Below are 41,763 nucleotides of genomic sequence, written 5' to 3' on the forward strand. Positions count from 1 at the left end.
CTAGAGAAGTGCTGCTTTTACCGGTCAGGTACTCAGTGACCACCTTTGTACGAAACTCGAAAGTGAATTTAGACATAGTAAAACCCCCAAGGTTGAATTTGTTGTCCAACCTTGGGGGTTCACTTCAATAACACCTTCAGGGAAATCGATTTTTTTGTTAACCAGACTACCGTTGTGTAGCCAGCAATACGTCAAAACCACGTAACTGCCGAATCAGTTCAACATTTAACCGTTGAACGCTACTTGGTACGTCAAATGCGTGGGTCAACGCATAACGACTTAACAAGCCTTGCAAATGCCGTAATTCGGTGCCATAATCGCCAGAATTTAAGCGCCCTCGCTGCTGTTGCAATAAGTGCGTCAATTCAGGACGATCTGCCAAAGCCGGATCATCAAGCGCTGCTTGCATCTTAGCCAGAATAACCTGAATGGACTGAATACTTGTCGTCATGGTTTAAACCCCCTTCGTCACCGTGCTATCGAGCTTTTCCCTCAATAACAACCTCAATCACTCTTTTACCGAGGCTATTGTAACACCTTAACTGTAATTTGCATGGTCAAACGACTTACACAATGTAAGTTATTAATTGGCAGGGCCGTTTGAATCCGAATCAAAGAATTTACTCCTAAAAAGATCACTTTAGCCTTTAAACTAAAAAGATTTCATTCCCAACCAAAACAGGAATGAAATCTTTTTTATATCAGGAATCATTTTCAGAGATACCTTATCTGATTATCCAGTCCTAATCATACGAAGATCATTTACAAAAAGCCTACTTCTCTAATCCTTCAGTAACTGATTCAGGATATTCAGCACGAACAATCTTTGCACAACGGGCACATAAAGCTGGATAAGCATCGTCAGAACCAACGTCCTGCTTGATCATCCGGCATCGTTGACAAACATCACCGGTGGCATGGCTTACCACGACCGCAACGTCTTCATACTTGTCAGCCGTTTCCGGTGCTTCTGACAACGGGTGAACCTGAAGTTGAGACACAATGAGCAGCTGTGCCACGTTACTGTGTAAGTGTTCGAGCATCTCAGCGTTATGATCACTCACATACAAATCCAGCGCAGCTTCCATTGGACGGCCAATCAGCTTAGCGTCACGCGCTTCTTCAAGTGACTTCAGGACGTCGGAACGTAACGTCATAAAGTCTGCCCAGCGACCGATCAGAGCCTCATTTTGCCATTCAGGTTCTACGTTTGGCATTTCTGCTAATTGCGCAAATTCTGGTTTTTCATGCAAAAATGGCCAGATTTCTTCAGCCGTGTGTGGTAATAGTGGCGTCATCAAGGTCGTCATCCGAACCAACACTTGATAAAGCACTGTTTGCATACTCCGACGCGTCTTTGAGTCTGCTGCATCGATATACAAAATATCCTTGGCAAAATCAAGGTAGAAGGCCGACAAATCATTGGTTACAAATGATAAGAGCAGTTTGTATAAATCAATGAAGTCGTACTTCTCATAATCTGCGCGCACCTGTTCTACCAGGTCGTTCAACCGGCTGAGCAGGTAACGGTCCGCACCAGCCAAGTCAGCATATGGTACCGTGTTCTTGGCGGGATCAAAGTCAGTTACGTTCGACAACATGAACCGCATTGTGTTCCGTAACTTCCGGTAACTTTCGGAAATCTGCGTGAAGCTTTCCATCGAGACCCGCACGTCAGCAGATGAATCAACAGATGCGACCCACAAACGGAGAATTTCAGCACCCATCTTTTTGATGATTTCGTCAGGTGCAATCGTATTTCCGATTGACTTACTCATCTTCTTGCCGTTCTTGTCCAACGTAAACCCTTGGCTCATAACAGCCTTGTACGGTGCCTTACCAGAAACAGCAACAGACGTGATCAAACTAGAGTTGAACCAACCACGATACTGGTCCGATCCTTCAAGATACAGATCAGCCGGATACGTCAATTCAGGCCGTGCTGCCAACACAGCTTGGTGACTAGAACCAGAATCAAACCAAACATCCATGATGTCGGTTTCCTTTGTGAACTGACCGTTGGGTGAATGTTCAGAGGTAAAGCCATCAGGCAATAATTCTTTAGCATCATGTTCAAACCAGTAGTTGGAACCATGCTTGGCGAAAAGATCAGCAACATGGTCGATTGTTTCTGGTGTCATGATTGGTGTGCCATCTTCGGCGTAGAAAATTGGTAATGGAACACCCCAGGCCCGCTGACGTGAGATAACCCAGTCGCCACGATCTTTGATCATGTTATACAGACGACGTTTGCCCCAATCTGGGTAGAATTTCACATCATCTAAAGCATCCAAAATGTCTTGTCTGAAAGCAGAGACACTCGCAAACCACTGTGGCGTTGCCCGGAAAATGATCGGCTTCTTCGTCCGCCAGTCAAATGGGTAACTATGCGTATATGGCATGTACTTAAGTAACAGGTTCTTTTCCTTAAGTTTGTCCAAACTGATTTGATTAGCATCCTCGTAGAAGACACCTTCAAAACCAGGCGCATCAGCAGTCATCTTCCCTTGACCATCAACTGGTGAAAAGACAGGCAGACCGTACTTAGTTCCGACGTTGAAGTCATCTTCCCCAAAACCAGGTGCTGTGTGGACCAATCCAGTCCCAGCATCCAGTGTGACAAAGTTACCGTTCATGACCAGTAAATCACGATCATAATATGGGTGATGAGCAGTCATCTTCTCAAGTTGGGCACCCTTCAAGGTTTGCAACGTCTTAACGTCTTCCCAACCAAGCGTCTCAGAAACCGAACTGAGCAATTGTTCAGCAACGACAAACTTACGTGTTTCACCCTTTGGCTGTACAACAGCGTAATCAAACCCAGCATCAACCGTAATCCCCTCTGAAGCTGGAATTGTCCATGGCGTGGTTGTCCATACAACGAAGTAAGTGTTGTCATCTAATAAGCCGTGCCCATCCTTCACTTGTTCAGCAAAGAATGCCGATGGCGATTCAACGTCTTTATAATCAACTTCGGCCTCAGCTAAAGCAGATTCTGAGGACCATGACCAGTAAACTGGTTTTTGTCCACGGAAGATGTAGCCCTTCTTCACGAACTCAGCGAAGACACGGACTTGGGCAGCTTCATATTCAGGCTGTAAGGTAATGTATGGGTGATCCCAATCACCAGCCACACCTAAACGTTTGAAACCATTCCGTTGCTTGTCAATTTCTTTAAGTACAAATTTGCGACAAAGCTCACGAAATTCGGCGGTCGACATTGACTTCCGATCGACACCTTGGTTCGTCAGTGCCTGTTCCGTTGGCAAACCATGCGTATCCCAACCGGGAACGTAAGGTGCACGGTAACCACTCATCGATTTGTAGCGAACAATGAAGTCTTTGCTGATTTTATTCATCGCATGACCGATATGAATGTCACCATTGGCGTATGGCGGGCCATCGTGGAGTACAAACGTTGGTTTCCCTTCATTTAATTTTTGACGCTGTTCATACACTTTATTTTCAGCCCAAACGGCTTGACGTTGAGCTTCCGTAACGGGTAAATTGCCCCGCATCGGAAAACCTGTTTTATTCAGGTTCAAGGTCTCTTTAATGCGCATTTAATCGTCCTCCTTAGTTAATTTAAAATCATGGTTAACAACTGGCACCACCAAAAAGACATCAAATAAAAAAACTCGTCCTGTATCTAATCAGGACGAGTTTATCGTGGTACCACCTAAGTTTGAGTTTAGCTGTAGCCATTGAAAAGTCAATCATCAACAGAATGCGACGATGGCGTTAACAATTAGCCAAACTCCTTATTTCCGGATAGCGGACGGCGCCGGTTGCTCTTACTACCAATGACGGCGTTCAGAACAGCATTACCTAAAATGATAACTTAAACGACGGTGCCGGCTAAACTCTCACCATAATGTCAGCTCGCTGTTCGGACGCCGATTAAGCATTGTTTTTAGTGTTCAAATGAATAATTATTTAGTTGGGTCGTCTGATGCCGACGTAGATTCAGCATCGCGCGTTACTGATTGCGCTTCGCTTGCATTACTGCCATTGCCACTGTTTTCAGGGAAGATCACAACTGTTTGTGGTTGATCAGCAGTTACTGGTGAATTATCGCTGGTTGGTGCTGGTGATGTTTGACCAACAGTTGCAGGTGATGACGCCAAATGCGATGGCCGTGTCTTCGAAATTGCATCCTGTAATTCAGGATAACTTTCTAAACCAGTTGGCTGCAATAATTCATTCCAGTTGTCTGAATGAACAAGATCCAATTGTGACTGCAACATAGCGGCCAAACGTGACTGGAACGTCTTCGTTTCTTCACGTAAAGCATTGCTTTCGTTGTTTAAACGAGCGGCGTTGTTAGCTGCATCAGAAGTAATCTGACCAGCCTTAGCCTGAGCTTCAGCCACAACGGCCTGAGCCTGTTGTTGAGCCTCACGAGAAACACTGTTAGCTTGAGTATTAGCTTCTTGCTTAACTTTGTCAGCAGCCTCTTGTGCAACCAAAATCGATTGATTCAATGAGTTCTTCATTTCATCGTATTGACTCAAGTTATGGTTGGCTTTATCAAGTTGATCCTGCAAGTCTTTATTTTGGTTCAAAACTTGCTGATAACTGGCGATAACTTCATCTAAGAAATCATCGACTTCCTGAGCGGCGTAACCATTACGCCCCTTACGTGTAAACTCTTTATTGTGAATATCCATTGGACTTAATGCCATTGTGACTTCCTCCATCCGAAACGAAATCCGTAATTAACTTACGTTTTCATACACTCCTAAGCATAAATTAACTGCGCACGACTGACAAGTCGATTTTTATTTTATCTTTACGAGTTTTACCATTTACGGCATCTAACCGTACCCGACCGAAGTGACGCACTGAAATCATGTCGCCAGCCCCAAGCACTGCATCGGGATGTTGATTTGTCATCCAATTTAGCCGCACGTCACCACTTTCGATGATGCTTTTAACACGGTTGCGTGACAAATTGAAGCCCTCAGCAACGACCGCATCGAGTCGCAGTGAAGCAACCAGACCAGACGCCTGCTCCCAATCAATCTTGGGTAATACCACATCGGTCAACGCCCGTTCGCTGAGGTGAACCTTAATCTTGCCGATATGATCAACTTGAAGCTTAAAAAAAGAAGCCATATTTTCAGCAACAAACACCTGCCAGATACCGCTATCCGACACAATATCGCCAAAAATTGTTGAATCAATCCCCAAATTGGCAAGTGTGCCTAAAATTTGTGAATGATGTAACTCCGCGAACTTGGTTGGATAAACGATTTCAAATAATTGTAACTCAAAATCGGTCGTCTGTGGCACATAATAATCAGGATAGACAAGCGCGCGCTGTTGCTCTGCCGATGAGTAACCACCATTAAAGTGAACCCGAACGCCATCCTGACCATTAACCAACGTCTGCAAAATATAAATTTGGCGTGGATTGAGAAAACCGGTTAAATACGGTCGATACTGACTAACCGCAGTCGCAATCCATGTTTCTGCCTCTGTAATGAACGGGGCTTCTTCAGGTCGGAAATGTTGATTAATATTCTCCTGAACATCCATAGTTTACTCCTAAAAACTCGTAACCGTCGACAATACGCCAAACAATCCGTATTGTACTAAACTCAGCACGATAATTGCGACGACCGGTGCAAAACTTAAACCAAAGATTGGGGGAATGAAATCAAAAAGTCGCAGATAAGGTTCACAGATTCTTGCTAAAAACTGCCCAAATGATGTCGCATATGCACCAGGAAACCACGATAACAACACGTAAACAATGATTGCAAACGTGTATAACTCAAAACCCCAGTTAAGGATGGTAAATAAAAAACTAATCACTTACGTTTCTCCATTCGCGGCGGTTCCACTGTAGCTTACTTAAAAGCCGAAGAATCCTGATCAAATCGAGAACTCAGATCACCAGAAACTTCGAAATTATTGGGCGTGCAAAGAAAAATAGTATCGCCAACCCGTTTTATTTCTCCACTAATGGCAAACACCGTTCCCGTCAAAAAATCAACGATTCGCTTGCTGGACTGATCATCTAACTTATCAAAGTTAATGATTACCGCCTGATTTTCTAATAATTGTTGCGCAATTCCCTTCACGTCAGAATAAATCCGGGGTTCAAACAACGCAATATGATTGGTTGACGCACTTCGACCACTCATATCCACAACCTTAGCTGGTCGGCGACCGTTGACAGAAGACGGTGAACTCACCGTCTTATCGGCCGTTTGCTGTTGTGTCGGTTGATTATCAAGTTCATCAGTCCCAAAGAAATTACTAAAGCTAAATGCCATGTTCATCCCCTCTAACAATAAAGTCACTCAATGCATGAGTGACCTGAAGTTACCATTAAATTAACGATTTTTACAGCAGACCGCAAGTGTTTTGACTTGAACTTTACCTAAATAGCAAGGTTTAGTCTTTATTACGATTCCGACGACGGCGTAAGAATGGTGGTAAATCTAACCCATCATCTTCGCTTTGGTCATCGCTACTGCTACTTTCTGAGCTTGCAGCAGAAGCGTTGAAGACGTCAAAATCTGGTTTTTCAACACCGGCAAACTCACTACTGTCAGCCTGTTGACTAACTGGACGGTTGTTTGTCGTTGGTTGCTGACGGATGTCCCAGTTACCAAACGGATCGTTGTTAACGGGTGCCGCTTCGCTTGGCGCTGCTGAACCAACAGAACCAGCCGGCGTACTGTCAAACGGCGTACGACCACCCTTGTTTTCCTGGCGTGTACCGGCTTTTTTGTGATCAATACCAGTGGCAATAACAGTGACCCGCACTTCATCGCCCAAGTTTTCATCAATTGACGTCCCAAAAATAATGTTAACGTCAGTAGTTGCAGCCTGTGCCACGATGTCTGAAGCTGTTTGCGCCTCAAACAAGGATAAGTCTGGACCACCAGTGATGTTAAGCAAGACTTGTTGAGCACCATCAATAGCAACTTCCAGAAGTGGTGATGAAATCGCCGCTTTAGTAGCATCAGCAGTCCGGTTTTCGCCAGATGCCGATCCAATGCCCATCAGTGCTGTCCCTTGATCCTGCATCACTGTCTTAACATCGGCAAAGTCCAAGTTAACGTAACCAGGTGATGTGATTAGGTCTGAAATACCCTGAACACCTTGACGAAGCACGTTATCAGCTTCTTTAAAGGCATCCATCATTGGTGTCTTCTTATCAACCATTTCCAACAATCTGTTGTTGGCGATGATGATAAGTGTATCAACGTTTTCCTTTAAATTGGCAATCCCTTCAGCAGCAAAACGGCCACGACGAGGTCCTTCAAAGGTAAATGGCCGGGTTACAACACCAACTGTTAAAGCACCCTGTTCCTTAGCAATCCGAGCAACGACAGGTGCGGCACCATTCCCAGTACCACCACCCATACCAGCAGTGACAAAAATCATGTCAGCGCCAGCGAGTGCTTCTGCTAAGGCATCTTCACTTTCTTCGGCAGCCTTTTGACCAACCTCTGGATTAGAACCGGCACCCAATCCACGAGTGAGTTTTGGTCCTAATTGAATTTTCGTTGCGGCATTACTTGCATTCAATGCCTGTAGGTCAGTGTTAGCCACGATAAAGTCAACACCGGCCACTTCTTCATCGATCATTCGATTGACGGCGTTACTACCCCCGCCACCAACACCGATGACCTTAATTTTTGCGCCAATTGGTTGGCTCTGGTCCACTGCGTTTTCCATTTATGGTTCCTCCAAATACTTAATCAAAGAAGTTGCGGATAAAATCACCAACACGATTCGTGCGGGATTTCTTTTCTTTTGGCGCCTTAGGTTTTGCTGACGGTTGTTGACTCGCTTCATTAGCAACCTGCTGACGTTGTGTGCGTCCATCGGCCACTGGTGCCTGACTTGTCTGGGCCACAAATTCGCCCATCAATGCATCCTTCACTAAGCGGCGCGTTTCTGACTGACGACCACTATACGTAATCAAGGATAAAGCCGTCGCATTTTGCGGATGCCGTAACCCCATTTGTTCAGGAACGTAAATCCGCACGTTAACGCCCAAAATATCCTCAGCCAGTTCAACGATCCCAGGCAAGGCAGCAACGCCGCCCGTCAAGACCACGCCACCTGGTAATTCTAACGCGGAAACCTCATCTAATGAAGCCCGAATCGTTTCGAATATTTGTTGTAATCGAGCTTCAATAATTTCTGCCAAATACTCTTCGCTAACTTGAACAGGTTTATTTTGACCAACGACAGTCACTGGAAATTGATTTTTTTCACTAGCATCCTCGGTGTTAGCAAAACCATAATCCCGCTTAATCTTTTCAGCATCTGCCAGTGATGTGTTTAACACGACTGAAATATCTTTGGTGATGTAGTTACCACCTTCTTGATCAACGGTCGTGTATTTTAACTTGTGATCATGAATAACTGCAGCAGTAGTTTGTCCACCACCGAGATCAATGATCACTGTACCAAAGTCTTGTTCACCGTCGTTCAACACGGTTTGGCCCAAAGCAACGGGTGTAACCGTAACATCTGCAACATGTAAACCAGCCTGCTCAACAGCCTTTTTGGCATTGTGCACGATAGTCTTAGGACCAGTATACATAGTGCCATGCATTTCCAGACGAACACCCATCATGCCACGGGGATCCTGAATGTCGTCGAATCCATCAACCACAAACTCATCTGCCGTAATTGAAATTATCTCACGTTCAGGTGGTAAGCTTTGTAAAAGCGCCGCATTCGTCACGTTCTGAACATCGCGATCTGTAATTTCACGAGTCTGGTTGCCTTCTGAAACGGCTACCATGCCACTTGCCGGTTCGATTTTAAGTTGATTAGCCGGAATGCCTAAAATCACAGAGTCAATGTGAACGTTAGCCTTTTGTTCAGCTTGTTCAATCGCTGCGTGAATCGCACCTGCAGCCTGGTCAATATCAACAATCACGCCACGGCTAAGACCACGTGACGGTTGCGTGCCAGCGCCAATTACATTCATTTCACCATTATTGCTTTCTGCAACAATGACCTTAATCGCGGTGGTTCCAATGTCTAGCCCAACGAAAATTTCCGCATTATCCATCCTACCGGAACCTCCCATTTACTTTTTTTGTTTCATGAAATTTAGTCCATTTTAAGTTTCATATTTTTGCAGTTACATGGCGAATCACAGCGTTTTCGCTCCGACACCAATTAATTAAAAGTTTACCATACTTAGACGCTCTTTCGCACCCGGATTTAAAAAAACGCCGCATAAGAACGGCGTTTTAAACATTTTTTTCTATTCTGGCAAAATCATGACTAAATTGTCATCAATTTAGTGCGAACTTTGTTGATTGACGGCACTGCTAGCCGCATTTCCGGTCGTTGTGGTCACACTACCTGTAGTGGTACTTTGGGAGCTCGAGTTGCCGCTGTCACTGCTTGAAACAGCATTGTCATCGAATCCAAATGGATAAGAGTAGGCACCAACCTCGAGATTAATGATTCCCTTACCGTTCATCTGGGCAACAATCTCCGGATAGTATTTCATTTTTGAACCAAATGTAGCAGCCGTTGCATAAACCTCATTGCCATCATTCATGAACATATGAAGGCGTTCGGGATTACTCTTCGTCGGTGACAAATCGATCTGTGAAATGCCCCGTTTGATATCACTACTTAATCCAGCATACTGTTTGATCACGGTTGCAAACGTATCGTCGTGACTAAAGCCACTGTACACAGGGTAACCCGCTACTGGCCGGGATAAGGCAGTTGATAAGATCCGCCCATTTTCAATGACAACGTAATACTTGCTTTTGCGTAACAAATAGCCTGCTTGGCGATATTCTTCGGCGTTCAGCTTAACGCCGCGGAAACCATCACGTGAGATCGTCAAATGATGAATCATATCGTTATTCGCCTTAGCCGTGTTAAAAATTTTCTGTTGATGTCCCCAAACAGTCCACAGTGGCTGACCCACCTGTAACCCGCTTGCCCGAACAATTTGTGTGCCAGTCAAATTGCGGGTTGCAGGCGCACTGATTTTGCTAAGTGAAAACAACGGCGAACCAATAATCGCAAGGATCACAATCACGGTCATAAACCCGCCGGTCATCACATTGCGTCGATGACGATTCTGCGCATCCGGACGTGGCGGTTTAGGTAATGACTTTTTAATCGGTTTCAGTACTTTTTTAGCGCCTGTATCACCTTTTTGATGGTCACCCTTCACGACACTGATTGTTCGTTTTTTCTTACGCCAGGGAAACCACCGGTGGCGGGGCGGTCGTTTATTTAATTCAACACGGTTAGCGATGGCCGCCACCTCCTCTATTGTTCAATCCGTAAACGTTAAAATCGCCTAATTAAATGACTTACTTTTGGCGTGTCAGTTTAATGACTGCCGCCAATAATTGATCAGCCGCATCTGGCACACCCATCTTTTTAGCGGCAACCGCCATCTGCTGACGCTTGTCATCATCCTTCATCAACTGATCTACGACACTCATTAAGTGGTCGACCGTCAAACTATCCTCGGTAATCATTTCCGCAGCACCAACATTGACCAAGCTACGGGCGTTCTTGGTTTGATGATCATTAGTAACGTAAGGACTCGGAATTAAAATTGAGGGAATCCCTAACGCCGTGATTTCAGCCAGACTGGTGGCTCCAGCCCGGCCAACGATGGCGGCTACGCGTGGCAACACTTCCGGCATATTGCTGATGTAAGGCTTCACAACAACATTGGCTGCTGGTGTGATGTCATCTTTCTTCATTTGGGCCATAACGTCGTCATAACGCTTTTGACCCGTCACGAACACAACCTGATAGTGCCGATCATTAAACTTAGGAATTGCTTGTTCACTTACCGCATTGATTTTTAATGCTCCCTGACTGCCGCCGAAAATAAGCAATGTCGGCACATCATTCTGTAAGCCATAACTATCCCACTGAAAGTCACTATGCATTTGAGCCACTTGCTGTGCTCGCGGATTACCTGTAAAAATCACCTTTTTGCCAGGAAATTGACTTCGAGCATCTTCAAACGCAATGGCAATTTGATCAACGAAATGTGACAAGAACTTGTTTGTCACACCGACCACTGAATTTTGCTCATGAATTAACGTTGGAATATGCATACGACTAGCCGCATATAAAACCGCAGAACTCACGTAGCCGCCGGTGCCAACCACAACATCCGGCTGAAAATCCTTGATGATTTTACGTGCATCACGAACACCGCGTAAAAACAAATTTACTGTTTCAATGTTGGTCGTCAGTCCGTGCCAATTCAGTTTGCGAGAAAAGCCTTGTAGTTTGATTGTTTCAAACGGAATCCCGCGGGCAGGCACAATTTTGCTTTCCAATCCACGGTGTGTGCCGACGTAACAAACCTTCGCCGTTGGATCCTTGGCGACTAAGTCATCAATAAGCGCTAATGCCGGATAAATGTGACCTCCGGTACCACCGCCAGATACCATTAATCTCATGCCTGTTGCTCCTTTTCTCCACTAAGTTGTTCGACTGCTTTAATGAATTTATCGCCCCGTACTTCAAAACTAGGGAATTGATCCCAAGAAGCATTTGCTGGTGACAGTAACACAACATCCCCTGGTTGACTCAACTTGTACGCTTCAGGAACTGCTGCAACCGCATCATCGGCAAAGTGAATTTCCGTAATACCAGCCTTTTTAGCTGCGTCAGCTAGCAGGTCCTTTGTTTGACCAAACAACACAACAGCCTTAACGTGCGCCTTCAAATCGTCGACCAACCGATCAAATGTAAAGCCACGGTCCAAACCACCAGCCATCAAGACAACGGGCTGTTTAAAACCACGTAAGGCCATTTGCGTAGCTTCAATGTCAGTTGCTTTTGAATCGTTATAGAATTTGCGATCCTTGTACGTTAATACATATTGCAAACGGTGCCGCACGCCATTGAAATGACTTAGGGTGGTGGCAATCGCTGCGTTGCTTTGACCAGCCACTTTAGCAGCAGCTAAGGCAGCTAAAGCATTTTCAACATTTTGAATCCCGGGTACGTTAATTTGGTCAACCGGTAAGATAGCTTCATCCCGCCACATTAACTGACCATCTGCAACGTAAGCATCCGCACCAGTTGCGCCCTTTCGGGAAACCTTAATGATCTGCGCCTTGGATTGCTTTGCTAGTTCATGTTGTTCAGGCAGATCCCAATTCATCACCAAAAAGTCATCGGCCGTTTGGTTCATCGTGATCCGCATTTTTGCAGCTACGTAGGCTTCACGACTGCCATGCCAGTCAATATGAGCCGTGTACATGTTTGTGATCACAGCAATGTGTGGGTGCAACGTTTTAATGCCTGTTAACATGAAACTGGACAGTTCCGTCACCATCACATCGTCCTTGGTCAAGGTCTGGACAACCTGGCTGGCTGGCACACCAATATTACCGGCAAATTTGGCCTTTCCCACTGGACGATCTTGATTCAACATTTCGGTAATCATCGTGGTAACGGTCGTTTTTCCGTTAGTCCCGGTCACGCCAATAAGCTCTGCGTCGTTAACTTGGGCAGCTAGCTCTACCTCTGTGATAATTGGAATATGACGCGATTGAGCAGCTTGAATCAGCGGATTTGAATATGGAATTCCTGGATTTTTAACGATCAGACTAAAGTCTTCGTCCAACAACGAAACCGGGTTGCTCCCCGTAACCACTTTGATACCATCACTAACCAGTTCCTTAGCATCCGGGTTTTCATCAAACGGTTTAGCATCATTAGCTGTGACAAACGCACCCAGTTTTTTAAGTAACCGAGCCGCATTCACCCCGCTCTTAGCTAATCCTAAAACCAATACCTTCTCATTCTCATACGTTGTTACTTGCTTCACACTGATCGCCCTTTTCTCTTCTATATTAGTTTAACCATACCACGATGCCGATCATGACGGGATACCCCTTAACATGATCGGCATAAAAACTTATATGTACTGCGGAGATTTCCGCATTTAAATAACAAAACGACGTTTACCACATTGCCCATACACCAGTTGCGGCAAGCACGGCACCGATTGCCCAAAAAGTAAGATCGATCCGCCATTCACCCCATCCGTCTAATTCAAACTGGTGATGAATCGGCGTCATCTTAAACAACCGTTTGCCATGCGTAATGTGAAAATAGCTCACCTGAATCATAACTGTTGCTGTTTCAATGACAAACACGCCACCGACCCATAACAAGGATAACTCGTGGTGAAGCAGCAATGACACAGCTGCCAACGCGCCACCAAGTGCCAACGACCCCATGTCACCCATGAAAATCTTGGCAGGCTTATGATTCCAAATCAAGAAGGCAGCCAGTGCACCAACCACCGTCAAACAGAAAACCATTACGCCATATTGCCGCTGATGTTGCGCGATAATGCCATAGGCCAGAAAAGCAATGATTGAAAGTCCTGTTGCCAAACCGTCCAAACCATCCGTTAAGTTAACAGCGTTTGAAAAGCCAATCAACCAAATAATGGCAAACAAGACATAGCCGACGCCTAATGGAACATCACCAATGAATGGGACACGAAGACTCATTGAAAAGCCTTCATAAGAGAACACAATGATGAAAACAATGGCCCCAACAATCTGACCGAGCATTTTTTGCCAGGCCTTTAACCCGTCGTTTTGACGGTTAAACACTTTAATAGAATCATCCCACATCCCTAGTAATCCGTAGAATACTAACGTAAATAGAAGAATTCCAGAACTACCATTCAACACATGTTGCCAAATACCAACAATTAACGTTGCCACAACACTGGCAGTAATGAACATCAGGCCACCCATTGTCGGCGTGCCGTTTTTCTTTTCATGCCAACTCAAGCCTTTTTCCCAAATCGTTTGGCCCTCGCCGTGTGCTCTGAAATAACGAATCAAAAACGGTAGAAAAATTGCGGTCACTGCAAACGCAATGATTAACGACCAAAGCCAAATACGAACTTGCATAACTCTACTTACCCCTTTAATTGTGCGGTTATTAGAACAATCCGCTTTTAAATACCCTGCCGAAGTTAAGACCTTTTCACGTTGTTGCTCGGACCTTACCGAGCTTCGGCACCACTCTTTTTAAACGTGCACCTGTCGCCCAGAAGCCTGCGCATAACCCGAAAGCCGCCTCATTCGGAAATCCACCGAACGCTTCGTCTTCCACGTTATTGCTCAGTTTCTCCCAGGGCTTCGGCATCACTCTTTTAAACGTGCACCTGACTTCTGAATCCTGTGCATAAGCCACAAGTCAAAGCATTCGGAAAACCACCGAATCATTCGCCTTGTATCTTATTGCTCGGATTCACCCGAAGTAAGGCATCACTCTTTCATTTTACACGAAAACAATTGCGGTGTTACTTAAATTTCACAGTCACACCGGTTCCTTCCTGGATGGTGCGGCCAGCCGGCAAACTTTGACTTGTCACATACCCACTACCAGAAGTTTGCACAGACAATCCCGTTAGCTTGGCAAACTCAAGGACATCGCCCATTGACCAGCCTTTCATATCCGCCATCGTCAAATTGTCACCAGCACGGAGGAAAATCCGCTGATTGGTCAGCGTCTTTTTACCCTCAGAAGGAGACTGCGCTGTGACCTTGCTACCATCACCAATCACTACCGGTGTCAGTGAAAGGTCACTAACTTGCTGCTTAGCGTCATCAACGTTTGTGCCCACTAACTTTGGCACCTTTGTGCTAGTTGCTTTTCCTGGTAATGCCGTATCCTTGTCCATCGCTAACGCTTCTGTCATGACGGGACTAAAGACATCGTTTTCCCACTGTGTAATCAGCTTGTCTGGCACCTTCTTAGGCTGATTAACGGTCACGTACATCAAGTAACGTGGATTCTTCGCGGGAACCATCCCCATTACAGAGTTCAAAGTTGAATCCATTCCGTCCATGTATTGACCATTGTCACCAACCACTTGAGCCGTCCCAGTCTTGGCTGCCACTTTGTAGCCAGCAATCTTGAAGTCTTTCCCCATCCCGTAGGACTTGTAAACGTAGTCTGTCATGTGTTGACGCACCTTTTTGGCCGTCTCAGCACTAATTGGATTGCCAACAACCTGCCGTTTACCGCGATAAACAACCTTGCCGGTATTGGGATCAACAATCTTGTTGATATAGTATGGCTTCAACATCTTCCCGTTGTTGGCAACAGCTGTGTACGCCTGCATGAGTTGCATTGGTGTCACGGTAATCCCTTGTCCAAACGCTGTGTTTGCCTGCTCGATTGGTTGCGTGAATTGCATGGCACCATGCGCTTCGTTTGGCAAACCGCTGTTCGTTGATTTTAAGAAACCAAAATTCTGAATGTACTTTTTCCAAGTGTTGGCCCCCATTTGTTGTTCCAAATGAGCCATCGCCACGTTACTAGAAAGATCGAATCCCTTGGAATAAGTGATTGTGCCCCAACCTGCTGGATTCCAGTCAGGAACCACGGCGTTACCAATCTTATATCGGCCAGATTGGTAGGTGTCACTGCCCTTAAAGTTGCCAGAGTCAATTGACGCCGCTAAGGACATACTCTTCATGGTCGAACCGGGTTCATAAGGATCTGAAACCAGCAAATCATTCCACTGGTCGCCCAGGCCCTGCATCGTCGACGCGTTAAACGTTGGCCGTTGGGTAGCCGCCAAAATTTTTCCAGTCTTGGTATCAACCATCATGGCCACCATGTTTTTAGGCTGCAACTTGCTGTACAAAATCTGCATTTGATTTTCTAACAGATTCTGCAAATCAGGATTCAGTGTCGTATACACATTGTCGCCGTTCTTCACACTGCGTTTATTCCGCTGTGAATTGGGCAATGTATAGCCTAATGAATCATGTTTAATCTGCTTAACACCATTTTCACCAGATAATTGCCGATTCAACTGCTGTTCAATCCCCATTTTACCAATCAGTGAACTGGCCCCGTTGGCCAAGGTGGTCGGCTGTGCGTAACCAATCATATGACTAGCAAAAATCCCGTTCGGATATAATCGTGCACTTTGTGTTGTGAACGCGATCCCATTTAGATTAGCTTTCTGAATCGCCTGTTTAGTTGCCACAGACAAATCCTTACCGGCCGATCCAAACTCTACCTGGAAGGTGTTTTTATTGCTGGGGTTCAGGATCTTCAAAATCTCGCTCGAGCTCATGTTGAGCGTTTTGCTAAGTACCTTAGCCACTTTATCTTTGTCTGTTACATAAAGCGGTTTGCCCGTGGTTGAGACCTGATGTTTGTTTAGCACGGCATACACCGTGTACGTATTGGTGTCCATTGCAATTGGATTGCCGTCAGCATCATAAATGGTCCCCCGCTTAGCGTGAATCGTTTGCTGTTCGGTATAGAGCGCCTGCGCTTGTTTGGACAAACTCACATGCTGCACATGTTTGCCAACTGCAATATAAACAAAACGAACGCCCAGCAAGATAAACACCGCAAGAATTGCAACAAGCAATACGTTACCGAAGTGACGTCTGTTTGAACGGGTGTTATCTGGACTGGACATTCGTTTGGAATCTTTATTCATTATTTACTGACATTCCTTATGTTTTGGCTGGTTAAGGTCAACCCATTTTTCTGTGCCACTGCGTCCAATCGAGAACGGCTGGACAACTCACTAATTTCCTGAGTTGCGGAAGCATTGGCATTATTGACCTTTGTCAACTGTGTTTGTGTCGTTTGTAAATTACGCTGTGCATTCGTAATCTCGATTTGAGAATGAATGATGTTCACGGCGAAACATACAACAACAATACCACAAATTATGCTCAATAGAATCTCGAATCCTGAAATCGGGAGCCGTTTCTGATGAACGGCTGGCTGTTCAACCGATTGGGGCTGACGGAGCGGTTTGGCAACACTAGGCTGCTCATATGGTTGTGACTGTGCTAAATTCTGTGCCATGTTAATCAACTTCCTTAACTATGTAAGTCTGGACGACAGACGATTTTTTAATGTAATGACAAACGACTAATTTACCTACCGACTACCTCAACAGTTGATGTTTTGAATCGGTATTTGTTTCATTACGCTCGATCACACGCAGCTTAGCGCTGTGTGCCCGACGGTTAGCGGCTAACTCAGCCTCGCTGGCCTCAATCGGTTTACGTGTAATCAGGTGATAATCCGGTTGCATGTCTGCTGGAATCACTGGCAATCCTGCTGGTAATTCTGGCACCGTTGTTTGCTCCTTAAACATCGTTTTAACTAACCGATCTTCTAAGGACTGGAACGTAATGCAACTAATGCGGCCACCGGGATTCAAGAGTGCTAAGGCTTGCTCTAACGATGTTTCCAACGCACCCAATTCATCATTAACCGCAATCCGAATGGCCTGAAATGTCTTCTTTGCTGGATGACCACCATGGCGGCGAGCCGCGGCTGGAATAGCGGATTTGACCAGGTCAGCTAGCTGAAGGGTTGTTTCAATCGGTGCCACCGCACGTTGTTGCTCAATTTTTCGGGCAATTTGTTTGGCAAACTTCTCTTCACCATAGCGATACAAAATCCGAACCAACCGCGCGTAATCCCATTCGTTAACGACTTGCATGGCGGACAAATCCTGTTCCTGATTCATTCGCATATCCAGAGGTGCGTCCAACCTGTAACTAAAGCCACGCTGCGCATCATCGAACTGTGGCGAACTCACACCGAGATCATATAACACGCCATCTACATGTTGAACGCCACGCTCAGCAAGTTCCTGAGTAATATTTCGAAAGTTAGCTTGAATCAAGGTTACCTGGTTGTTAGCAATTGCAGTTGCCAAATGTTGGCGATTGTATGCTAAGGCCGTTTCATCTTGATCAAAAGCATATAAATGACCTGTCGTTAGTTGTGAAAGAATCTTTGCAGAATGACCACCGCCACCCAATGTGCAATCCACATAAATACCGTCGGGTTTCACGGCCAAGCCTGCAACTGCTTCATTCAACAAAACAGTTACGTGATTAAATTCTGCCATGTCACCCCTCCTTTGCGCATTCTGTGTTAAAGCCATCGTGTTAAGTGCTCAATTATTTAAAAACTAAAAGTCAAAGTCGCCCATTGATTCCGAAATGTCGTCGATGTTAGCTTCGGTGGACTCATTGTACTGTTGCCATGTGTCAGCGTCCCAAATTTCAAACCGGTCAGAAACCCCAACGATGACACAGGCTTTAGTCAGTTTTGCATGGTTCCGTAACGGTGTCGGAATATTGATGCGGCCCTGTTTATCGAATTCACATTCTGTCGCGCCAGAAAACAAGAAACGAGAGAATGCACGTGCGTCACGTTTAGTTAACGATAATGTCTGGGTCTTTTCGACCAATGCAGCCCATTCTGCTTCTGGATAGCCAAACAAACAGCCATCCATCCCACGAGTAACCATAAATTTTTCGCCGAGTTGATTACGAAACTTAGCCGGGATGATGAGACGACCTTTATCGTCAACATTGTGTTGAAATTCTCCGATAAACACGCTCGATCACCATCCCTTCCATTTTTAAGTCAACTGACGCTGTGAAAATCGAATGAAAACGGTTTAACAGCAGTTAAATCAATCATCCTTCTCGCTATAAAAAAGTCTACCACAATCCCCCACTATTCACCACGTACTTAGAAAAAATGTAGTAATTTTGTCACAGAACGTGGCTGCAAAAAAAACAAGCCGTGAAAGAATGCTATTTCAGCAGTCTTTCACGACCCTTTAAACTCACCTCTCCTAAAGTGGGGATTGGTGGGTAAAATATTCAAATACACGCTCTTTAGTGGTGAATAATGGCACTAATAATCGCTAAAATATAAATCACCAGCCATACTAAGTCACTCACACGCCAATAAATCAACAAAAACGTACGGTAGCGAACGAGTTGACGGCCACGAAAAGTTTGCCACACCACACCCACACCAATAATCAGCCACAGTGTCACGGCCCAAAGAAATAACGGCCGCACACTCACTGCAGATAACACGATGGCGCTCATTACAATTAACACTGGCAACAACACATCAAGTGGATGAATCCATGTCGGCCAATTATTTTTAGAAATCATTCGTAACACCGACAGAATGATGTACAGTAATATCAATGTTAGAATTTGAATTAATAGTTGATTTGTCCACCCCACTGCGGTCACCTCATTTCTTTTCAACAGTGTTAGTATACTGGTTTGAAATTTGACACGCAATTCGTGGATTCAGCGTGTGTCACTACCACTAACACGCTAACTTACCCCGGAGGCTCCTATGATTGAATACTACGCAAACAATAAAAACGGTAATTTAATTCCGGTCAACGCGCCTCAACAAGATTGCTGGATCAACGTTGAACGCCCGACTCATGACGAAATCAGCCAACTAGCTCACCGCTATAATTTTCCGGAAACCTATATTAGCGCTATTTTAGATGATCGGGAAAACTCTCGAGTCGACGGAATTGATCCGCAACGCCCCGAACGACCGCTGCATCTGTTACTTCAATTTCCGAAATATGAAGTGAGCCCGCTAGGCTACCTCAGCTTTACAACCTTTCCGTTTTCATTTATCCTCACTGACTCTGCCGTTATCACAGTATCTAAACAGCCAGCAACCTTCATTAACGACTTCATCATGAATCCAGATAACGCAACGATTCGGATCGCCGATCGACAAGATTTTATCCTCCGTTTCGGCTGGTACATCGCCCATTCGTTTGTTCACGCCCTGTCGCTCAGTGAACGGGAAACGACTAGTCTTGAACGTGAGCTGACCACGGCCACCCGTAATGAACAAATTTATAAAATTATGGGATTGCAAAAGTCGCTCGTTTTATTCGATAGTGCGTTAAAAGATAACCGACCAATTTTAGATCAGATCTCGTCTGCACAAGATTATTTTAATGGCCCTCATTTTCACGAATTGCTGGCGCAAATTATGATTGAAACTGATCAGGCCCAGTCGATGACCATTATTCAAAATAATATTCTGGAACAGTACAGCAACATGGTCTCCTCCGTTGTTTCAAATAACTTAAACGAAGTCATGAAACTATTGACCTCTGTTACGCTGATCATGACTATTCCAACCATTGTCGGTGGCATTTACGGAATGAACGTCGATCTTCCATTCGCCCACATCGCACATGCATTCTCACTGGTAATGGGCTTTACGATTATTGTCTGTGCGATTACTGCTTGGATTCTCAAACGTCACGACTGGTTTTAGCTTTTCACATCAACATTTTTGTTGCCCCTTGTGCTTTTGTACGGAACACGGTAACATTAAGGATAAATTTTTAAGACAGTACAAACAATTAAGGAGACAGGTAAAGTTATGCAAGGTAAAAAGAAACGCAGTGGCTTCGAAAAACTCACAATGGTCGTCGTTTGGGTCATGATCATCCTTACGCTTGGTGGGGTTGTATTGGCAGCCTTGCAGCCACTTAACTTGTTCTAAATAGGTTAACAACTTAAAACAGTCCGTTTGAAATGTACAATGTACATTTCAAACGGACTGTTTTGTTTTACCACTAAATCAATTAGTAATAATGTCGTTTTAGATTATCAATTATAAGAACTCAAAAGTTGGTTCTTAACAAGATTTAAATCCTAGCAAACATCACTACTACTCTTAAGCGTCATTTTTCGAGAAAACTTGACGTGGTCGTGAACCATCGGCTGGACCAACAATGCCGCGGGCCTCCATGTCATCAATCATTCGAGCAGCCCGGTTATAGCCAATTCGGAAGCGACGTTGTAACAACGAGGTGGATGCCTTTTGTTGATCTTGAACAAAAGCAACGGCATCGTTATAAAGTTCATCAACTTCGTCCGCCCGGTCCTCATCGCTGTCTTCCTTCAGTTCCTCGTCGCTAACTTCCATGCTACCGTCGTACTCAGCCGTCTGTTGTTGTTTGATAAAATCAACAACTGCCGCGACATCCTTGTCAGAGATAAATTCACCCTGTACACGCGTCGGTTTGTTTTGATCAATCGGTTCAAACAACATATCTCCACGACCAAGCAACTTTTCAGCACCGTTGGCGTCTAGAATCGTGCGTGAATCAATACCACTAGAAACCGCAAACGCAATTCGCGATGGCACATTCGCTTTAATCAATCCGGTAATGACGTCAACAGATGGCCGCTGCGTTGCCAGAATCATGTGAATGCCGGCTGCCCGGCCCATCTGGGCAATCCGAATAATGGCGTCTTCAACCTCAGATGAAACAGTCATCATTAAGTCAGCCAGTTCATCAACAATGGCGACCACATACGGCAAACGTGTCTGTGCCACATTATCCTCAGGGTTGGCATTGTTTTGCTCGACCAATTTGTTATAACCATCAATATTACGAACACCAAAGTTCGCAAACAGCTCATAACGACGCGTCATTTCATCAACCACTTTATGCAATGCCTTGGCCGCCCGCTTGGGTTCGGAAACAACCGGCGTCAATAAATGAGGAATATCATTATAAACAGATAGTTCAACTCGCTTTGGATCAATTAGCATAAACTTTACTTCATTTGGCTTTGCCTGCATGAGTAGACTGGTAATGATCCCGTTGATTGCCACTGACTTCCCTGAACCAGTGGATCCAGCAATCAACAAATGCGGCATTTTCGTCAAATCACACATCACGATATTACCCGTCACATCACGACCCAACGGCACGCTCAGCACCTTGCCAGGATGAGCCGGCTCATGCTCAGCAACATCACGAAATGAAACGGTCGAAATCTGTTTATTAGGAACCTCAATCCCAATCAACGATTTACCGGGAATGGGTGCTTCGATTCGGATATCCTTAGCCGCCAACGCTAACGCTAAGTCATCAGCCAAGTTAACGATTTTCGACACCTTGACCCCAATAGCCGGGTGCAATTCATACTTCGTCACTGACGGTCCTAAACTGACATTCTTAACTTCTGCATCAACGCCAAAACTGGCCAGTGTTTTTTGCAATGTTTGCGAATTTTTCTCAATCGCGTTGAGCTCATCCGTTTGATCAGTTTGTGGAATCTTGGTGAGCAGATCTGGTGTCGGTAATTTATAATCGCTCAAATCCTCACTCTGGTCGCCAAGATCCAGTTCCTCCTGTTTAGGAGCTGGTGCACTCTCTTCATTTTGATCAGCAGCAACGGTAATTACCGGCGCAACAGGCGTTTTCGGCGCCGAACTAGCGGATGCCGGCGCTTCTTCTGGTTGCTTGGCGGCACGGCGGGTTCGCTTAGGCGCCAACGAAGTAGCTTGGCTCTCGGGCTGCGATTGCTCCGGATCTGTCGACTGCGCATCAATTGGTTGATCCGGTGTCGCGTTCTTCTCAACCGCCGCATAAATAAAGTCGTGCAATCGTGAGCTACCCTGTTTTGCCCACAGTACGAGGTGTTGACAAGTGACCACGATACCATGACCAATCACGGCAAAGGGAATATTCAGTAGAAACATTGCGCCGACAAATAACAAAATCGTCGAAAAAATTGCCGTCCCCAGGTTAGCAACTAAATGTTCACTCGCAGCATAAACGTAGGCACCAATCATGCCGCCGCCGACTTTGCCATTTAATGTACCGCCCGCCAAATTATCGCCGAGCATCCCCCACGTCAATGAAACAAAATGAGCATGGTAATTTAGGCTAGTGAATAATCGCAAGTGGTCGTAAACAAGGACACCCAGATAAACAAGTGACCCACCAATGACCCGTTTGACAGGTAACTTAGGCCATTTGCCAGGAATGCCGACGATCAATCCAATTGCAATAAGGATGATTGCAAGTACCTGATTTGTGTTGCCGACAAAAATCGACAGAATGTTGGCTAGAAACACCCCCGCAACGCCTAACCTTAACAAGGCAAACAGCGCAAGCAACGCTACGGCAAAGCCAATAATATTCTTTGTATATTTAAAATCCTGTTTTTTCTTAGATGTTCGCGGCCGTTTGGTCGTTTTTCTGCGCGTCGTTTTCTTTGCTGGCACGCTGTCAGACTCCTTTCAACACGGTAACTGTGAGGGCTACTTGAGTTTGTCGTTTTTGTACCAGTGTGTTTGTTCCAACTGGTTGAAGCCTTGCTGACGAACGACTTCATAGATGACAATCGCAGCTGAATTAGATAAGTTCAACGCACGGATATGTGAGTCATCCTGAGGAATTCGAATCGCCTCATCAGGGTGTTGACGCATGAATGGCTCTGGCAATCCTGTCGTTTCCTTGCCAAACAGGAACCAATAATCATGGTCTGGCTTCGTATAGTCGGGATCAACATACGTTTGTTTGGCAAACTTCGAGACAAGAAACAGTTCGTCACCCTCTGGAATGGCAGCCATGAAAGCCTGCAAATTTTCATGGTACGTAATGTCGACTTTATCCCAATAATCCAATCCTGCCCGCTTTAAATGCGCATCATCGGTGGAAAAGCCCAATGGTTCAATTAAATGCAAAGCAGTATCCGTCCCAGCACAAGTGCGGGCAATATTACCTGTATTAGCAGGCATCAATGGCTCAAATAAAGCAATGTGATTCGTCATTATCTTTCTCCTTGTTAACCTTTATGACCTTTTTTGGCACATCCATATACATCATTGTAACTTACTTCTACTGCTCAACTTCGATAATTACGGCACTCTTAAAAAGTCTTCATCGGCTTGACTGTCGCTCTTCTCACATGACTACCATTACGATGAGATGAGCGAACGCATTTCCCAGAAAACTAAAATCAGCAGCACACCCAGCGCCAGCGTTTACCGTCATAACAACAATTCGCACTGACACTAAAGTGATTTTTTTAGAATCAGAGACTAAAAAAACGTAGTCATCTCGGTAATGGCATACGGCGAGACGCTACGTTAATGAAGTCCGAATCTGAAAGCCACTAACGAATCTGTTCGATATTGACCTCCAAATGATTCCATAAGCATATTAGCACTAGTTTGTTAACTTCGCAAGCGGTCTGGGACTGCATTCAACGCCCGTCTGACAGTCCTCAGCCGCCCTTATCCAAGCATCTACGGCATTTGAACAGTTAGCACACTAACGTCAACGGTCACGGTGTCCACTGGATTGGCCAACAATGCCGCACGATGAGCATCATCACTCCCCCAACTTAATGGCGTCATTGCCATCATATCGGCAATGCGGTTCTTGCCGATGGGAAAGTTATAGCTCACCGTCGTTTGTTGCATGGCCGGATAGTGATCGGCAAACAGCTCCACTACCCGATCATTCGTGTACTGATACTGCGGGGCCGATTCGTCATATAAAGCATGCCGCAACTCTACCAGGTAGTTCGCATTGGGCACCACTTTGATCAGGCTACCACCCGGTCGACAAACACGTTCAAATTCACGATAGGCCGATGGCGAAAAGAATTCCATCACCGCATCAAACGCATTATCTGTAAATGGCAGTTGTGCCAAGTCAGCAACACAAAAGAAGGCTTTAGAATCCAACTGTGTTGCGAGGTTTATTCCTGCCTTTGACAGGTCAAACCCAATGAGGACATCATCAGGATTGTTGCGTTCCTGATCCAACTGCACAAACGGTGTCCCTTCTCCGGTGCCAACATCAAGAATCCGTTGACCCTGTGATGGCAATTGTTGATTGACAGCTTTTACAATCGGCACAAACAGCCCAGCTGTCAGCATCCGCCGTCGGGCGGCCAACATCGGTTCATCGTATTCAGTCACCACATTATGTTTGAGAAATGTGGCACTGCCCTTTTTATTTAAATCTAATGTATGGCCATTCGGACAACTAAGTGTGTGACCACTGATTTTTTCATAAGGCGTCTCACAAACTGGGCAACGAAACATTGCCAAATGTTCTTGCAGATAAGCGGCACCACGATCAATTTTTTTCATGATGCCCATTATACCATGATGCCGCCTGGCTCACTAGTTGCAATGAGGTGCGCTATCAGCTACAAGCTCCCACGATTCACAGTAACGACCTAGACAGTTTATTTATCGACATCCTTTTTGCGGTCTACCTTGTCGGAATTTTCATCGGCTAAAACATTGTGATGACGATCTGCCTCATCAAACCACTGTGCATTTTCTCGCCAATACTGATACAAGTGACTCACAATTACTTTTAATACGGCGTATCCGGGAACTCCAAAGATAACACCCATAACCCCGAAAATTTTCCCTGCTGCCAGCAATACGATAATGATCGTCACTGGATGAATTTTAAGTGACGAGCCTAACACCAACGGTGAAATCAGTCGCCCTTCGATTGTTTGTTCAACCGCAAACACAATAAGCACCTGAATTAGCATCCATGGTGACACAAACGCCCCGACGACCACTGCGGGAACCATCGCTAAAAATGAGCCCAGATAAGGAATCAAGTTTAAAATTCCGGCAACGATTCCTAACGTTAATGCAAATTTCAAACCGATGAGTAAGTAACCTAGATAAAACATTAAGGCGACAAAGAAAGCAACGGTAAGCTGGCCACGAATGTAATTTGACACTTGATCATTAATTTCTTTTAGAACGGTCAAAAACGATTTCTGTAGCCGTTGTGGTAGTAAACGAGACACATATTCCGGAAATTGGTGGCCATCTCGCAACATGTACCACAATAAGAATGGAAATGTTACTAGGGCAACAATAACCGTCGTCACACTGCCAACAATACTGCCCAAGCCGCCAACAGTATTACTGGCGGTATTTTTCAAGAGCCCACTCAGTCCCTTTTGTAACTGAGTATCATACTGATTTAAAATATCGCGCAACCACTTCATATCTGAGTCCTGCCAAAATGCCGTTGTCGAATTAATGAGACTATCCCAATAATGCGGCCAGTCTTTGATTAACCCAGTAAGTTGATCCTGGATGAGTGGCACAACCAAGACAACACCCAGAACGACCAATGCCAAAATCACGGCAAACAGGCCAATAATTGTCCAAGTCCGGTGAATGTGGAACTTGCTCTTTTCCAAACGGTCCACTAGCGGATTCATCAGGTAGTAAAAGACCCCTGCCAGAACCACTGGACCCCCAATAATACTGAAAAATTGTTGCAGCGGTGAAAAGACCCAGTTTACCTTATTCAGTAGCCACAAAATCAACAATACCAGCACCACAATCACTAAACGCAATGCTAGTTGACGTAAGCGACTAACAGGTCGTTGTCGCCGAGTAACGGTTTGTTTTTGCATAGCGGCCTCCTTACGTTTTCGCCCAGTTATTTATTCCGGACGATGCTTCACTTTGCGTTAGTATAGCATAATCGCTGAGCATTCTTCGTCCTTGGTGCCTGTCAAATAGCAGACTGATGCAACCGTTTGCAACGTGCTGTTAAGGAATCGTTTTCATTATGATATACTCAAGTGGTGAAACGCATATTAAACGCAGAACTCTGTGTCAGGTGCATACATTGAGGAGGAAACACGCATGTTAGAAAAATTCTTAGTAGGAACTTATACCAAAAAGACCAGCCAAGGTGTTTATGAAATGGCGCTCGACACCACATCTAATGAGCTAACGGCACCAACACTGGTTGCCAAGGCAAGTAGCCCAACTTATCTGGCTCTTTCCAAAGCAAACAAACTTTACACTGTTGACGGTGACAAAGCCGCTGGAATGGGAGGAACCTCAGCCTTTGACCGCTCCACTACCCCAGCAACTTTGCTGAACCACGCCTTTTCAAAAGGGACTAGCTCAGCCTACGTGGCAGTTGATGAAGCACGTCAACTCGTCTATGAGGGTAACTATCACATGGGGACGTTGAAAAGCTTCGCCATTCAGTCTGATGGTTCATTGAAATTAGCTGATGTTGTTACTCATCAGGGTGAGGTTGGTCCACTACCTGAACAAGCCGATGGTCCCCATGTTCATTACACAAATTTAACGCCAGACAACCGGTTAATCGTGTGCGACCTCGGTATGGATCAAGTAACCGTCTATGATGTCGCTGACGACGGTAAATTTAGCCTCGTCTCAACATACCAAGCAGAACCAGGCTTTGGTCCCCGTCACGTGGTCTTCAATCCACAAAAATCCATTTGCTACCTTGCTGGTGAGTTAAGTAGTAATATCTCCGTACTGAAATACGACGAAGCTACGGGTACGCTTACGCATGTCCAAACGTTAAAGACGATTCCGGCAGATTGGACTGCTCATAATGGTGCTGCTGCAATTCGCATTTCAAACGATGGTCAGTTTGTTTACGTCAGCAACCGTGGTTTCAATAGCTTAGCCGTGTTTGCTGTGAGCGAAGATGGTACACTATCATTACGTCAGCAAATCAGTACAGAAGGTGACTTTCCACGGGACTTTGACCTAGACCCTTCTCAACAGTTTGTTGTCGCTGTCAATCAAAATACAGACAACGCAACCTTATACAGCCGCAACGCCACAACTGGTCAATTAAAATTGATTCAAAAGGATGTTGCCGTTCCTGAACCGGTTTGCGTTCTGTTTGAAAACTAGCTAATTGTTTTAGTTAGCCACAAACATCAAAGGAGCCAATTGTGAATACACCATTATTTAAAGAAGTTGCTATCGAAAATTATACTGATCTTCCCGCTGCCATAGCAGCTGGGGCCAACCGCATCGAGCTAAATGACAATTTGGCCGTCGGCGGCACAACGGTCAGCCGTGGTGTTATGAGTGAAAGCAGTCGTTACGCTGCTGAACACCACATTCCCCTCACCGTCATGATTCGGCCACGCGGTGGCAATTTTGTCTACAATGATACCGAAATTAAAATCATGGAAGCTGACCTATTTTCTGCCCAAGAACTGGGTGTGGACGGCGTTGTTTTTGGTGCTCTAACACCAGACAACAAGTTAGACACCGATGCACTAGAACAGCTCATGGCAGCGGCTGGTGGCATGAGTGTTACTTTCCATATGGCCTTTGATGCAATTTCGCCTGATGATCAACCGGCCGCTATCGACTGGTTAGCTGATCATGATGTTGATCGAATTCTCACGCATGGTGGACCCTTGGCGACGCCAATCGACCAAACGTTGCCACAATTGAAGAAATTGGTTGAAACGGCATCTGGTCGATTGATTATCATGCCAGGTGGCGGAATCACGGTAGGTAATGTTGATCATATCGCGGAAGTGCTCAGTGTTAAGGAAGTTCATGGTACGCATTTACTGAAATATTGATATTTTCACGGTTTAAAAAACGCTTGGCAAAAAATTGCCGAGCGTTTTTATTATGCCTATTTTGAAACTGAACTGCTTATTTTGAATCAAAAATGCACGTTAATTAACATCAAAATCCTTGTTAAGCTGCTGCATCACAGTATCAACATTAATTTCATAACGTGTGAGCAATTGTTGTATATCCTCTGCCAATGGCGCAGTTAATTGCCGTTGAACGTCTGCAAATGGATCATAGAAGCCCAATCGTTCACAGGCCAATGCTTGACGGTTCAAGCCTTGATGCAAATCTCCCTCATACAGCTGATCACCGACTAACGGATGTCCTGCACCGGCAAAGTGAACCCGAATTTGATGCGTCCGACCAGTGTGGAGCTTAACCTTCACCACTGAAAAATTGCCAGCTGTTGCCAGTAACCAAAATTCGGTCCGGGCAGCCTGTCCAGTCTCCCCTGTTTGCCGTTTGATAAACGATGTCGGGTCGCGTTGAATCGGCTGATCAAAGTTACCATGCTCTGGCAGACCCGTGCCACTGACAACGGCCAAGTATGTCTTTTGTAACGAGTGTGCCTTCAATTGTTGATCTAAAACAGAATGCGCCATGTGATGTTTACCAAACAGCACCAACCCACTCGTATCTTTGTCTAACCGAGTAACAATATGAGGCACCTGTAATGGAATACCATGAGTAATGAAGTAGCCCTTCGCTCGGTTAACCAACGTATTATTAGCATAGTGATGAGCCGGCACGGATGCCACTCCGGCAGGTTTATTAACAACTAAAAAATTATCGTCCTCATAGACAATTGACAACGGTAAATCTGAAATGGTTACCGCCGCATTCGCTGGTTCCGGTGGCAAGATGATCGTAACAACATCGTTAGGACGGACATCATCAACGCTCCATGCTGGTCGGTGATTGATTGACATCGCACCACCATGAAACTTGATCTGGATTAAAACGGCATGAGACACGCCATGCACGCTCAAAAACGTTCGTAGCTTTACTGTTTCGTGCGTTTGATTACGCCACTCAAAGCGTAACGGATATGCCATTACAAGACATCCCCGATAAAGGACTCACGGACACGTTGCCAGAAAGCGGTATGCCGATATTCAGCGAAGTAAATCCGTTGCTGTGATACTTTAAACGTAATTTCCTTGACCAATCGTTCTGGCGTTAAAAATTGATCACAACTGATGGCAAAATTATCAGCATCCTCTGACCGTAATGTCACCCATTCATCCTTACCGATGATAAACGAGGCACCTAACGTCCGGAACACCCGGTTGTTAATGGAGGCAATTTCTGCCATTTGAATGGCCTCGATACCAGGATGAATGACCGCACCACCCAATGATTTATTGTATCCCGTTGAACCAGTTGGTGTTGAAAAGCACAAGCCATCCCCACGAAAACGTTCTAATAATTGATCTTTAATATACACGTCACAAACTAAGGTCTTAGCAGCCTTTTTGACAGTCGCTTCATTGAGCGCCAAAAATTGATGCGGCGCTGTTTCACCTTTGTAAGTGATATTGATATCTAAAAGCGGATAACTGACGCTTTCACCATTATCATGTGCCAGACTGTTCACAAGCTGGTCCGTCTCATAATCGCGCCAGTCCGTATAAAAACCAAGGTGTCCTGTATGCAAGCCGACAAAACGAATTTTTGCCAGCTCTGCCCGATAGTGGTGAAAGGCTGATAACAAAGTGCCATCTCCACCAACTGAAACTACCACGTCGGGATGCTGGTCATCAATCGGTAAGTGCGCCTTGTTCAAAGCTGTCGTCAACCGTTCAATGACAGCCCGCGTTTCATCGTTTGGATAATAACTATAAATCGCAACTTTCATACTTTGTTCTCTACTCTCTCGATTACATATGATCGTCTCGCCGTAAACAGCAAGCATCGATCACACAATTATTTGGTTTCATTCGGCGTCGAAGAAACGTCGTCATTACTCTGCTGACTTGCACCATCAGACGGATTGTTTGTATTCTCTTGTGGTTGTGCTTCCGAAATATCTTCTCGAATTGCCGACATTTCTTGATCCAACCTGAATGCCGCCTCACCAGCCCGTTCCAAACGACCTTGCAACTCCTGAGGAAATTCACCCTGATATTTGTAATTTAGGGAATGCTCAATTGTTGCCCAGAAGTTCATGGCTAATGTTCGCACCTGAATTTCTGCTAGGATTCGCTTCTCACCCGTCAGCATCTGAACTGGGTAAGACACCACGATATGATACGAACGATAGCCACTAGGCTTGACGTTTGAAATGTAATCACGCTCTTCCAAAATGGTTAAATCCGTTCGTTTACGCAATAAGTCGACGACCTGATAAATATCACCAACAAACTGACACATAATCCGTAGTCCGGCGATATCCTGCATGTCCTCTTCCAAACGATCTTCGGCGACGTGACGACGAACCATTTTTTCCTTAATACTATCAACAGGTTTCACCCGTCCGGTAACAAACTCAACGGGTGACTGCAAACCGGCATCTTTATATTGTTTACGGATGCCTCTCAATTTTATTTTTAATTCCTCGACCGCTTGCTCATAAGGAAGCAAAAAGTGGGACCAATCCTCAATCATCGAATGACCTCCTTGATGATTCATCGTTTGTTGAACAACCTCGCGGCGGCCAACTAACTGCCAACAGTTTACCATACTTTGGGGCACCAGCGATGAACCGCCGGCGAACCTTAATGACACACAATTCGAAACGTTTAACTTTACATTTCGGGTGAAATCGGGCATGATAGTCCCAGTTAAGAAACGCACAGTGGCGCAGTTGTGCTAATGCGCAACCGATTGCCCTATTAAGTAAAACGTTTCATTATTATTGCGTTTATATTCTATGACTTTTTATTTAATTTTTTAGATTGTTGATATGGAGGATATCCCGTGTTAGAAATTTATCTGTTTGTAAATCCACTCGGAACAAATTGTTATGACTGTGAGAAGCAGATTAACCAGATCTCTGCCCAGACTAAGCGCAAACTTCAAATTCAGTTTGTCCCAATGCTTAATTTACAGACGATAAGCGATACATTTCACCGTATGGCGGCGGATCACCCAGAGTTGGACCGCAACACCCTAGCTGAACAAATGTATCAAATTATCCTAGATTACAAAGCCGCTTCTTTTCAAGGCAAACGGCTTGGTCGTCAATACTTTCTTCGTTTGCAGGAGCACATTCTGGTTAACCACGAAGCTTATACAGAAAAGCTTGGTATCACCGTGGCCCATGAATTAGCATTAGACACAGCGATGTTTATTGACGATCGTCGGAGCAAGCTCGCTGAAGACGCATTCGCTGCAGACCAACGTCTGGTCTCCGAAATGGGCATTGAACATCCAAGCCAAACAGTCATCTTTGATGTTGAAGATTTTGATTGCGGCTTGCTGATGGAACATTTCGATTACGACACGCTGTTAGAAATCAGTGAACATACAATTAACAATAAGCTAACAACGTTGCCGCAAGCCATTAAACAAAATCACGACAAAGTCAATTTACGCATCCTCTAACCTGAACGAAACATTAAATGAAGAGCCTTCAATCAGTACGCTACCGATTGAAGGCTCTTTTTTCATCAATTCAAACTTGAACGAAGCATGTTATTTTTGCGAATTGTCAATTAACGTTTCAAATTCATTCAAGCGTTGTTCAAAGACATCAAATGCCCGACGCAAATAATCCGGTTTCGTCATATCAACCCCTGCCATTTTCATTACGTCCAATGGATATTGTGAACTACCAGCCTTTAAGAAGTCCAAATAATGATCCAAGGCTCCTGGTTGATGGCTGGTAATACCATGCGACAATGTCGATGCAGCGGCGAACCCAGTTGCATACTGGAAGACATAGTAATTGTAATAGAAATGTGGAATGCGTGACCACTCCAAAGCAATTTCCGGATCTGGGGTTAAATCTTTCCCATAATAAGTTTGATTCAGCTTGCCATAAAAGTCTGACATCCGACTAGCAGTCAACGGATGACCCGCAGCATCTTCTTGGTGAATCCAGTGTTCGAATTCCGCGAATTGTGTTTGCCGATAAACAGTTCCCTTAAAGCCGTCCAGGTAGTGATTCAAAACGTATGCCCGCACTTTAGGGTCGTCATTGTTATCAAGCAAATATTGAGTCAACGTATTTTCATTAGTTGTTGATGCAATTTCCGCTACGAAAATAGAATAGTCGCCATACTGGTATGGTTGGTTATGACGCGTGTAATAACTGTGAATACTGTGGCCCATTTCGTGAACTAAGGTAAATAATTCCTCTAAATTATCCTGCCAGTTCAGCAAAATATATGGATTGGTATCGTAAACACCAGATGAAAACGCCCCGCTCCGTTTGCCTTTCGTTTCGACCACATCGACCCACCGATTATCGAAGGCTTCTTGAACATGGCTTACATAATCCGGACCCATCACAGACAAGGCGCGTAAAGCCTCTTGTTGAGCTTCTGGATAGGTGTAACTCAGCGGTGAATCCCCAGTAATCGGTGTATACAAATCATAAGAATGCAAATGATCAACGCCTAAAATACGTTTGCGCAAACTAACGTAGCGGTGCAATAGGTCAAGATGGTTATTAACCTCTTCAACAAGCGTGTCGTAAACACTTTCGGGAATATTATTTTCCGCTAACGCCGCAGCACGAGCGGTCGGATAATGATGCACGCGCGCTGTATAATTATGCGCCTTAACGTTGCTAGACAGCGTTGAAGCAAACGTATTCTGAAATTGCTTGTACACCTTGTATAGTTGTTTAAAGGCCGCACCACGGACAGAACGATCTGTTGATTGCAACAGGACGCCATATACCCCCTGAGTCAAACGAACATCGTTGCCTGCCTCATCTTTCACGATTGGGAACTCTAAATCCGCGTTATCTAAAACACCGAACGTTTTTGCCGAAGCTTGGAAAATATCCCCAGCTCCTGCCAATAATGCTTCTTGATCTGCTGGTAACGTATGATCACGTGCTCGATCTAAGTCCTCAAAGAAATGTTTGAATGGCTTTAATTCATTAGTATCCAACCATTCACTGAGTGTCTTCTCGGGAATGGCCAAAACTTCTGGCTGGAACCAGGCCAATGCGCTGGCAACTTTAGCCACCAAGTCGTTGGCCTGAGCAGCCAATCCTTGCGCCGCTTGGTCACTAGTATCTTGTTCTTGCTTCAATGACGCATACACATCGACATTTTCCAATTCATGGTAAACATCAAGTAGGTAAGCCACGCCAGCCGCAAGTTGCTCTGGTGATTCAGCTAAATGTCCTTTATGGGAAGGAACTTGCTGCAATTTCGACTCAATTTGGTGATAAGCGTCTGTCCACGCTGCATCGGTTGCAAAAATTTGAGTTAAGTCCCACTTTAGCGTCTCTGGAACTTCATTTCTAGTAGGTAATTGTTTTACGTCTGCCATAACGACCTCCAACATTTAAAATAAGAAAGTTAATTATATTTTAATCACTTTTTAACTTTACCATACTTTTCTATTAGTTGGATAGTCGGACAACTGTTTTGCATGCTCACTACTAAAAAAACCTTTGCATAACTGAATGCTCATCCGCTGTCGTATCCGTTCATCAGCCAGCTGTAAGTTTGGCAACCACTGGATTCTGGGCAAACCAATCCTCGTCCAAGCAAACTGACATTGACGTGATGACGCATTTTGATGACGCCACCACCATAAGTAAAGCGGAATCCGCCAATCCAAGGGTGAATTTATTGAAATCGGCATCTCGTAAACATCCCCCAGCACCCATTGTGGCAATGTTAGCAGACTAGTCCCCGCCTGATAACACAATGCTTGCCATCGCATAAAATTAGGCTGTCGGTGATGCAAACCAGACGCAATGGCCCGTTGTCGATGACTCAAATTTGCTCTGCTAACTGAGTGCATCTGAAATTGCGTTTGCTGTTGTGACCAATCCATCCAAGATGTCCAAGTATCAAATGACTGTTGGGAATAGGTGATCGGCAATAATGCCACTTCACCTAAATGATGCAAAACAATCAGTTGACGACGTTGTGTATGCCAGAACAATAAATAGGCGCCAGTTTTTCCTCCCCAGCGAATAAACTTGGCAACTTTGCTTAGCGACAACCGTGGTTTAGGCCAATATGGTTGACCAAGCAGCCATATTTGATGAAAATCATGTTCGCGATATCCTGCCACTCGCTCAGAAAAACGTTGTAAATCAATTGGACTACATTGAAACTCAACGGCTGTTTGCTTGTTGACCAGCAAATCTGGTCGTTGGTGAATCACCTTCAATGATTGTTCCAGCATAACTTCATTATCCTGCTTTTGCAGCCACTCAGATAACTGTCGTTTGCCCAACAAATGTTCAGAAGTCTCACCCTCCGAAAAGGTCCGACAATCTGCTAACCGTTCATGTGCAAAATAGGATTGTCGCACTCGCCCACGTCGCAGATGAACGGGCGCGTGGCACGCAGGACACTGATATTGGTTTTTCTCGGCAACACTAGCGGCCACAAGTTCACCACCCTCGCAACTCAAAGCCATCAACATTGTTCTCACCTCCGCCTATTACATACGCAAAGACGGTGTGATTTGTTCGTAAAAAATCAAATTGAGGATTCGTTTTCTTCGTATACTCACAAGGCACTATTAAAACTTTAACTGTCGCAGTATTTTTAATCATCTCAAATAGATAAGCATATTAATTGTTTACTGACATCTTGTTTGAAATAATGTGTGTAACGGTAAATGTCACTAATGCAATTAGGAGGTCTCGATATGAGTACAGAAGATAAAATCGATAGTACAAAACACAAGGTCGCTGGTAAAGCTAAAGAACTTGAAGGAAAAGCAACCAACGACAAAGGCCGTGAAGCAGAAGGCAAAGCGGAAGGTTTGATGGGTAAAGCCAAAGAAAAACTAACCGACGCTGTGGATAACGTTAAAGACAAGATGGATAAGAAATAATCTTTAGAAGAAGGCTTTTGGGCCTTCTTTTTTTGTGCTTGTACCTGCACCTCCATCTGCCTATCAAGCGTTATTAAAATTAATCTTCTTATCATTTAAAAGTTATTTTCTTCCACTATACTGAATGTAGGGCTATAAAGTATCATTTCCGTTTTAACATCTATAGCCTTAGCAGCTCGTATTATGTTTTGAACGGTTAACGACGGAGTAACCTGATCTAATGAAGCATCCGCCACAGTAAAATTTCAATTTTCAAAACCCTATGCAATTTCAGAGTCTTACCACTCACTTGAGGCACTAGCCTACTAAAATCATCTAGAGATTAACAGCATGAAAAATTAGCAAATTTGGAGATATGTTATGAAAAAAGCAATTACATTAGGAGTAACTGTCCTGAGTGCACTGTTGCTTACGGCATGTGGCAACAATAGTTCAAAAGGTCAAAGTAATTCCGAACAAAAATCAAGTCAGCAAAACAGAAGTCAAGGGTTTAAAAACAGCTCTATGTCAAACGCTAAAGGCATAATTGTGATTAATAGCGTGGATACGCTAACTGCCACTGATCCAAGTGTTGAGGGCGCAGTGCATGCAGTTATTTTCCGGGGTACTTTCACGAACAAAACTAAATCAGGAATCAGTGCTGAAGATTTCTTTAACAAATACATATCTGCCTACTCTGTTAGCAGCGTAACTGACAAAAAGTTGGATACGGATGGACTGCAAGTTAACTCACCCTATGATTCTGAAATTTCATCGGCGCATGACGAAACCAATCCAGAAAAAACATCTCATTTTGCCATAGCCTTTCAAGTTACCTCACTTTCAAAAAAATACAAACTGACAGCGTTAAATGATGCTCAAGATAAACTCGGTTCACAAACCTTTTCTGCTACATCTTTGCAAGCGAAGTCGGATGCCACAGAGTCTAGTTCAAAATTTAACGCCACCAATAAAAATACTCTCTCGAGATCTAGCGTGTCTTTGAACTCGGTACAAAAAGAAAAAATTAACGCCGCTTTCCTGAATTGGGCTGCCGAAAGAGCTGAAATCGGTCACATGGCTGTCAGTGATTGGTATTTTGATCATGGGGCTGCTGGCAATGGTGACTGGTACGCAAATACGCCAGATGGCCGTGTACAAACACAGAACAATGGCAATCCAGGTGCTGAAGCTTTTAAAATCCATTCCATTGGTGGATGTGTTTTTTACAAGTCAAAAGACGGATCTACGGGAAAGCAAGATTTGTACCAAGGTTCCTTCGCAGATAACTATGCAGTTGCCATGGATTTCGACCAACCTGTAAGTAAATATATGCTTGGCGACAACGGGATTGTATATGAATTAAAAACTGGCAATGGAGAAAATGTATCGACCAATACAGGTTTTGGCCAAACTAGTGGCGAAGGAACGGAAGAATACCAACCAGATCAAGACTTCGAAATTTCGTCGGACTCTGCAGCCCAATCTGAACTGAAGGAATTAATAAATCAATATAAGTAAAAAAGCACACCTTTCAGATGTGCTTTAGTCGCTCTGCTAACTATTATTGATAACAAATATACTCAACCATCAAATGATGGTTGTTTTTTTTCAGATATACGCAACTTGTAAAAAAATTCTGCCATCAACCATGTCTTTTTACATGATTAATGACAGAATTGAAAGGCAATTAAATCAGACATTTGGCGTCCTCTTTGTTTCCAAAAAGCTAACCAAAATAATGTCGTGCTAATTCAAGCGCTGAAGTTTCCATAATCTTTTCACCATGCTCTGACAAAACATCACTAGTAATCGTAGTTTTGTTTGCGTATTCCAAAGCCACCGCCACATCATCTTTGATAGTTTCTGGAGTGGTTTGATCCGTGAAAAAGACCAAATCAAGGTAATATTGATCACGGTATTTATAAAGATTCGATACAGCGCCATCTAAATGAAGAACCTTAGCAATTGAGACAAGATCTTCAAAGTCGTTCAGACGAAGCACAACCTCCCGCGTAGGAACGTTAGGATCAGACGTATAATTCTTTAAAGCCTCAGGATCATTATCATCCGTGGCTTCACTACTGATTGTTGTTTTACGATCATCATCGTCTTCTGAATCCTTACCCTGCAACTGTTGTTTTAAAAAGTCGGAAATCTGGTCAGTTGATGCATTGTCACCAAAATCGACTGCGCCACTAAAACCAGCGCTAGCTGCATCAAAATCATCAGTCCCATCACCTTCATCGCCAACATTCTTGCTGATAAACAGCTCTAAACCGTGGCGATTTGGCAAAACTTGAAATGTGACTGCGTCATTATCCTGGAATTGATGATCTACATCAACTTCCTCTAAGATGCTGTAAAAGAATCGTTCTATCTGCTGATGATTGCCAAGTAGATCAAGCACTGTAATGCCACGGGCAGATAAATCATCATTGCCAATAACGACTCGAATTGTATTCTCGTTAATGCGTTCCATTTCCATGCGAAACACCCCTTTCGCAAAAGGAATTCCATCCTAAATGTTTATTCATATTTTAGTCCTCTAATCGTCAAAGTAAAGTTTAATCAACTATTTTTAACGGTTTCGATTCGATCAATCACTTTAGTGCATAAAGATAACAAAAAGACCCAACCTATGACATTATCCCATAGATTCGGTCACTTGCAAATTAATCTCTAAGCGTAGTTTTATAAATTTGCTAATCGTTGTGCTTCAGCCAATTCCAGTGCACGAACATCACGCGGCAAGAAGCGACGAATTTCATCTTCGTTGTATCCCACTTGAAGTCGCTTGTCATCCATAATAATAGGACGACGTAACAAAGCCGGGTTTTCATGAACAAGATCAATTAACTTATTCATTGGCAGATCATCAAGATCAACATGAAGATCTTGGAAAACCTTCGAACGTTTGGAGATGATTTCTTCAGTTCCATCTTCTGTCATTCGTAAAACAGTTTTGATTTCATCGGCTGACAGCGGTTCGGCAAAAATATTCCGCTCTTTGAAAGGAATATTGTTTTCAACGAGCCATGCACGAGCCTTCCGGCAAGAAGTGCAACTCGGTGAGGTATAGAGCGTAACCATGTTACTCATAAATTGTCGTCCCCCTTTAAGCATGTTGCGAGCGTTATGAGATCTCTTATCTCATGCTTATATTGTACAGCACGTTCACAAAAAAATAAAGAGGATTTTATAAAGACAGGGGAACATCTATTCGTAACTTTAAAAGACATATTTTTAGTATTTGTATTTTAATTTCCTGTTAAAATACATAAAACAGCATAAGTAAATAAATATATTACTACGTTTATTATTTTTAACGAATTATGTCAATAATACTAATCATATACAAAATGATGCAAAACAGCGTCACATGGGGATTGTGCTTCTTTTTCGTAAGTAAAATAGTTGTGTTATGTTAAATAATAATTTGATTAATGTCTGATGCCAATTTAACTTGTATTTTTTTGCCGACAATCAATTGTGCCTCTTCTTTTAATGATTCCAAATTGCCTGTTTGCGGTAAATGGGTCAACATTAGTTGTTTGACCTGCGCAGTTTTGGCTAAAGCACCCGCTTGGGTGGATGTCATGTGCCACATCTTGCCAGTATGATTTGCATAAAAGTTGGTGTCAACCATTAACAAATCCGCTCCCTTTGAGAAGCTATTTAAGGTATCGGTCACTGCACTGTCAGCTGTGAATACCAATGTATGGCCAGTCTTTGTTTCCGTAATGCGTACTGCAAAAGTAGGAACTGGATGAACAGTTCGCGAAAAGGTAATCATAAATGGTCCAAGAACTAAGGATGACTGCGGATCATACGCATGACTTTCCGTTGCCCCTGCCCACGTTAACGCAGCAAAATTCAACGGATCTTCTGTGTTGCCATAAATCGGCAGTACAGCATGTTTACGCGCGCCCTGCTGAAGTTGCCATTCATATTGAAGCACGCCCACATCGGCTGTGTGATCGTGATGGTAATGTGTCAACAATAGCCCATCGAGTTGTAATGGATTCAGCACTTTCTGCAATGCAAGCAAAGTGCCACTTCCAGCATCAATCATTAAATTGTAATCGTCGCTCTGCAATAAATAACCGCTTGTACCTATTCCGTTTGCGGGATAACCGCCATAATAACCCAGTATTGTTAGTTTCATCGTTTTTTCCCTCCTCTCTAAAGGTAACTCATTCATGAAATTAATTCGAATAATGAATGCCCATATTTTGCACATCATTTAAAGGTGCGCTTATAATTAAGGTAAATAAAGCATGGAGGTATAATTATGACATCGGCGATTTCCTTAGCATTCGGCACTAAAAACATTTTACAGAACTTGCAGGCACAAAATCCTCAAAACAAGTTGATCTCCCTATCTGAAACAAGTGGAGTCGCGCGTCTCATGCTACTGGATGTAAGTGGTCTGCCAACGGTATTCGCAAACCCCATTACGTTCAAAGTATTAAACGAGTTGCCTCAACCGGCATATAAAGACTTTTTCGCTTTTATCAATTTACAGTTGGATCCAGATCACGCAAAGATTTTACGCGCAAGCGTTGATCACTTTTTAGATCAGGAACGTCCCTTAGGCTTGCGAGCGTTTGCCCTACTAGAGAAGGAAAAAGCTAGCAGTGAATATACTATATTAATGTCTTGGGATCATGTTAATGACTACCACGCCTGGATTTCTAGTACTTCGTTTGCACCTTTCGAATCGTTTTACAAGCAATCCCAATACAGTTATCGTGAAACTGCATATAATCGTGTTAACCTGACACGCTAAACATTACATTTAAAACGTACACGTACTAACAAGAGAACCTTCCAGCGAAAACAACATTTTTGCTGGAAGGTTCTCTTGTTCTGTCATAAACAGAAGTTACATTTCAATTCTAAAAAAAACTACGCACAATATGCGTAGTTACGATTGATATAAGATTGCGGGGGCTGGATTTGAACCAACGACCTTCGGGTTATGGGCCCGACGAGCTACCAGACTGCTCCACCCCGCGATAATAGTAAGATGAAATGACCCCTACGGGATTCGAACCCATGTTACCGCCGTGAAAGGGCGGTGTCTTAAACCACTTGACCAAGGGGTCATAGAAAATAATGACCTAAATTTTAAAACGAAAAACGGAGAAGGAGAGATTCGAACTCTCGCGCCGCTTGCGCGACCTATACCCTTAGCAGGGGCACCTCTTCAGCCACTTGAGTACTTCCCCAAAACCAAGTGGGCACAAGTGGACTCGAACCACCGACCTCACGCTTATCAGGCGTGCGCTCTAACCAGCTGAGCTATGCGCCCATGGAGCGGGTGACGAGAATCGAACTCGCGACAGCAGCTTGGAAGGCTGCGGTTTTACCACTAAACTACACCCGCATAACATGGTATGAATGGCGCGGGACAGAATCGAACTGCCGACACATGGAGCTTCAATCCATTGCTCTACCGACTGAGCTACCGAGCCATAAACGGTCCCAACGAGACTCGAACTCGTGATCTCCTGCGTGACAGGCAGGCGTCCTAACCAACTGGACCATGGAACCAAAATTGCGGGGGCTGGATTTGAACCAACGACCTTCGGGTTATGGGCCCGACGAGCTACCAGACTGCTCCACCCCGCGATAATAGTATATAAACAAAAAGGAGGATAAGAGATTCGAACTCTTGCGTGGACTTGCGCCCACCTGACGGTTTTCAAGACCGTTCCCTTCAGCCAGACTTGGGTAATCCTCCATAAACTGAATATAAGCAATGGACCACCATATTAGTGGACCTTGTAGGACTCGAACCTACGACCGGACGGTTATGAGCCGTCTGCTCTAACCAACTGAGCTAAAGGTCCAAGTTCACTCATATGCTTAATCGCGGCGGGGGGGATCGAACCCTCGACCTCCCGGGTATGAACCGGACGCTCTAGCCAGCTGAGCTACACCGCGATCATAAATAACTAGAGAGCTATTTATAAATCGGGAAAACAGGATTCGAACCTGCGACCCCCTGGTCCCAAACCAGGTGCTCTACCAAGCTGAGCTATTTCCCGAAAATGTAATTGTTTTGCAGAATGAAAACTGCAATGCACCCAGTAGGAGTCGAACCTACAACCTTCTGATTCGTAGTCAGACACTCTATCCAGTTGCGCTATGGGTGCAAATAAGTGCCGAGGACCGGGATCGAACCGGTACGGTCATCACTGACCGCAGGATTTTAAGTCCTGTGCGTCTGCCAATTCCGCCACCCCGGCATCATTGTGAATTGGCAAAAGCGGAAGACGGGATTCGAACCCGCGACCCCCACCATGGCAAGGTGATGTTCTACCACTGAACTACTTCCGCATATAAATGGTACAATGCCGACTAGAGGATTCGAACCTCCGACCCCCTGTTTACAAGACAGATGCTCTGCCAACTGAGCTAAGTCGGCGTTAACCGAAAATTTTTCACTACCCTCTAAGGGCAATGAGCCGTGACAGTCTCGAACTGTCGACCCTCTGATTAAAAGTCAGATGCTCTACCAACTGAGCTAACGGCTCATTAAATGGAAGATACAGGGCTCGAACCTGTGACCCTCTGCTTGTAAGGCAGACGCTCTCCCAACTGAGCTAATCTTCCAATATGCATGGCGACGACCTACCCTCGCAGGGAGCGATCCCCCAACTACTCTTGGCGCGACGAAGCTTAACTTCCGTGTTCGGCATGGGAACGGGTGTATCCTTCGTGCCATCATCACCACACTCTGAGCGT

Annotated in this window: 37 protein-coding genes, 18 tRNA genes and 1 rRNA gene; 8 read left to right on the forward strand and 48 right to left on the reverse strand. The window is 44.5% G+C overall.

What is annotated here, in order from left to right:
• Positions 1-166: 166 nt before the first annotated feature.
• From LDK34_RS11465 to LDK34_RS11545, 17 genes are all read right to left on the reverse strand, one after another.
• Entirely contained in the window at positions 167-451 is a 285-nt protein-coding gene (locus tag LDK34_RS11465) for a bacteriocin immunity family protein (protein ID WP_178942290.1), read from the reverse strand.
• 322 nt (positions 452-773) lie between these two features.
• Positions 774-3,563: an isoleucine--tRNA ligase gene (ileS, locus tag LDK34_RS11470; protein WP_178942289.1), complete on the reverse strand. Its 2,790-nt coding sequence runs from the start codon at positions 3,561-3,563 to the stop codon at positions 774-776.
• 369 nt (positions 3,564-3,932) lie between these two features.
• Positions 3,933-4,685: a DivIVA domain-containing protein gene (locus LDK34_RS11475; RefSeq protein WP_178942288.1), complete on the reverse strand. Its 753-nt coding sequence runs from the start codon at positions 4,683-4,685 to the stop codon at positions 3,933-3,935.
• Positions 4,686-4,752: 67 nt separating this feature from the next.
• On the reverse strand, positions 4,753-5,541 hold the full coding sequence (locus LDK34_RS11480; protein ID WP_236941856.1) for a YlmH family RNA-binding protein: 789 nt from the start codon (positions 5,539-5,541) through the stop codon (positions 4,753-4,755).
• A 9-nt stretch (positions 5,542-5,550) separates the two neighbouring features.
• A complete protein-coding gene (locus LDK34_RS11485; protein WP_178942286.1) occupies positions 5,551-5,820 on the reverse strand; it encodes a YggT family protein in 270 nt (89 codons plus the stop codon).
• A gap of 35 nt (positions 5,821-5,855) precedes the next feature.
• Positions 5,856-6,284, reverse strand: coding sequence for a cell division protein SepF (locus LDK34_RS11490; RefSeq protein WP_161004386.1), 429 nt, complete (start codon positions 6,282-6,284; stop codon positions 5,856-5,858).
• Positions 6,285-6,405: 121 nt separating this feature from the next.
• Complete coding sequence (gene ftsZ, locus LDK34_RS11495; protein WP_178942285.1) at positions 6,406-7,698, reverse strand: cell division protein FtsZ; 1,293 nt, start codon at positions 7,696-7,698, stop codon at positions 6,406-6,408.
• Between the two features lie 19 nt (positions 7,699-7,717).
• Entirely contained in the window at positions 7,718-9,052 is a 1,335-nt protein-coding gene (gene ftsA / locus LDK34_RS11500) for a cell division protein FtsA (RefSeq protein ID WP_178942284.1), read from the reverse strand.
• A gap of 234 nt (positions 9,053-9,286) precedes the next feature.
• A complete protein-coding gene (locus LDK34_RS12650) occupies positions 9,287-10,279 on the reverse strand; it encodes a cell division protein FtsQ/DivIB (RefSeq protein ID WP_236941857.1) in 993 nt (330 codons plus the stop codon).
• Positions 10,280-10,328: 49 nt separating this feature from the next.
• Complete coding sequence (murG, locus tag LDK34_RS11510) at positions 10,329-11,444, reverse strand: undecaprenyldiphospho-muramoylpentapeptide beta-N-acetylglucosaminyltransferase (RefSeq protein WP_178942282.1); 1,116 nt, start codon at positions 11,442-11,444, stop codon at positions 10,329-10,331.
• Complete coding sequence (gene murD / locus LDK34_RS11515; protein ID WP_178942281.1) at positions 11,441-12,823, reverse strand: UDP-N-acetylmuramoyl-L-alanine--D-glutamate ligase; 1,383 nt, start codon at positions 12,821-12,823, stop codon at positions 11,441-11,443. Before murD ends, murG begins: the two co-directional genes overlap by 4 nt.
• Positions 12,824-12,959: 136 nt before the next feature.
• Positions 12,960-13,928, reverse strand: a complete 969-nt coding sequence (gene mraY / locus LDK34_RS11520) for a phospho-N-acetylmuramoyl-pentapeptide-transferase (protein WP_178942280.1) — start codon at positions 13,926-13,928, stop codon at positions 12,960-12,962.
• A gap of 395 nt (positions 13,929-14,323) precedes the next feature.
• The gene (locus LDK34_RS11525) at positions 14,324-16,489 is read right to left on the reverse strand and encodes a penicillin-binding transpeptidase domain-containing protein (RefSeq protein ID WP_178942279.1); all 2,166 of its coding nucleotides are present in this window, start codon (positions 16,487-16,489) and stop codon (positions 14,324-14,326) included.
• The gene (ftsL, locus tag LDK34_RS11530) at positions 16,489-16,866 is read right to left on the reverse strand and encodes a cell division protein FtsL (RefSeq protein WP_017262808.1); all 378 of its coding nucleotides are present in this window, start codon (positions 16,864-16,866) and stop codon (positions 16,489-16,491) included. Before ftsL ends, LDK34_RS11525 begins: the two co-directional genes overlap by 1 nt.
• An 82-nt stretch (positions 16,867-16,948) precedes the next feature.
• The gene (gene rsmH, locus LDK34_RS11535) at positions 16,949-17,926 is read right to left on the reverse strand and encodes a 16S rRNA (cytosine(1402)-N(4))-methyltransferase RsmH (RefSeq protein ID WP_178942278.1); all 978 of its coding nucleotides are present in this window, start codon (positions 17,924-17,926) and stop codon (positions 16,949-16,951) included.
• Positions 17,927-17,989: 63 nt separating this feature from the next.
• On the reverse strand, positions 17,990-18,421 hold the full coding sequence (gene mraZ / locus LDK34_RS11540; RefSeq protein ID WP_178942277.1) for a division/cell wall cluster transcriptional repressor MraZ: 432 nt from the start codon (positions 18,419-18,421) through the stop codon (positions 17,990-17,992).
• A gap of 286 nt (positions 18,422-18,707) precedes the next feature.
• A complete protein-coding gene (locus LDK34_RS11545; protein WP_178942276.1) occupies positions 18,708-19,070 on the reverse strand; it encodes a DUF3397 family protein in 363 nt (120 codons plus the stop codon).
• Between the two features lie 118 nt (positions 19,071-19,188).
• Here LDK34_RS11545 and LDK34_RS11550 point away from each other — a divergent pair, with 118 nt between their 5' ends.
• Complete coding sequence (locus LDK34_RS11550) at positions 19,189-20,145, forward strand: magnesium transporter CorA family protein (protein WP_236941858.1); 957 nt, start codon at positions 19,189-19,191, stop codon at positions 20,143-20,145.
• Between the two features lie 108 nt (positions 20,146-20,253).
• Positions 20,254-20,376: a DUF4044 domain-containing protein gene (locus LDK34_RS11555; RefSeq protein ID WP_017262803.1), complete on the forward strand. Its 123-nt coding sequence runs from the start codon at positions 20,254-20,256 to the stop codon at positions 20,374-20,376.
• A gap of 174 nt (positions 20,377-20,550) precedes the next feature.
• On the opposite strand, the gene LDK34_RS11560 is transcribed toward LDK34_RS11555, so the two are convergent.
• The 4 genes from LDK34_RS11560 to LDK34_RS11575 all read right to left on the reverse strand — a co-directional run bounded on the left by LDK34_RS11560 (position 20,551) and on the right by LDK34_RS11575 (position 26,087).
• The gene (locus LDK34_RS11560) at positions 20,551-22,899 is read right to left on the reverse strand and encodes a DNA translocase FtsK (RefSeq protein ID WP_236941859.1); all 2,349 of its coding nucleotides are present in this window, start codon (positions 22,897-22,899) and stop codon (positions 20,551-20,553) included.
• Between the two features lie 36 nt (positions 22,900-22,935).
• The gene (locus tag LDK34_RS11565; protein WP_161004398.1) at positions 22,936-23,448 is read right to left on the reverse strand and encodes a tRNA (cytidine(34)-2'-O)-methyltransferase; all 513 of its coding nucleotides are present in this window, start codon (positions 23,446-23,448) and stop codon (positions 22,936-22,938) included.
• Between the two features lie 477 nt (positions 23,449-23,925).
• A complete protein-coding gene (locus LDK34_RS11570) occupies positions 23,926-24,780 on the reverse strand; it encodes a methyltransferase domain-containing protein (RefSeq protein WP_178943450.1) in 855 nt (284 codons plus the stop codon).
• A 98-nt stretch (positions 24,781-24,878) separates the two neighbouring features.
• On the reverse strand, positions 24,879-26,087 hold the full coding sequence (locus LDK34_RS11575; protein WP_178942273.1) for an AI-2E family transporter: 1,209 nt from the start codon (positions 26,085-26,087) through the stop codon (positions 24,879-24,881).
• A gap of 235 nt (positions 26,088-26,322) precedes the next feature.
• Here LDK34_RS11575 and LDK34_RS11580 point away from each other — a divergent pair, with 235 nt between their 5' ends.
• Positions 26,323-27,360: a lactonase family protein gene (locus LDK34_RS11580; protein WP_178942272.1), complete on the forward strand. Its 1,038-nt coding sequence runs from the start codon at positions 26,323-26,325 to the stop codon at positions 27,358-27,360.
• A gap of 41 nt (positions 27,361-27,401) precedes the next feature.
• Positions 27,402-28,049, forward strand: coding sequence for a copper homeostasis protein CutC (locus LDK34_RS11585; RefSeq protein ID WP_178942271.1), 648 nt, complete (start codon positions 27,402-27,404; stop codon positions 28,047-28,049).
• 99 nt (positions 28,050-28,148) lie between these two features.
• On the opposite strand, the gene LDK34_RS11590 is transcribed toward LDK34_RS11585, so the two are convergent.
• The 3 genes from LDK34_RS11590 to yjbM form a co-directional block, all read right to left on the reverse strand.
• A complete protein-coding gene (locus LDK34_RS11590; RefSeq protein WP_178942270.1) occupies positions 28,149-29,102 on the reverse strand; it encodes an RluA family pseudouridine synthase in 954 nt (317 codons plus the stop codon).
• Positions 29,102-29,905, reverse strand: a complete 804-nt coding sequence (locus tag LDK34_RS11595) for an NAD kinase (RefSeq protein ID WP_017262795.1) — start codon at positions 29,903-29,905, stop codon at positions 29,102-29,104. Before LDK34_RS11595 ends, LDK34_RS11590 begins: the two co-directional genes overlap by 1 nt.
• Positions 29,906-29,973: 68 nt before the next feature.
• Positions 29,974-30,654 carry a GTP diphosphokinase gene (gene yjbM / locus LDK34_RS11600; RefSeq protein ID WP_178942269.1) on the reverse strand — a complete coding sequence of 227 codons (681 nt, stop codon included), beginning with the start codon at positions 30,652-30,654 and terminating at the stop codon, positions 29,974-29,976.
• 312 nt (positions 30,655-30,966) lie between these two features.
• On the opposite strand from yjbM, the gene LDK34_RS11605 reads away from it, so the two are divergent.
• The gene (locus tag LDK34_RS11605) at positions 30,967-31,593 is read left to right on the forward strand and encodes a DsbA family protein (RefSeq protein ID WP_178942268.1); all 627 of its coding nucleotides are present in this window, start codon (positions 30,967-30,969) and stop codon (positions 31,591-31,593) included.
• Positions 31,594-31,683: 90 nt separating this feature from the next.
• On the opposite strand, the gene pepF is transcribed toward LDK34_RS11605, so the two are convergent.
• Entirely contained in the window at positions 31,684-33,498 is a 1,815-nt protein-coding gene (gene pepF, locus LDK34_RS11610) for an oligoendopeptidase F (RefSeq protein ID WP_178942267.1), read from the reverse strand.
• A gap of 57 nt (positions 33,499-33,555) precedes the next feature.
• Positions 33,556-34,611 carry a competence protein CoiA gene (locus tag LDK34_RS11615; protein ID WP_178942266.1) on the reverse strand — a complete coding sequence of 352 codons (1,056 nt, stop codon included), beginning with the start codon at positions 34,609-34,611 and terminating at the stop codon, positions 33,556-33,558.
• Between the two features lie 228 nt (positions 34,612-34,839).
• Between LDK34_RS11615 and LDK34_RS11620 the strand changes: the two genes are divergently transcribed.
• Positions 34,840-35,028 (forward strand): CsbD family protein, encoded by a 189-nt coding sequence (locus LDK34_RS11620; protein ID WP_017262790.1) that lies wholly within the window; start codon positions 34,840-34,842, stop codon positions 35,026-35,028.
• Positions 35,029-35,388: 360 nt separating this feature from the next.
• A complete protein-coding gene (locus LDK34_RS11625) occupies positions 35,389-36,528 on the forward strand; it encodes a hypothetical protein (protein WP_225439156.1) in 1,140 nt (379 codons plus the stop codon).
• A 208-nt stretch (positions 36,529-36,736) separates the two neighbouring features.
• On the opposite strand, the gene LDK34_RS11630 is transcribed toward LDK34_RS11625, so the two are convergent.
• From LDK34_RS11630 to LDK34_RS11640, 3 genes are all read right to left on the reverse strand, one after another.
• A complete protein-coding gene (locus LDK34_RS11630; protein ID WP_161000988.1) occupies positions 36,737-37,495 on the reverse strand; it encodes an adaptor protein MecA in 759 nt (252 codons plus the stop codon).
• A gap of 206 nt (positions 37,496-37,701) precedes the next feature.
• A complete protein-coding gene (gene spxA / locus LDK34_RS11635; RefSeq protein ID WP_026017224.1) occupies positions 37,702-38,100 on the reverse strand; it encodes a transcriptional regulator SpxA in 399 nt (132 codons plus the stop codon).
• Between the two features lie 334 nt (positions 38,101-38,434).
• Positions 38,435-39,175 carry an MBL fold metallo-hydrolase gene (locus tag LDK34_RS11640; RefSeq protein WP_178942265.1) on the reverse strand — a complete coding sequence of 247 codons (741 nt, stop codon included), beginning with the start codon at positions 39,173-39,175 and terminating at the stop codon, positions 38,435-38,437.
• A 126-nt stretch (positions 39,176-39,301) separates the two neighbouring features.
• Here LDK34_RS11640 and LDK34_RS11645 point away from each other — a divergent pair, with 126 nt between their 5' ends.
• A complete protein-coding gene (locus LDK34_RS11645) occupies positions 39,302-39,799 on the forward strand; it encodes a hypothetical protein (protein ID WP_178942264.1) in 498 nt (165 codons plus the stop codon).
• Between the two features lie 155 nt (positions 39,800-39,954).
• On the opposite strand, the gene LDK34_RS11650 is transcribed toward LDK34_RS11645, so the two are convergent.
• The 19 genes from LDK34_RS11650 to rrf form a co-directional block, all read right to left on the reverse strand.
• Positions 39,955-40,028, reverse strand: a tRNA-Met gene (locus LDK34_RS11650).
• 17 nt (positions 40,029-40,045) lie between these two features.
• Positions 40,046-40,118, reverse strand: a tRNA-Glu gene (locus LDK34_RS11655).
• 35 nt (positions 40,119-40,153) lie between these two features.
• A tRNA-Ser gene (locus LDK34_RS11660) sits at positions 40,154-40,241 on the reverse strand.
• A gap of 9 nt (positions 40,242-40,250) precedes the next feature.
• Positions 40,251-40,324, reverse strand: a tRNA-Ile gene (locus LDK34_RS11665).
• A 1-nt stretch (position 40,325) separates the two neighbouring features.
• Positions 40,326-40,399, reverse strand: a tRNA-Gly gene (locus LDK34_RS11670).
• Positions 40,400-40,414: 15 nt separating this feature from the next.
• Positions 40,415-40,487, reverse strand: a tRNA-Phe gene (locus LDK34_RS11675).
• Between the two features lie 5 nt (positions 40,488-40,492).
• Positions 40,493-40,566, reverse strand: a tRNA-Asp gene (locus LDK34_RS11680).
• Positions 40,567-40,570: 4 nt separating this feature from the next.
• Positions 40,571-40,644: transfer RNA gene (locus LDK34_RS11685), tRNA-Met, on the reverse strand.
• 20 nt (positions 40,645-40,664) lie between these two features.
• A tRNA-Ser gene (locus LDK34_RS11690) sits at positions 40,665-40,756 on the reverse strand.
• Positions 40,757-40,791: 35 nt separating this feature from the next.
• Positions 40,792-40,865, reverse strand: a tRNA-Ile gene (locus LDK34_RS11695).
• Between the two features lie 20 nt (positions 40,866-40,885).
• Positions 40,886-40,959, reverse strand: a tRNA-Met gene (locus LDK34_RS11700).
• 30 nt (positions 40,960-40,989) lie between these two features.
• Positions 40,990-41,063 (reverse strand) — tRNA-Pro (locus LDK34_RS11705).
• Positions 41,064-41,097: 34 nt separating this feature from the next.
• Positions 41,098-41,171 (reverse strand) — tRNA-Arg (locus LDK34_RS11710).
• A gap of 7 nt (positions 41,172-41,178) precedes the next feature.
• Positions 41,179-41,264: transfer RNA gene (locus LDK34_RS11715), tRNA-Leu, on the reverse strand.
• Positions 41,265-41,283: 19 nt separating this feature from the next.
• Positions 41,284-41,355, reverse strand: a tRNA-Gly gene (locus tag LDK34_RS11720).
• A gap of 15 nt (positions 41,356-41,370) precedes the next feature.
• Positions 41,371-41,443 (reverse strand) — tRNA-Thr (locus LDK34_RS11725).
• Between the two features lie 36 nt (positions 41,444-41,479).
• Positions 41,480-41,552, reverse strand: a tRNA-Lys gene (locus tag LDK34_RS11730).
• 6 nt (positions 41,553-41,558) lie between these two features.
• Positions 41,559-41,631: transfer RNA gene (locus LDK34_RS11735), tRNA-Val, on the reverse strand.
• A 5-nt stretch (positions 41,632-41,636) separates the two neighbouring features.
• A 5S ribosomal RNA gene (gene rrf, locus LDK34_RS11740) occupies positions 41,637-41,753 on the reverse strand.
• Positions 41,754-41,763: the final 10 nt, after the last annotated feature.

It is taken from the genome of Furfurilactobacillus milii (assembly GCF_021654115.1).
Lineage (GTDB): Bacteria > Bacillota > Bacilli > Lactobacillales > Lactobacillaceae > Furfurilactobacillus > Furfurilactobacillus milii.

What these genes read in the sequence shown, in the direction of transcription:
- LDK34_RS11465 (WP_178942290.1), bottom strand. Translation starts at nt 451, where the DNA reads ATGACGACAAGTATTCAGTCCATTCAGGTTATTCTGGCTAAGATGCAA.
- ileS (WP_178942289.1), bottom strand. Translation starts at nt 3,563, where the DNA reads ATGCGCATTAAAGAGACCTTGAACCTGAATAAAACAGGTTTTCCGATG.
- LDK34_RS11475 (WP_178942288.1), bottom strand. Translation starts at nt 4,685, where the DNA reads ATGGCATTAAGTCCAATGGATATTCACAATAAAGAGTTTACACGTAAG.
- LDK34_RS11480 (WP_236941856.1), bottom strand. Translation starts at nt 5,541, where the DNA reads ATGGATGTTCAGGAGAATATTAATCAACATTTCCGACCTGAAGAAGCC.
- LDK34_RS11490 (WP_161004386.1), bottom strand. Translation starts at nt 6,284, where the DNA reads ATGGCATTTAGCTTTAGTAATTTCTTTGGGACTGATGAACTTGATAAT.
- ftsZ (WP_178942285.1), bottom strand. Translation starts at nt 7,698, where the DNA reads ATGGAAAACGCAGTGGACCAGAGCCAACCAATTGGCGCAAAAATTAAG.
- ftsA (WP_178942284.1), bottom strand. Translation starts at nt 9,052, where the DNA reads ATGGATAATGCGGAAATTTTCGTTGGGCTAGACATTGGAACCACCGCG.
- murG (WP_178942282.1), bottom strand. Translation starts at nt 11,444, where the DNA reads ATGAGATTAATGGTATCTGGCGGTGGTACCGGAGGTCACATTTATCCG.
- mraY (WP_178942280.1), bottom strand. Translation starts at nt 13,928, where the DNA reads ATGCAAGTTCGTATTTGGCTTTGGTCGTTAATCATTGCGTTTGCAGTG.
- LDK34_RS11525 (WP_178942279.1), bottom strand. Translation starts at nt 16,489, where the DNA reads ATGAATAAAGATTCCAAACGAATGTCCAGTCCAGATAACACCCGTTCA.
- ftsL (WP_017262808.1), bottom strand. Translation starts at nt 16,866, where the DNA reads ATGGCACAGAATTTAGCACAGTCACAACCATATGAGCAGCCTAGTGTT.
- rsmH (WP_178942278.1), bottom strand. Translation starts at nt 17,926, where the DNA reads ATGGCAGAATTTAATCACGTAACTGTTTTGTTGAATGAAGCAGTTGCA.
- LDK34_RS11550 (WP_236941858.1), top strand. Translation starts at nt 19,189, where the DNA reads ATGATTGAATACTACGCAAACAATAAAAACGGTAATTTAATTCCGGTC.
- LDK34_RS11555 (WP_017262803.1), top strand. Translation starts at nt 20,254, where the DNA reads ATGCAAGGTAAAAAGAAACGCAGTGGCTTCGAAAAACTCACAATGGTC.
- LDK34_RS11565 (WP_161004398.1), bottom strand. Translation starts at nt 23,448, where the DNA reads ATGACGAATCACATTGCTTTATTTGAGCCATTGATGCCTGCTAATACA.
- LDK34_RS11570 (WP_178943450.1), bottom strand. Translation starts at nt 24,780, where the DNA reads ATGAAAAAAATTGATCGTGGTGCCGCTTATCTGCAAGAACATTTGGCA.
- LDK34_RS11575 (WP_178942273.1), bottom strand. Translation starts at nt 26,087, where the DNA reads ATGCAAAAACAAACCGTTACTCGGCGACAACGACCTGTTAGTCGCTTA.
- LDK34_RS11580 (WP_178942272.1), top strand. Translation starts at nt 26,323, where the DNA reads ATGTTAGAAAAATTCTTAGTAGGAACTTATACCAAAAAGACCAGCCAA.
- LDK34_RS11590 (WP_178942270.1), bottom strand. Translation starts at nt 29,102, where the DNA reads ATGGCATATCCGTTACGCTTTGAGTGGCGTAATCAAACGCACGAAACA.
- LDK34_RS11595 (WP_017262795.1), bottom strand. Translation starts at nt 29,905, where the DNA reads ATGAAAGTTGCGATTTATAGTTATTATCCAAACGATGAAACGCGGGCT.
- yjbM (WP_178942269.1), bottom strand. Translation starts at nt 30,654, where the DNA reads ATGATTGAGGATTGGTCCCACTTTTTGCTTCCTTATGAGCAAGCGGTC.
- pepF (WP_178942267.1), bottom strand. Translation starts at nt 33,498, where the DNA reads ATGGCAGACGTAAAACAATTACCTACTAGAAATGAAGTTCCAGAGACG.
- LDK34_RS11615 (WP_178942266.1), bottom strand. Translation starts at nt 34,611, where the DNA reads ATGTTGATGGCTTTGAGTTGCGAGGGTGGTGAACTTGTGGCCGCTAGT.
- LDK34_RS11620 (WP_017262790.1), top strand. Translation starts at nt 34,840, where the DNA reads ATGAGTACAGAAGATAAAATCGATAGTACAAAACACAAGGTCGCTGGT.
- LDK34_RS11625 (WP_225439156.1), top strand. Translation starts at nt 35,389, where the DNA reads ATGAAAAAAGCAATTACATTAGGAGTAACTGTCCTGAGTGCACTGTTG.
- LDK34_RS11630 (WP_161000988.1), bottom strand. Translation starts at nt 37,495, where the DNA reads ATGGAAATGGAACGCATTAACGAGAATACAATTCGAGTCGTTATTGGC.
- spxA (WP_026017224.1), bottom strand. Translation starts at nt 38,100, where the DNA reads ATGGTTACGCTCTATACCTCACCGAGTTGCACTTCTTGCCGGAAGGCT.
- LDK34_RS11640 (WP_178942265.1), bottom strand. Translation starts at nt 39,175, where the DNA reads ATGAAACTAACAATACTGGGTTATTATGGCGGTTATCCCGCAAACGGA.
- LDK34_RS11645 (WP_178942264.1), top strand. Translation starts at nt 39,302, where the DNA reads ATGACATCGGCGATTTCCTTAGCATTCGGCACTAAAAACATTTTACAG.